Source organism: Cedecea sp. (assembly GCF_036500665.1).
Lineage (GTDB): Bacteria > Pseudomonadota > Gammaproteobacteria > Enterobacterales > Enterobacteriaceae > Cedecea.
The window spans coordinates 1-57671 of the sequence record NZ_DASYBS010000083.1 but is presented as its reverse complement, the minus strand read 5'-3'; the positions used below and the strand labels follow the sequence as shown (position 1 = coordinate 57671).

General features: G+C 55.0%; 50 protein-coding genes, 1 pseudogene and 1 other annotated feature (1 of these 52 running past the window's edge). Of the genes and pseudogenes, 25 read left to right on the top strand and 26 right to left on the bottom strand.

Features of this window, described 5'->3' with window-relative positions; genetic code table 11:
• The 5 genes in view from VGM55_RS13000 to VGM55_RS12980 are tightly spaced (at most 48 nt apart) and all read right to left on the bottom strand, a layout consistent with a single transcriptional unit that may run on beyond the window.
• On the bottom strand, positions 1 to 2684 hold the 5' portion of the coding sequence (locus VGM55_RS13000; RefSeq protein WP_331635676.1) for a phage tail tape measure protein. Its footprint begins 283 nt before the window's first position; only the first 2684 of its 2967 coding nucleotides appear in the window; its start codon is at positions 2682 to 2684; the stop codon falls past the left edge of the window.
• Positions 2671 to 2826, bottom strand: a complete 156-nt coding sequence (locus VGM55_RS12995; RefSeq protein WP_032424037.1) for a GpE family phage tail protein — start codon at positions 2824 to 2826, stop codon at positions 2671 to 2673. The genes VGM55_RS13000 and VGM55_RS12995 overlap by 14 nt, the downstream gene beginning before the upstream one ends.
• A gap of 5 nt (positions 2827 to 2831) precedes the next feature.
• Positions 2832 to 3149 carry a phage tail assembly protein gene (locus tag VGM55_RS12990; protein WP_040264587.1) on the bottom strand — a complete coding sequence of 106 codons (318 nt, stop codon included), beginning with the start codon at positions 3147 to 3149 and terminating at the stop codon, positions 2832 to 2834.
• Between the two features lie 48 nt (positions 3150 to 3197).
• Positions 3198 to 3713, bottom strand: coding sequence for a phage major tail tube protein (locus VGM55_RS12985; protein ID WP_331635675.1), 516 nt, complete (start codon positions 3711 to 3713; stop codon positions 3198 to 3200).
• A complete protein-coding gene (locus VGM55_RS12980; RefSeq protein ID WP_331635732.1) occupies positions 3714 to 4895 on the bottom strand; it encodes a phage tail sheath family protein in 1182 nt (393 codons plus the stop codon).
• 153 nt (positions 4896 to 5048) lie between these two features.
• Between VGM55_RS12980 and VGM55_RS12975 the strand changes: the two genes are divergently transcribed.
• Positions 5049 to 6185, top strand: coding sequence for a phage late control D family protein (locus tag VGM55_RS12975; RefSeq protein ID WP_331635674.1), 1137 nt, complete (start codon positions 5049 to 5051; stop codon positions 6183 to 6185).
• 39 nt (positions 6186 to 6224) lie between these two features.
• Positions 6225 to 6473 carry an ogr/Delta-like zinc finger family protein gene (locus VGM55_RS12970; protein WP_078002107.1) on the top strand — a complete coding sequence of 83 codons (249 nt, stop codon included), beginning with the start codon at positions 6225 to 6227 and terminating at the stop codon, positions 6471 to 6473.
• 31 nt (positions 6474 to 6504) lie between these two features.
• On the opposite strand, the gene VGM55_RS12965 is transcribed toward VGM55_RS12970, so the two are convergent.
• The gene (locus VGM55_RS12965) at positions 6505 to 7197 is read right to left on the bottom strand and encodes a hypothetical protein (protein ID WP_331635673.1); all 693 of its coding nucleotides are present in this window, start codon (positions 7195 to 7197) and stop codon (positions 6505 to 6507) included.
• A gap of 281 nt (positions 7198 to 7478) precedes the next feature.
• On the opposite strand from VGM55_RS12965, the gene copA reads away from it, so the two are divergent.
• The 3 genes from copA to ybaK all read left to right on the top strand — a co-directional run bounded on the left by copA (position 7479) and on the right by ybaK (position 11577).
• Complete coding sequence (gene copA / locus VGM55_RS12960; RefSeq protein ID WP_331635672.1) at positions 7479 to 9983, top strand: copper-exporting P-type ATPase CopA; 2505 nt, start codon at positions 7479 to 7481, stop codon at positions 9981 to 9983.
• Between the two features lie 104 nt (positions 9984 to 10087).
• The gene (locus VGM55_RS12955) at positions 10088 to 10888 is read left to right on the top strand and encodes a TraB/GumN family protein (RefSeq protein ID WP_331635671.1); all 801 of its coding nucleotides are present in this window, start codon (positions 10088 to 10090) and stop codon (positions 10886 to 10888) included.
• 209 nt (positions 10889 to 11097) lie between these two features.
• Positions 11098 to 11577 carry a Cys-tRNA(Pro)/Cys-tRNA(Cys) deacylase YbaK gene (gene ybaK, locus VGM55_RS12950; RefSeq protein WP_331635670.1) on the top strand — a complete coding sequence of 160 codons (480 nt, stop codon included), beginning with the start codon at positions 11098 to 11100 and terminating at the stop codon, positions 11575 to 11577.
• Between the two features lie 3 nt (positions 11578 to 11580).
• Here ybaK and ushA read toward each other — a convergent pair.
• Positions 11581 to 13233, bottom strand: a pseudogene (gene ushA, locus VGM55_RS12945) (bifunctional UDP-sugar hydrolase/5'-nucleotidase UshA).
• A 188-nt stretch (positions 13234 to 13421) separates the two neighbouring features.
• On the opposite strand from ushA, the gene VGM55_RS12940 reads away from it, so the two are divergent.
• Together VGM55_RS12940 and ybaL are read left to right on the top strand one after the other, a co-directional pair.
• A complete protein-coding gene (locus VGM55_RS12940) occupies positions 13422 to 14639 on the top strand; it encodes an MFS transporter (RefSeq protein ID WP_154187835.1) in 1218 nt (405 codons plus the stop codon).
• 217 nt (positions 14640 to 14856) lie between these two features.
• On the top strand, positions 14857 to 16533 hold the full coding sequence (ybaL, locus tag VGM55_RS12935; RefSeq protein WP_154187836.1) for a YbaL family putative K(+) efflux transporter: 1677 nt from the start codon (positions 14857 to 14859) through the stop codon (positions 16531 to 16533).
• 72 nt (positions 16534 to 16605) lie between these two features.
• Here the strand turns inward: ybaL and VGM55_RS12930 are convergent, their stop codons facing one another.
• From VGM55_RS12930 to adk, 3 genes are all read right to left on the bottom strand, one after another.
• Positions 16606 to 17910 (bottom strand): inosine/guanosine kinase, encoded by a 1305-nt coding sequence (locus VGM55_RS12930; protein WP_331635669.1) that lies wholly within the window; start codon positions 17908 to 17910, stop codon positions 16606 to 16608.
• A gap of 63 nt (positions 17911 to 17973) precedes the next feature.
• Positions 17974 to 18936 (bottom strand): ferrochelatase, encoded by a 963-nt coding sequence (gene hemH, locus VGM55_RS12925; RefSeq protein ID WP_154187838.1) that lies wholly within the window; start codon positions 18934 to 18936, stop codon positions 17974 to 17976.
• Between the two features lie 282 nt (positions 18937 to 19218).
• On the bottom strand, positions 19219 to 19863 hold the full coding sequence (adk, locus tag VGM55_RS12920) for an adenylate kinase (RefSeq protein ID WP_039305499.1): 645 nt from the start codon (positions 19861 to 19863) through the stop codon (positions 19219 to 19221).
• 374 nt (positions 19864 to 20237) lie between these two features.
• On the opposite strand from adk, the gene VGM55_RS12915 reads away from it, so the two are divergent.
• A complete protein-coding gene (locus tag VGM55_RS12915; RefSeq protein WP_154187839.1) occupies positions 20238 to 20591 on the top strand; it encodes a hypothetical protein in 354 nt (117 codons plus the stop codon).
• Positions 20592 to 20743: 152 nt separating this feature from the next.
• Here the strand turns inward: VGM55_RS12915 and htpG are convergent, their stop codons facing one another.
• The 3 genes from htpG to VGM55_RS12900 all read right to left on the bottom strand — a co-directional run bounded on the left by htpG (position 20744) and on the right by VGM55_RS12900 (position 24306).
• Entirely contained in the window at positions 20744 to 22618 is a 1875-nt protein-coding gene (gene htpG, locus VGM55_RS12910; protein ID WP_154187840.1) for a molecular chaperone HtpG, read from the bottom strand.
• A 110-nt stretch (positions 22619 to 22728) separates the two neighbouring features.
• A complete protein-coding gene (gene recR, locus VGM55_RS12905; RefSeq protein WP_154187841.1) occupies positions 22729 to 23334 on the bottom strand; it encodes a recombination mediator RecR in 606 nt (201 codons plus the stop codon).
• A 102-nt stretch (positions 23335 to 23436) separates the two neighbouring features.
• A complete protein-coding gene (locus VGM55_RS12900; RefSeq protein ID WP_331635668.1) occupies positions 23437 to 24306 on the bottom strand; it encodes a pirin family protein in 870 nt (289 codons plus the stop codon).
• A gap of 107 nt (positions 24307 to 24413) precedes the next feature.
• On the opposite strand from VGM55_RS12900, the gene VGM55_RS12895 reads away from it, so the two are divergent.
• The gene (locus tag VGM55_RS12895; protein ID WP_331635667.1) at positions 24414 to 25319 is read left to right on the top strand and encodes a LysR family transcriptional regulator; all 906 of its coding nucleotides are present in this window, start codon (positions 24414 to 24416) and stop codon (positions 25317 to 25319) included.
• Between the two features lie 40 nt (positions 25320 to 25359).
• Here VGM55_RS12895 and VGM55_RS12890 read toward each other — a convergent pair whose 3' ends face one another.
• The 4 genes from VGM55_RS12890 to VGM55_RS12875 all read right to left on the bottom strand — a co-directional run bounded on the left by VGM55_RS12890 (position 25360) and on the right by VGM55_RS12875 (position 28881).
• A complete protein-coding gene (locus VGM55_RS12890) occupies positions 25360 to 25689 on the bottom strand; it encodes a YbaB/EbfC family nucleoid-associated protein (protein ID WP_008460260.1) in 330 nt (109 codons plus the stop codon).
• Positions 25690 to 25776: 87 nt separating this feature from the next.
• Positions 25777 to 27705 carry a DNA polymerase III subunit gamma/tau gene (dnaX, locus tag VGM55_RS12885; protein WP_154187844.1) on the bottom strand — a complete coding sequence of 643 codons (1929 nt, stop codon included), beginning with the start codon at positions 27703 to 27705 and terminating at the stop codon, positions 25777 to 25779.
• Positions 26377 to 26441: a sequence feature (DnaX frameshifting element), on the bottom strand. It overlaps the preceding gene by 65 nt.
• A gap of 94 nt (positions 27706 to 27799) precedes the next feature.
• On the bottom strand, positions 27800 to 28351 hold the full coding sequence (apt, locus tag VGM55_RS12880) for an adenine phosphoribosyltransferase (RefSeq protein WP_154187845.1): 552 nt from the start codon (positions 28349 to 28351) through the stop codon (positions 27800 to 27802).
• 152 nt (positions 28352 to 28503) lie between these two features.
• Entirely contained in the window at positions 28504 to 28881 is a 378-nt protein-coding gene (locus tag VGM55_RS12875) for a DUF454 family protein (protein WP_154187846.1), read from the bottom strand.
• A 35-nt stretch (positions 28882 to 28916) separates the two neighbouring features.
• Here VGM55_RS12875 and priC point away from each other — a divergent pair, with 35 nt between their 5' ends.
• Entirely contained in the window at positions 28917 to 29453 is a 537-nt protein-coding gene (gene priC / locus VGM55_RS12870; RefSeq protein ID WP_331635666.1) for a primosomal replication protein, read from the top strand.
• A gap of 23 nt (positions 29454 to 29476) precedes the next feature.
• Complete coding sequence (gene rsmS, locus VGM55_RS12865; protein ID WP_154187848.1) at positions 29477 to 29641, top strand: pleiotropic regulatory protein RsmS; 165 nt, start codon at positions 29477 to 29479, stop codon at positions 29639 to 29641.
• Between the two features lie 156 nt (positions 29642 to 29797).
• Here the strand turns inward: rsmS and mscK are convergent, their stop codons facing one another.
• Both mscK and acrR read right to left on the bottom strand, forming a co-directional pair.
• Positions 29798 to 33172, bottom strand: a complete 3375-nt coding sequence (gene mscK, locus VGM55_RS12860; RefSeq protein ID WP_154187849.1) for a mechanosensitive channel MscK — start codon at positions 33170 to 33172, stop codon at positions 29798 to 29800.
• Positions 33173 to 33322: 150 nt separating this feature from the next.
• Positions 33323 to 33961, bottom strand: a complete 639-nt coding sequence (gene acrR, locus VGM55_RS12855) for a multidrug efflux transporter transcriptional repressor AcrR (protein WP_154187850.1) — start codon at positions 33959 to 33961, stop codon at positions 33323 to 33325.
• A 143-nt stretch (positions 33962 to 34104) separates the two neighbouring features.
• Here acrR and VGM55_RS12850 point away from each other — a divergent pair, with 143 nt between their 5' ends.
• From VGM55_RS12850 to VGM55_RS12825, 6 genes are all read left to right on the top strand, one after another.
• Positions 34105 to 35304: an efflux RND transporter periplasmic adaptor subunit gene (locus VGM55_RS12850; RefSeq protein WP_154187851.1), complete on the top strand. Its 1200-nt coding sequence runs from the start codon at positions 34105 to 34107 to the stop codon at positions 35302 to 35304.
• 22 nt (positions 35305 to 35326) lie between these two features.
• A complete protein-coding gene (gene acrB / locus VGM55_RS12845; RefSeq protein WP_154187852.1) occupies positions 35327 to 38476 on the top strand; it encodes a multidrug efflux RND transporter permease subunit AcrB in 3150 nt (1049 codons plus the stop codon).
• 564 nt (positions 38477 to 39040) lie between these two features.
• Positions 39041 to 39415: an Hha toxicity modulator TomB gene (gene tomB / locus VGM55_RS12840; RefSeq protein ID WP_154187853.1), complete on the top strand. Its 375-nt coding sequence runs from the start codon at positions 39041 to 39043 to the stop codon at positions 39413 to 39415.
• Positions 39416 to 39443: 28 nt separating this feature from the next.
• Positions 39444 to 39659: an HHA domain-containing protein gene (locus tag VGM55_RS12835; RefSeq protein WP_008460299.1), complete on the top strand. Its 216-nt coding sequence runs from the start codon at positions 39444 to 39446 to the stop codon at positions 39657 to 39659.
• 253 nt (positions 39660 to 39912) lie between these two features.
• Positions 39913 to 40464 carry a maltose O-acetyltransferase gene (gene maa / locus VGM55_RS12830; protein WP_331635665.1) on the top strand — a complete coding sequence of 184 codons (552 nt, stop codon included), beginning with the start codon at positions 39913 to 39915 and terminating at the stop codon, positions 40462 to 40464.
• Positions 40465 to 40589: 125 nt separating this feature from the next.
• Complete coding sequence (locus VGM55_RS12825) at positions 40590 to 41066, top strand: YlaC family protein (RefSeq protein ID WP_154187855.1); 477 nt, start codon at positions 40590 to 40592, stop codon at positions 41064 to 41066.
• Positions 41067 to 41069: 3 nt separating this feature from the next.
• Here the strand turns inward: VGM55_RS12825 and ykgO are convergent, their stop codons facing one another.
• The 3 genes from ykgO to VGM55_RS12810 all read right to left on the bottom strand — a co-directional run bounded on the left by ykgO (position 41070) and on the right by VGM55_RS12810 (position 43503).
• Positions 41070 to 41210: a type B 50S ribosomal protein L36 gene (gene ykgO / locus VGM55_RS12820; RefSeq protein ID WP_003859006.1), complete on the bottom strand. Its 141-nt coding sequence runs from the start codon at positions 41208 to 41210 to the stop codon at positions 41070 to 41072.
• Between the two features lie 3 nt (positions 41211 to 41213).
• Positions 41214 to 41474 carry a type B 50S ribosomal protein L31 gene (locus VGM55_RS12815; protein WP_008460319.1) on the bottom strand — a complete coding sequence of 87 codons (261 nt, stop codon included), beginning with the start codon at positions 41472 to 41474 and terminating at the stop codon, positions 41214 to 41216.
• A gap of 124 nt (positions 41475 to 41598) precedes the next feature.
• Positions 41599 to 43503 (bottom strand): methyl-accepting chemotaxis protein, encoded by a 1905-nt coding sequence (locus VGM55_RS12810; RefSeq protein ID WP_154187856.1) that lies wholly within the window; start codon positions 43501 to 43503, stop codon positions 41599 to 41601.
• 379 nt (positions 43504 to 43882) lie between these two features.
• Here VGM55_RS12810 and VGM55_RS12805 point away from each other — a divergent pair, with 379 nt between their 5' ends.
• From VGM55_RS12805 to VGM55_RS12790, 4 genes are read left to right on the top strand one after another with little or no spacing between them, the layout of a single operon-like run.
• The gene (locus VGM55_RS12805; protein ID WP_154187857.1) at positions 43883 to 44920 is read left to right on the top strand and encodes an isopenicillin N synthase family dioxygenase; all 1038 of its coding nucleotides are present in this window, start codon (positions 43883 to 43885) and stop codon (positions 44918 to 44920) included.
• Between the two features lie 28 nt (positions 44921 to 44948).
• Positions 44949 to 45755 carry a MetQ/NlpA family ABC transporter substrate-binding protein gene (locus VGM55_RS12800; protein ID WP_154187952.1) on the top strand — a complete coding sequence of 269 codons (807 nt, stop codon included), beginning with the start codon at positions 44949 to 44951 and terminating at the stop codon, positions 45753 to 45755.
• Complete coding sequence (locus tag VGM55_RS12795) at positions 45752 to 46543, top strand: methionine ABC transporter ATP-binding protein (protein ID WP_154187858.1); 792 nt, start codon at positions 45752 to 45754, stop codon at positions 46541 to 46543. The genes VGM55_RS12800 and VGM55_RS12795 overlap by 4 nt, the downstream gene beginning before the upstream one ends.
• On the top strand, positions 46540 to 47199 hold the full coding sequence (locus tag VGM55_RS12790; RefSeq protein WP_331635731.1) for a methionine ABC transporter permease: 660 nt from the start codon (positions 46540 to 46542) through the stop codon (positions 47197 to 47199). The genes VGM55_RS12795 and VGM55_RS12790 overlap by 4 nt, the downstream gene beginning before the upstream one ends.
• 56 nt (positions 47200 to 47255) lie before the next feature.
• Here the strand turns inward: VGM55_RS12790 and VGM55_RS12785 are convergent, their stop codons facing one another.
• A complete protein-coding gene (locus tag VGM55_RS12785) occupies positions 47256 to 48626 on the bottom strand; it encodes a PTS transporter subunit EIIC (RefSeq protein WP_154187860.1) in 1371 nt (456 codons plus the stop codon).
• Positions 48627 to 48915: 289 nt separating this feature from the next.
• Between VGM55_RS12785 and VGM55_RS12780 the strand changes: the two genes are divergently transcribed.
• Positions 48916 to 50115, top strand: coding sequence for an enolase C-terminal domain-like protein (locus VGM55_RS12780; RefSeq protein ID WP_331635664.1), 1200 nt, complete (start codon positions 48916 to 48918; stop codon positions 50113 to 50115).
• Here the strand turns inward: VGM55_RS12780 and VGM55_RS12775 are convergent.
• Positions 50112 to 50825 carry a GntR family transcriptional regulator gene (locus VGM55_RS12775; protein WP_154187861.1) on the bottom strand — a complete coding sequence of 238 codons (714 nt, stop codon included), beginning with the start codon at positions 50823 to 50825 and terminating at the stop codon, positions 50112 to 50114. The two genes, VGM55_RS12780 and VGM55_RS12775, sit on opposite strands and share 4 nt — an antisense overlap.
• Before the next feature lie 108 nt (positions 50826 to 50933).
• Between VGM55_RS12775 and VGM55_RS12770 the strand changes: the two genes are divergently transcribed.
• Entirely contained in the window at positions 50934 to 52493 is a 1560-nt protein-coding gene (locus VGM55_RS12770) for an EAL domain-containing protein (protein WP_154187862.1), read from the top strand.
• On the opposite strand, the gene VGM55_RS12765 is transcribed toward VGM55_RS12770, so the two are convergent.
• Together VGM55_RS12765 and norR are read right to left on the bottom strand one after the other, a co-directional pair.
• Complete coding sequence (locus tag VGM55_RS12765; RefSeq protein WP_331635663.1) at positions 52494 to 52964, bottom strand: 2TM domain-containing protein; 471 nt, start codon at positions 52962 to 52964, stop codon at positions 52494 to 52496.
• 124 nt (positions 52965 to 53088) lie between these two features.
• Positions 53089 to 54609 carry a nitric oxide reductase transcriptional regulator NorR gene (norR, locus tag VGM55_RS12760; RefSeq protein WP_331635662.1) on the bottom strand — a complete coding sequence of 507 codons (1521 nt, stop codon included), beginning with the start codon at positions 54607 to 54609 and terminating at the stop codon, positions 53089 to 53091.
• Between the two features lie 221 nt (positions 54610 to 54830).
• Here norR and norV point away from each other — a divergent pair, with 221 nt between their 5' ends.
• Positions 54831 to 56276 carry an anaerobic nitric oxide reductase flavorubredoxin gene (norV, locus tag VGM55_RS12755; protein ID WP_331635661.1) on the top strand — a complete coding sequence of 482 codons (1446 nt, stop codon included), beginning with the start codon at positions 54831 to 54833 and terminating at the stop codon, positions 56274 to 56276.
• Positions 56273 to 57412, top strand: coding sequence for an NADH:flavorubredoxin reductase NorW (gene norW / locus VGM55_RS12750; protein WP_331635660.1), 1140 nt, complete (start codon positions 56273 to 56275; stop codon positions 57410 to 57412). The genes norV and norW overlap by 4 nt, the downstream gene beginning before the upstream one ends.
• Positions 57413 to 57671: the final 259 nt, after the last annotated feature.

Below are 57671 nucleotides of genomic sequence, written 5' to 3'. Positions count from 1 at the left end.
TCCTTCCATTCCCCACGAACGGCCAGCGCACGCGGCAGGTTTTTAAACACGATATCGCCGGGGCCGATCTTCTTCGTGTTATCGGCTGTCGCTTTGGTGTTGCTGTCGATGTTCTGCAATCGACGCATAGTGCCGTTATCGCCGGTCAGCGGTGATGTGGGTTGCGGTGCTCCAGGTGGAACGTTTTTCACCTCAACTTTTTTCGGTGCAACCTTCGCGATATCTCCCTGAAGAAGGGCGACTTTGTCCTGAAGAACAGCCATGCGCTGTGCGTCTTCGATCTTCTTCCTGGCTTTTTCGGCCTCATCTGGCAGAACGCCGAGCTTTTCAAGGATCCAGGCTAATGTATCCAGCAGCATTTTTGCGGGAGCCAGGACAAGCTGGAGCGCACCGCCCAGGACATTGCCGAACACCTCACCGGCGCTGGCGCATTTATCCAGTGTTTCTTTGCTGGATTCCATTGGGGAAAGTAGAGATTTGAACCAGTTAAAGACCTGGCTGATACCGTTGCTCATCGCATCAAAGATGGGGCTGAATTGCGCAAAGGTCTCACGTAATGGGGCCAGCCTTTCCATGATGCCGGTGAACACGCCAGCAAAAAAAGCTTTAAGAGGCTCCCAATACCGCCAGATAAGCACTCCGGCAGCAATAAACGCCGCCACTATCAGGCCAATCGGACTAAACAGCAGTGACAGTGCTGTACCCAGCATAGAAACAGCAGTAGTGATCATGCTCCATATGGCCGGTAAACCTGTCAGGCGGAGGGCAAGCATTCCGAGGTTTTTAGTCAGTGCAACCAGCGCGGCACCAGGTGCAAGAAATACCCCCATAAGTGCGCCACGCATAGCGGGTATGATGGTTGAAACTCCCCGCATTTTCCCTGCTAACGAGCCGAGAACTGGCCCCCATCCGCGCACGCTTGCCATTGCCGGGCCAGAAGCCGTGCCGAGTGTTCGCAGAGCGGCAACCGTTCCGGCTATGCCCCTGCCTCCTGTCAGCAGGGTAAAACCTAACTGGAGTTTAGCCAGTGGCCCCATCAGCAGGCCGATCGCCAGCGATGTACCGCCAATGGCGGCGGTCAGTGCCAGAACGCTACCACCGACAACCAGCAGGGATTGGGCGAGCTTTGGATTTTCCTTCGCCCACTGCGTCATATTCCCCACAACGTCACTCAGTCCCTGAGTCAGGGCGCGAAGCTGATTATCGACGAGATCGTTAATCTGGATACGGAAGCCTTCCCAGGCGCTGTCCAGATTTTTGAGATCGCCATCAAGGTTATCCGCCATTATTTTGGCGGCTTTCTGTGCCTCGCCTTTGGCGTTTTTCAGTTCACCCAGCAGCTTCTGAAGTTCGCCGCTCCCGGCCGACATAACCAGAGCCTGGAATGACTTTGACGCCTCTTCACCGGCAATATCTTTGAAGAATGAGAGCTTATCGGTGTCGCCGTACTTGCTAATCTTTTTATAGAGATCGGTTAGAACCACTTCAGCAGGGCGCATTTTCCCCGTTGCGTCAGCGACTTCTACGCCTAATTCTTTAAGCGCGGTTTTTGCCCTGCCGGTTGGCGCGGCAAGGCGTGAAAATGTGGCCTGCAAACCTGTACCGGCGATACTCCCGCGCAGGCCTACGTTCGCCATTACGCCGATCATGGCTGTTGTCTGTTCAACACTGACGCCAAGATTAGAAAGACCTGTCCCGGCGTACTTCATCGCCTCACCGATATTTTGCAGATCGGTGTTGGTGCGAGTGAACGCCCCCGTTAGTACGTCACTGACGCGATCCATTTCTTTGGGATCGAGACGGAACTGAGACAGAATATTTGAGCTGATATCGGCGCTTTCGCCTAAATTCATACCACCGGCTAGCGCCATATTGAGCACGCCGGGCAGTGCGGCCTGAATGGCCTGCGGAGTGAAACCGGCCATAGCGAGAAACGCCTGACCGCTGGCGGCGTCAGTCGTGGTGAACTGCGTTTCAGCGCCCAGCTTTTTGGCCTGCTCACGAAGTGCGGAAAAGTCAACGGAGCTTTTATCTATGCGGGTTAGCGCCTGCACGCGGGACATTTCCCGATCAAACCCAACGGCGGGGGATAAGAAGCGTCCCGCTGCGTAACCGGCAGCAGTGGCCCCGGCAACGGCCATCGTGCCGCCGCCGCGAAGTTTGCCTGCCGTTTGCTGCATCTGGTCGTAGCGCGCACGTGCCTGCGTGACAGCGGCAAGCTGTCGCCGTTCCCGCTCAAGCGTCTGGTTGTACTGTTCGGTTCGTCGTATGGCGCTCTGAATGGTGCGATCGCTACCGACCAGCGAAACGCCGTGGCTGCGCAGCGCCTGTGAGGCAGCACGCAGCTTAACCATTTCCTGCGTGCGTGCAGAGTTCAGGCGCTCCAGCTTTGCGGCCAGCGCTGCCATATGTGCTTTTTGCTTGTCTGTAAGCTGTGTACCTTCCCGCTGCGCCTGATTAAGCCCTTCAAGCGTCCGGCTGGCGTCGTCAATTTTGCGGGAGGTCTTTTGTACGCTGTCGCGCAGGCGGTTGAACGTGCGGGACTGACTGTCCAGATCTTTAATGCTGGATTGCGTTTTTTTGAGGGATTCAGACAAACCGCCCGCACTCTGGCGGGCGGCATTGACCGGGCGGGTAAGTTTATCGATCGCGCTGAACGCGACGCGGATATTAAGGCTTTTCACTGTCACTGGCTCCACTTCGGACAGCCGCCCGCTCACGCCAGGCTATGACTTCGCCCAGTTCCATCGTGAAGACTTCAGAGGGCGGCCAGTTGAAAACAACCGCGATATCAGCGACCAGATCGTCGATCAGGTCGAACCGCAGGAGTGTTACTGATTCTCCGTCTCCGCCTCGTTCGATGCTCCAGACCCCGCAGGCGTCAAAAAAGGGACGAGCGCTTCAGACAGACTGACAAAATCGCGGGTATCCATTTCGTTGATTTCGGTCTGTTTGAGGCGCGGTGACGTAACGCGGGTCAGCAGTACCGCCACCGAATCCACATCCATATTCATCACGTTGACCAGCTTCAGGCCGCGCAGGGAGCCAGCCTGTTTGATCTCATCCGTGATCGTAACCTGAGTAATTTTCTCATCGCCGCGAACAACGGGTTTTGCCAGCGTAATGGCGTTATCGTTTTTTTTGCTCATTGTTGAATGCTCCGGGCGGCACAGGTGTGTCGCCACTTATCAGGTTAATCAGCTACCCATTCCCAGCGCAGACGTAATGCGGTCAGGGTAGATATTCTTGCCGTCTTTCTTGTAGATGAAGTTCAGCAGATCAAACTCAAACAACGGCTTATCGTCGATGGTGAGCTTGTAATAGGTGTTCTTCATCGTGTAACTGACGGAGGTGTCTTCTCCCTGCTTGCTTTCACCGCCGTCCATTTCGGTGATGCGGCCGCGCAGTTCGACCTCAACCAGCAGGCTTTCACCATCGGTGTAATACTCACCGGCGAAGCGGAAGCGGGTCTCGTCGATATCGCCGCAGTAGTTCAGCAGAAGCGACTGAACCAGACCACCAACCACCATCGTGGTATCCAGCGCGCCACTGTCCAGACCGAGATCCACAGCTGCGGATCCAATCATCCCGCCGCCCTGAAAATCTTCCGTCTTGCGTGTCAGCTTTGGCAACGTCACGGAAGAGACTTTGCCGATGCAATTGCTGCCGTTCACAAAGCAGGTGAACAGGCGCAGTTTGTGAGGAACCGCCATTTATGCACCTCCCAGCGAAGAGAACGCCGATTCAAAGTATTCATCGGTGAAGGTCTGGTACATCGTCAGATCCTCCATCGGTGGAACGGGCGTGTATTTATAGCGAATGCGCACCTGACCCTGACGAAGTCCGGTTGTCGGGTTATCCAGGATATCAAACCAGCATTCAGCGCCGATTAGCCGTCCCTGCGTTACCAGTGAGCTGAGTTTCCCACTGATACCGCTGACCACGTCCTTGACGTTGGCCGGGGTAAGCGGTTCGTCAATGGCCTCAAACTGCGCTTCCGCAATGCTGTCAGCCAGAATCTGTGCGGTACGGGTATAAACCTCAAAGATGTAGTCTTTGGTATCCGTGACGCGGTTGCCCCAGAACCGGAAACCATTACGCTTGATGAGCGTCGTGATCTCCTTGTTGTTCAGTTCATTTGCGTCGCTGTCTTCTGCCTGTAGTGACCAGAAAACATCCTGCGAAATACCCAGAACGTTCTTGACCGACACGTTGGAAAGCGATTTATGCCAGCCCTGATTGTTGTCAATCAGCGCACGCAGGCCGCAGGCATACGCCGGGGCCGGGAAGGTTTCGTTTTCTCCGGTCAGCGGGTTATAGGCGATGAAATCAGGCCAGATAAGCATAAGTTCGCGGTAGGCGAAGGTTGCGCGATAGGTGATGGCTTCCGCCATCGTCTTACAGCCGTAACAACTGGCATAGACAAACGCGCGCAGGTTTTGCGCAATGACGCACAACGCGGAGGTCACTTCTTCCGTGTCGTATCCCGGCACAGCCAGAATGCGCGGGCGATAGCCGACCTTCTGTTCTGCCGTCAGGAATGCGTACATGCCGGTATAGCTGCCGTCTTCTGCCGTGCCGCCCATGATAAGCTGTGCCTGCGTTTTACCGCCTTCTTCTTCCGTAGCTGCTGCCACGCGCACAACGATCACCTTCGGGCTGGTCTGGTCAGCGATGGCTTTAAGCGTTTTGTACAGGGAGCCGGTTTTACCCGCCTTACCCAGCACGTTGTTAACCCGCGTAACTAACACGGGGGTATTCAGGGGAAAGGCTTCCGCATCAGCATCATCCGCCACGGCGACGACCCCAATGACATTCGATTCTATGTCATTGATAGCCGCCACAAGGTCGGTATTTTCCCGGATGCGGGCACCATGAAAGCGATCTTCCGCCATAGTTTCCACCATTACGTTATTGAGTTCGCAGTGATAATCCACCATGTTTGACCGCCACTCACGCTATTGCGGGTCTGGCCGGACGGCGACAACAAAAACCGATTTGGTCTCTCCCGCGCGCGTGGGATCCTTCGCCGGAAGAAGGGGGAAAGCATGGCACTTACAGACCTGACCAAATCACTTAACGACGCCGTCAGCAGTTATAACGATTCACTTACCGAGGCGGTAAAAAGTCCAGGATTCAACATTACGATGGGCGGCAAGGTACTGACGCAGCTTGATGATCGGATCATGTCGTTGTCACTGACGGACAACAGAGGCTTTGATGCCGATCAGCTATCTATTTCCATTGATGACAGTGACGGTATGGTTGCACTGCCGCCGCGCGGGGCTGAGCTTGCCGTATCATTTGGCTGGCTGGGTGAACCGCTGATTTACAAGGGGCTGTACACGGTTGACGAGGTTTCCCACGAAGGCCCGGCAGATACTATTGGCGTTACTGCCCGCAGCGCTGATTTTCGTGAAGAATTCAACGTAAAGCGCGAAGTCTCATGGCATGACGTGACCGTTGAGCGCGTTGTGTCGGCAATAGCGCACCGATACGGACTGAAGGCGCAGATCAGTGAAATGCTCATAGATATTGAGATTGATCACGCCGACCAGACACAGGAAAGCGATATGTCATTCCTTACCCGCATGGCGGACATGCTGGGCGCAATTGCCACCGTCAAGAACGGCAGTCTGCTGTTTATTTTGCCGGGTGGTGGTGTGACCGCTGACGGGAAGGCGCTCCCCTCTGCCAATATTGACCGCACAAGTGGCGACCGGCATCGCTTTCGTATTGCCGATCGGGATGCGTATACCGGCGTCAGGGCTTACTGGCTGGATCTGAATTTTGGCAAAAAGAAAAAGGTCAGCGTTAAGCGCCGCAAGCCTGCAAAGCCCAAAAAAGAGAAGAGCAGCAGCCGTGAGGGTGATTACATGGAGGGCGCAGACGGTAACGTCTATGTGCTGCGCAAAACCTACCAGAATGAAGAGGCGGCGAAACGTGCGGCGGCGGCAAAGTGGCAGCAGCTTCAGCGTGGCGCAGCAGAGTTTTCGATCACCCTGGCGCGTGGCCGCGCTGAGCTTTACCCCGAAATGCACGTAACGGTTAGCGGCTTTAAGGATGAAATAGATAATCAGGACTGGATCATTGCGCGTGCTGAGCACGTTATAGACGACAGCGGTTTTACCACCCGGCTGGAGCTGGAAGCAAAAATACCTGACTGGATCGCGGAAACTGAATAAAATGAAATGGAGTTCAACTCCCACAGGGGAGCCATCATTATGTTCAGATGTCCATTTTGCGGGGCTATGGCCCGCACCCGTACCAGTCGTAAAATAACCGATATGACAATCCGTCAATATCACCAGTGCCAGAATCTGGAATGTAGCCGGTCATTTACCACGCTAAACAGCGTGGAAAGGGAAGTTACAAAACGCGCAGGTGTTGCACCGCTACCGCCTGACTTCATCCCTCGCGATGCCTTCCCGGCGTCCCACTATGGAAGGGATCAGTTAAATCTTGCGTTATAAAAGAACCCCGCGATTATCGCGGGGTTTCGTTTCATCGTAAGTATTCGACAATATGACCAGTCTTCAGATCGATTTTAGCGGATAACTGATTTTTCACCGTTGCGCCATAACTATTGGCACCTTGATAAGTGGTTGTGGCAATGGCATAAGGTGCTGCACCATCCAGGATAAACCGATACTTAGTTTCCAAATGTTTGAATGAAGACGGATCATTCATGTCGTCTTTTATTGCAGCAATAAGCGGTTGGTATGAGCTATCAAACAATCTGACATTACTTCTGAAAACGTCAAAATCTACCATCTTGGCTAAAGAAGACGGATCCTTCTGATAATCTTGCTTACACCAATCAAGTGCCTCGGAAGCCTTGATATCATCATTTTTCGTATATGAGTGCTGGCTAATACATTTGTAAAAATCGGTTGATGCGCTTAGAGATAAGCCAGCTTGAGATAAATAGCTTTCAATAATTTTAGAGCGTTCATCTTTATCTAAGCTTCGCCATTGCTTGAGTGAGGTGTTTTTGTAGTTAGACGATGTATCATTTGGTGCCTCTGGTATATAAGAGCACGCCTTTGGAATCACCCCCAAAACTACTATGAGAACAGCCAGGGCAGCTAAAGGGTGCCACCATCGATCCCCTGGTTTTTTAACATCACAATACGGGCATTTTTTTTCTTTACGAGCGACTTCACTCCCGCACTTCCTGCATGTAGTCATTGTCATCTATGACGCTCCTTTAAATAGGGAAATTGCGCCAAAAGTTTAACCGCCATGAGCTACACAAAAAAGTAAAAAGCCCCGCAATATTGCGAGGCTTTGTCTTTGTAATGTGGACACTTTTGTCGAAGTGTGGACGCTATGTGGACGCTGATTTTAAAAATCCCTTTCAATCAGCAATTTAAAAGCTTGACCTTCCCCTTGATGGAAGGTTTAACCTTTCTCATAGTTAACCGAATCATCCTTTCGGTCAATATTTCACCTCACCATCATACAGGAGTCTTGCGATGTCACACATTGTGGATCTGAATCTGGATGGCCTGACCTGCGGCCATTGTGTTAAACGCGTGAAAGAAAGCCTCGAGCAGCGTGCAGACGTTGAGCAGGCTGAAGTCACCCAAACCCACGCCCGCGTCACCGGCAGCGCCACGCCGGAAGCACTGGTAGAAACCGTGAAGCAAGCGGGATACGGCGCAGAAGTCGCCAGCCACCCAAAGGCTGAACCGCTGGCAGAGTCATCAACTCCGTCGGAAGCACTGACAGCGGTCGCCCCTTCGCTTCCGGCAGCGTCTACCGACGATGACAGCCAGCAGCTGTTGATCAACGGTATGAGCTGCGCCAGCTGCGTCTCCCGGGTGCAAAATGCCTTACAGAATGTCCCGGGCGTCAGCCAGGCACGGGTTAACCTTGCGGAGCGCAGTGCGCTGATAATGGGCACCGCCTCCGCAGAATCGCTGGTCAAAGCCGTGGAAAACGCAGGCTATGGCGCCGAAGCGATTGAAGACGACCAGAAACGCCGTGAACGTCAGCAGGAAACGGCGAACGCCGCCATGAAGCGCTTCCGCTGGCAGGCGATTGTCGCCCTCGCAGTCGGGATCCCGGTGATGGTCTGGGGCATGATCGGCGACAACATGATGGTCACCGAGAGCAACCGCTCCCTGTGGCTGACCATCGGCATCATCACCCTTGCGGTAATGGTCTTTGCCGGCGGTCATTTTTACCGTAGCGCCTGGCGCAGCCTGATGAACCGCGCGGCCACTATGGATACGCTCGTCGCCCTCGGCACCGGCGCGGCCTGGCTCTACTCCATTACCGTCAATATCTGGCCGCAGCACTTCCCAATGGAAGCCCGCCACCTCTACTACGAGGCCAGCGCGATGATCATCGGCCTGATAAACCTCGGCCATATGCTTGAGCAGCGTGCACGTCAGCGCTCCTCCAAAGCCCTTGAACGTCTGCTGGACTTAACGCCGCCGACCGCACGAGTAGTGACGGATGAAGGCGAAAAAACCTTACCGCTGGCGGAAGTCACCGCCGGAATGACGCTGCGCCTGACCACCGGCGACCGCGTGCCCGTTGACGGCGAAATTACCCAGGGCGAAGCCTGGTTCGACGAAGCGATGTTGACCGGTGAACCGGTCCCGATGCAAAAATCAAGCGGCGACGGTATTCATGCCGGCACCGTGGTGCAGGACGGCAGCGTGCTGTTCAAGGCCACCGCAACCGGCAGCCACACTACGCTGTCCCGTATTATCCGCATGGTTCGCCAGGCGCAGAGCAGCAAGCCGGAAATAGGCCAGCTTGCCGATAAAATTTCTGCCATATTCGTGCCTGTCGTGGTAGCCATCGCGCTGATTAGCGCCGCTATCTGGTACTTTGTCGGCCTGGCGCCGCAAATCGTGTACACCCTGGTCATTGCCACCACGGTGCTGATTATCGCCTGCCCTTGCGCCCTCGGCCTTGCGACGCCGATGTCGATTATTTCAGGCGTGGGCCGTGCCGCCGAGTTTGGCGTGCTGGTTCGCGATGCCGATGCCCTGCAGCGCGCCAGCACGCTGGATACCGTGGTCTTTGACAAAACGGGCACGCTGACAGAAGGCAAACCGCAGGTGGTTGCTGTAGAAACTCGCTCCGGCGTGGATGAAGTACAGGCCATACGCCTTGCGGCCGCGCTTGAGCAGGGTTCAAGTCATCCGCTGGCTCGCGCCATTATTGAAAAAGCAGGCAGTTCAACGCTGCCGGAAGTCACCTCGTTCCGCACTCTGCGGGGGCTTGGCGTCAGCGGTGAAGTTGACGGGCATAAACTTCTGCTGGGCAACAAAGCGCTGCTTGATGAACAGGGCGTGGACACGCAGCCGCTTGTCGACAGCATTGATACGCAGGCACGTTCAGGCGCCACGCCGGTTCTGCTGGCGGTAGACGGCCAGCTCATGGCGCTGTTAGCCATACGCGATCCGCTTCGCAGCGACAGCGTAAGCGCGCTGCAGCGCCTGCATCGCAACGGCTATCGTTTGGTGATGCTCACCGGCGATAACGCCGTGACCGCCAACGCTATTGCCAAAGAAGTTGGCATTGACGAGGTGATTGCGGGCGTGCTGCCGGACGGCAAAGCTGACGCCATCAAACATCTGCAGCAGCAGGGCCGCCAGGTGGCGATGGTGGGCGACGGCATTAACGATGCCCCGGCGCTGGCTCAGGCAGAAGTGGGGATTGCGATGGGCGGCGGCAGCGACGTCGCGATTGAAACCGCCGCCATCACCCTGATGCGCCACAGCCTGGTGGGCGTTGCCGACGCGCTGGCCATTTCTAAGGCTACGCTGCGCAATATGAAGCAAAACCTGATGGGCGCCTTCGTGTACAACTCGCTTGGCATTCCGATTGCCGCTGGCGTGCTGTACCCGCTGACCGGCACGCTGCTCAACCCGGTGGTTGCCGGAGCCGCGATGGCGCTCTCTTCCATCACCGTGGTCAGCAACGCCAACCGTCTGCTGCGCTTTAAACCGAAAGACTAACCTCTCTGCGGCCTGCCGTTCTCCTTTTGAGCGGAAGGCCGACTTTTTACTTTCCCCTTCCAGCCCAGGGCGTTAGCATGGCTTTTTAGCCAGGGAATCGCGATATGGGTTTGTTCCAACGTCTTAGCGCACTGCTTTCCAGTCTGACAGCCTCTACTTATCCCTGGCCTGCCCTTGATATCACGCTCCCCGGTAAGCGCTATCTGCACCTCGTGGGCAGCATTCATATGGGCACACGCGACATGACTCCGCTTTCCGCACGCCTGGTGAAAAAGCTGCGTGAGGCAGATGCCCTGATTGTCGAAGCGGATATCCGCACCGGTGATTCGCCGTTCAGTGAAATCGCGGAGGACATCGAGCTGGAAGCGCGTATGGCACCGGACGATTACCAGCAGGTGCTGAGCCTTTGCAGCGAACTGGGTATCTCGCTAAGCAGCCTTGAACGCCAGCCAGCCTGGCAGGTGGCGCTGATTTTACAGGCACACCAGGCGCAGCGGCTTGGTCTCCGCCCCGACTACGGCATTGACTATCAGCTGCTGGAAGCCGCGCAGCGCTATAACGTGCCGGTCACCGAGCTTGAAGGCGCGCAAAGCCAGATAGATTTGCTGATGGCGCTGCCTGAGGGTGGGATGCCGCTGCTGAACGACACGCTGGAGCACTGGCACACCAACGCGCGCCTGCTGCAAATTATGATCGGCTGGTGGCTGGAAACGCCGCCCCAGCAGGGCAATATCGCACTACCAAATACCTTTGGTGATGAACTATACGATGTACTGATGCACCAGCGTAACCGCCAGTGGCAGGCATTTCTTCAGCAGCTGCCCGCCGGGCGCTATGTGGTTGCGGTGGGGGCACTGCACCTTTACGGTGAAGGTAACTTGCCGGAATTACTGAAAAAAAGGTAAAAAAAATGGCCAATATTTCTATTGGCCCGTCAAAGAGGAATTTCATTTATTATTCTGTTTATCCCGGCTGCCGAAGCAACCGAAGCTGAATTGTCGCTCAATGTGATGGTTTACGCCATCACTATTATGTAGCGCTATATTACTCGTCAAGTATATCACTATGATTACTATTTTGTGCGTTTTCAAAACAACGAATAAAGAAGGAAACCATGACTCCCGCGGTAAAACTCCTCGAAAAGAACAAAATCAGCTTTCAAATTCATGCCTATGAGCACGATCCGCTGGAAACCAACTTTGGCGACGAAGTGGTTCGCAAGCTGGGGCTGAACGCCGACCAGGTGTATAAAACGCTGCTGGTGGCGCTGAATGGCGACATGAAACACCTGGCCGTGGCGGTGACGCCGGTTGCCGGGCAGCTTGACCTGAAAAAGGTCGCGAAGGCGCTGGGCGTGAAGAAGGTTGAAATGGCGGACCCGATGGTCGCGCAGCGGATCACCGGCTATCTGGTTGGGGGCATCAGCCCTCTTGGGCAGAAAAAGCGCTTACCGACGGTGATTGATACGCCGGCACAAGCGTTTGCCAGCATCTACATTTCCGGCGGCAAGCGCGGACTGGATATCGAACTCGCGGCAAACGACCTGGCGAAGCTGCTGGATGCCAGTTTCGCCGATATCGCCCGCCGCGATTAACGCTTAGTTCCAGCTCACCTCACCCTTCGGTTGGTAAGCATTCACGTCCAGCGGTGAGTTCTGTTCGATGTACTGTTTCAGGACTTCCGCATCCACAAAGCCGGTGTTGACGTAACCCGGCTTTTTATCGATTTCCGGGTAACCATCGCCGCCGGTGCCGTTGAAGCTCAGCGTCGCCATGCGGTAGGTTTTCGCCGGGTCAATCGGCTGGTCTTTGATTTTCAGGTTGCTCAGCTTACCGCCGGTTGAGGTGAAGCTCACGTTTGAGAACTGCGGGTAGGCGCCGGAGTCCGGCGTTTTCTGCGCCACCGCCGTCAGATACTCCTCAACGTCTTTGCCGTTCATGTCGATGTAGACCACGGTGTTGCCGAACGGCTGCACCTTAAGCACGTCTTTATAGGTAATATCCCCGGCTTCGATGGAATCACGCACGCCGCCGCCGCTCATCACCGCAAAGTCCGCGTTGGTTCGCGCCATCTGTGCCGCCAGCAATACGCGCGCCAGGTTGGTCTGCACAAAACGCACCTTGCTGCGGTCCCCTTCAAGGTGTCCGTTCACGCTGCCCACTTTCACCTTCAGCGCCGCCTGGCCTTTGTTCTGGAACGGCGTCAGCAGGGAGAGCATCTGCTGGTTTTCCGCGATTTGCGGGGTGTAGAGTACGCGCTCACTTTGCCCGTTGTCGTAGGTGATTTTCTTCTTCAGGTTGATAGGGATCAGCTGATAGTGCACCAGCTTCATCTCGCCGTTACGGAACTCAAAGTCCGCGCGACCAACATATTTCCCCCACTCGTGCGCCTGAACAATCCAGGTACCGTTTTACTTGTCCGGCGCGCAAGGCGTCCCCGGGACGTAATCCTTCTGCTTCTGATTCTCGCCCGCCATGCAGACCGGATCCTGTGAGTGACCACCCACAATCATCGTTAGCGCCCCGGCAGGCAGGCTTCTTGCCATTTCGACATCGCCCGGCGCATTCGAACCGTGGTTGCCGTTATCGTAGTGGCCCATATGGGTGGCGGCGATAATCACGTCTGGTTTTTCGGTGCCCTGCAGCTCCTGAATCACCAGTTTAGCTTCCTCCGCAGGCTTACGGAATTCGATGTCGGTAAAGTACTCCGGGTTACCGATTTTTGCCGTGTCGTCGGTGGTCAGGCCGATAACCGCCACCTTGATGCCCTGGGGTTTAAAAATCGCATACGGCTTAAACAGGCGTTCGCCGGTGCTTTTCTGATAAATATTGGCGGACAGCAGCGGGAACTTCGCCCATTTTTCCTGCTGGCGCAGCACGGAGAGCGGGTTGTCGAATTCGTGGTTACCGACGGCCATGGCGTCATAGCCAATCAGGCTCATGCCGCGGAAGTCCGGCTCGGCATCCTGCAGGTCAGATTCCGGCACGCCGGTGTTGATATCACCGCCCGACAGCAGCAGCACGCTGCCGCCCTCGGCTGCAACCTCTTTACGCACGCTGTCTACCAGCGTTTTTTGCGCCGCCAGACCGTACTCCGCGTATTCATTACGCCAGAAGTGGCCGTGATGATCGTTAGTGTGAAGAATCGTAATTTTGTAGGTCTTGTCTTTTTCCCAGGCCAGCGCAGAGGCGCTGGTTAAGCTCAATGCCACCAGCAGCGCCGTGGTTATTGTTTTAGTAGCAAAACGCATTGCCCATCTCCATGTCAAAATGTAACTGCGCAGAAATACCAGATAGCGGCCAGGATAGACAACTAACTTTTCCGAAATGCGACTTTCTTCAAATCCCCCGCACGCGTATGTTAGCAGGGTAAGAATTTCTTCCGGGCGATTTCCTGCGTCGCCCGCTCTAAAAACAATAACCGTTTGTACAGGTAATTATGGCAAGCTCTCAAACCCTCACCCAGCCGGGCACACCCCCGGAGCAAAAAAAAGCGCGCACCGCATTTGGGATACTCGGCGCTATAAGCCTTTCCCATCTGCTTAATGACATGATCCAATCGCTTATTCTGGCTATCTACCCCCTGCTACAGGCCGAGTTCTCCCTGAGCTTTATGCAAATCGGGATGATAACCCTGACCTTCCAGCTTTCTTCATCGCTGCTGCAGCCGCTGGTGGGCTACTACACCGACAAATACCCGATGCCGTGGTCGCTGCCGATTGGCATGTGCTTTACCCTCTGCGGCCTGGTGCTGCTGGCGCTGGCGGGTAGCTTCCCGGCGGTTCTGGTGGCTGCGGCGCTGGTCGGCACCGGTTCGTCGGTGTTCCATCCGGAATCCTCGCGCGTGGCGCGTATGGCGTCCGGTGGACGTCACGGGCTGGCGCAGTCGCTGTTCCAGGTGGGCGGCAACTTCGGCAGCTCTCTGGGGCCCTTGCTGGCGGCAGTTATTATCGCGCCTTACGGCAAAGGCAACGTGGCGTGGTTTGTTCTTGCTGCCCTGCTGGCAATTGTGGTCCTGCTGCAAATCAGCCGCTGGTATTCCGCTCAGCACAAAATTGCGAAAAGCCGCCCTGCCGTGCCGGTGGTCAACCCGCTGCCGCGCAACAAAGTTATCCTGGCGGTCTCTATTTTGCTGCTGCTGATCTTCTCTAAATACTTCTATATGGCGAGCATCAGCAGCTACTTCACTTTCTACCTGATGCAAAAATTCGGATTATCGGTACAAAACGCCCAGATCCACCTGTTCGCCTTCCTGTTTGCCGTCGCGGCGGGGACGGTTATCGGCGGGCCATTAGGGGATAAAATTGGTAGAAAATACGTGATTTGGGGCTCAATCCTCGGCGTCGCGCCATTTACCCTTGTTTTACCCTACGCTTCGCTTTACTGGACTGGGGTACTGACGGTGATCATTGGCTTTATTCTGGCCTCGGCATTCTCAGCCATTCTGGTCTACGCTCAGGAGCTGTTACCTGGACGTATCGGTATGGTTTCCGGGCTGTTTTTCGGATTTGCCTTTGGGATGGGTGGCCTCGGTGCCGCGGTACTTGGGCTGATTGCCGACTACACCAGCATCGAATTGGTCTACAAAATATGTGCCTTCCTGCCATTGCTCGGTATTATGACAATATTCCTGCCCGATAATCGCCATAAATCCTGACTTTTACCGGCCAAAGTGTTGCTTTGGCCGCCTCCCCTCCCCACACAGCTTCAGCGACTCCCCCACATAACTGAGTTAAATGCTACTCAGGCCCTTTTTTTTATCGAAATGCGCCTTTTATTCAAGATTCAACAATTATTCATAAACGCCGATAAGGAAATTGTCATAAACTGTGTAACAGAACGTTTTGGAACATCGGCCAACCAAAGGAGACGGAATGCATCACGCCACACCGCTTATCACCACCATTGTTGGTGGTCTCGTGCTCGCTTTTTTACTCGGTATGCTGGCGAATAAGCTGCGCATATCTCCGCTGGTGGGCTATTTATTAGCCGGCGTGCTGGCGGGACCTTTTACGCCAGGTTTTGTTGCTGATACCAAACTTGCCCCCGAGCTGGCGGAATTAGGCGTGATTCTGCTGATGTTCGGCGTCGGGCTGCATTTTTCATTGAAGGATTTGATGGCGGTAAAGGCCATCGCCATCCCCGGAGCGATCGCGCAGATTGGCGTCGCGACGCTGCTGGGCATGGCGCTTTCCTGGCTGATGGGCTGGTCACTGATGACCGGCATCGTGTTTGGCCTCTGCTTGTCGACCGCCAGCACCGTGGTACTGCTGCGCGCGCTTGAGGAACGGCAGCTAATCGACACCCAGCGAGGGCAGATAGCCATTGGCTGGCTGATTGTTGAAGATCTGGTGATGGTGCTGACGCTGGTGCTGCTGCCGGCGGTGGCCGGCATGCTGGAAAAAGGCGACGTCGGGCTGGCTTCCCTGAGCCTGGATATGGCTATCACCATCGGTAAGGTCGCCGCCTTTATCGCCCTGATGATGCTGGTGGGCCGTCGCCTTGTGCCGTGGATTCTGGCTCGCAGCGCCGCCACCGGCTCCCGCGAACTGTTTACCCTTTCGGTCCTCGCGCTGGCGCTCGGCATCGCATTCGGTGCGGTTGAGCTGTTTGACGTCTCCTTTGCGCTGGGTGCCTTCTTTGCCGGTATGGTGCTGAACGAGTCAGAACTCAGCCACCGCGCGGCGCACGACACGCTGCCGCTGCGCGACGCCTTTGCGGTGCTGTTCTTTGTCTCCGTCGGGATGCTGTTTGACCCGCTTATTCTGATTCAGGAGCCGCTGGCGGTGCTGGGCACGCTGGCCATCATCATCTTCGGTAAGTCTCTGGCGGCGTTCCTGCTGGTACGCATGTTCGGCCATTCCCAGCGTACCGCGCTGACCATCGCCACCAGCCTCGCGCAAATTGGTGAGTTTGCCTTTATTCTGGCCGGCCTCGGCATGGCGCTGAACCTGCTGCCACAAACGGGGCAGAATTTAGTGCTGGCGGGGGCAATTCTGTCGATTATGCTGAACCCAATTCTGTTCGCTATCCTTGAGCGCTATCTTGAAAAAACCGAGACGCTGGACGAGCAGACGCTGGAAGAGGCTATCGAAGAAGAGAAGCAAATCCCGGTGGATATCTGCAACCACGCGCTGCTGGTCGGCTATGGCCGCGTCGGCAGCCTGCTGGGCGAAAAACTGCTTGCCGAAGGTGTGCCGCTGGTGGTGATTGAAACCTCCCGCAGCCGCGTGGACGAGCTACGCGAGCGAGGCATCCGCGCCGTGCTGGGCAATGCCGCTAACGAAGAGATCATGAATCTGGCGCACCTGGACTGCGCGCGCTGGCTGCTGCTGACTATCCCTAACGGCTACGAGGCGGGTGAAATCGTCGCGACGGCCAGGGCAAAATGCCCGGATATCGAGATCATCGCCCGCGCGCATTACGACGACGAAGTGGATTACATCACCGAGCGTGGCGCTAATCAGGTTGTGATGGGTGAAAGAGAGATTGCCAATACTATGCTGGGGCTATTGGTCCCGCCGGTTGTGCAGGAAGCGGTGACGGGTTAGTTCGCTTTGGGGCAGGTTTAGCGCCTGCCCGCTTCAAAAAAACAGAGCCTTCTTCAGGCTCTGCTCTTCAGCTTAGCGTTCCCAGTAAGACTCTTCGAGGCTGTCTTCCCGCTCGGGCAGGCCGCGCGTCAGGCGTGGAGAATGCTGGTTCAACACCTGATAGCTAACGCGGTTAGCATATTTGCATACCTGCGCCAATGAAGAATAAGTCAGCCAGGTCAGCTTGTGCTTGCTGGAGTTCGGCACGTTGCTGCGGTGATAGTTGTTCGCGGTGATATCGTGCAGCAGCGCCGCAAGCGCGCCGTCACCTGCCCCGTTGGTGTTCATTATCTTCTCCGGGCCGCCCATGTAAGGGGCGATATGGGAGTAAATACGCAGCGGTTCAGCACAGTCTTTCAGGCGCATCGCGCGGCTAAATTCATACTGGTTAAATTCAGCGATAGCGCCCGGCAGCAGAGGATGTTGGGTATTACGTTTCGCGGTTTCTTCGGTGTAGCCCGCCATATAAAGCCCGACCGGCCCGGCGGTGCACAGCACCAGGTCAACCCAGTCCAGCGCCTTGTCGGCGGCCAGCAGCGGATCGCTTTCGCCGGTTAGCGCCTCACCCTCCTCTTCGTTCATCGCCAGAATCGATACGTGCTCACGCAGGAACGCCTGCCACCAGGCCGGGTTCTCGGCAATCACGTATTTGGTGCCCAGCGTCAGAACAACCGGAACGTTATATTTTTTCGCCCAGCTTATCGCACGCATGGTGGCGTCCGGCATCGGCTCACCGGGTTTGCAGCGAACCAGATAAGAGGTGAGCACCAGCGCCGAAGCCCCTGCGATAACCTCTTCCGGGATACTGTCCGCCTGTAGCTGGTTCATATGGCCAGGGCTAATGGCAAAAGTACGTTCACCCTGCTCACCAATGAGCGTGAAACAGCGGCCAATCGCGCCATCAACGCCCTGTAAATAGTTGAGATCGGTCCGGCTGGAGGTGTTGCAGAGGTAACGGTAGGCGTAACTGCCAATCTCAACATTACGGCACATCACGCCGAGCAGCACGGAACGGTCATCGGCAAGCACCGAGTAGTTGTGCATGGTATTGCCGATGGTGCCCCCGGCAAACTGGTGGGTAATCAGGTTGTTATTAACCAGCTCTTTGTAGAGCGCATCGGCGACATCATCTTCAATCACCAGAGAGTGGCCAAAGCTTAACCCATAGCGCCGCACAAACTCGTCGTCCACTTTGGCTTCAATGTCCACCAGCGTTTGATCGATGCCGACCACCCACGAGGAACCATTTTCAGCTTCAGGCTGGGTTTGCTGCAATAGCGGATCGCGAGCGCTGACGGGGAAGTAGTGTTTGGATTTGCGTTTACCGGGAAATTTCATGGTGTCGTTACGGGCTGGCTAATAAGGCGGAGAATAGTAGCATTCCCCGCCACAGGATTCTATTTAGCGATACCTGTCCACCAGCTGAACCATCATGTCAATGTGCGCCGGATCGTCATTCAGCGCCGGGATATACTCATATTTCGTGCCGCCCGCCTCGATAAACACTTCCCGGTTCTGCACCGCCATCTCTTCGAGAGTTTCCAGGCAGTCGGCGGAGAAGCCAGGGCACATTACCTGAATATGCTTCACGCCCTTTTCGGCCAGCATTTTCAGCGTTTCGTCGGTATACGGCATCAGCCACGGTTCACGGCCAAAACGTGACTGATAGGTCATCATCACTTTTTCCGGCGGCAGCTCAAGGGCGCTCAGCAGCTCGCGCGTGGTGTCGCGACAGCGCTGCGGGTAGTCATCGCCTTCGTTTGCATAACGCTGGGGAATACCATGGTAAGACAGCAGCAAAACGTCCGGCTCACCGTGTTCGGCAAAGGAACGTTTGACCGAGGCCGCCAGCGCGTTGATGTACGCCGTGTCGGTCGCATAGTCACGAATCAGGGAGAGAGAAGGCAGGCTGCGATAATCGGCGAAGATCCGCCCCAGCTCATCCCACACCGCCGCGACGGTTGAGCAGGAAAACTGAGGGTAAAGCGGCAATACCACGATGTGCGTGACGTTCTGCGCCAGAAGGTCATCTACGGCACTCTTCAACGACGGTTCGCCGTAGCTCATCCCCAGCGCAACCGGCGTATGTGGAAGCTGCTGCGCCAGCGCCTTCTCCTGCCGACGGCTGTAAACCATCAGCGGCGAACCCTCTTCCATCCAGATGGACTGATAGAGTTTGGCGACGCGCGGTGAACGCAGCGGCAGAATGACGCCGCGCAGCAAAGGCCACCACAGCAGGCGGGGCGTATCCACCACGCGCTTATCGCTCAGGAACTGGCGAAGATAGCGGTTGACCGCCGCCGGCGTCGGGGCGCTCGGCGTGCCAAGGTTAGCCAGTAAGATGCCAATTTTTTCCTGATTCATTCCTACCCCTTATCTATAAATTGCCGTCAATTGTAACGTAAAAGAGCGAAACGAGAACCGATTACAGCAAGAGGGGAAATTTCGGGCAAAAAAATACCAGGGCATGCCCTGGTACTTGCTTCTGACAAAGTCTATTGTCCTGAAAAAATCTGAACGCCGATCTTATAAAAACAATGAATGATGTTCTCTGGTTTACCCCAAACAGCCGAAAACCACGTTTTTCGGCTGTTTGTCATCAATATTACCAGGACATGCCCTGGTATTGATTGTCGCAGCGGGAAATTATCCGAGGATTTTTTCCAGCTCTGCGCGAACGTCAGCCACGGCCTGCGTGCCGTCAACTTTAGCGTATTGGGTGTTACCCGCCTGCGCTTCTTTAGAGTAGTAGCCGATCAGCGGCGCGGTCATCTGATGGTATTCCACCAGGCGTTTACGCACGGTCTCTTCCTGATCGTCTTTACGGGTGGTCAGCTCTTCGCCGGTCACGTCATCTTTGCCTTCAACCTTAGGCGGGTTGAATTTGATGTGGTAAACGCGGCCGGAAGCAGCGTGTACGCGACGGCCTACGATACGGTCAACGATCAGCTCGTCCGGAACGTCGAACTCCAGCACGAAATCAACGTTGATGCCCGCTTCTTTCATGGCGTCAGCCTGCGGGATAGTGCGTGGGAAACCGTCCAGCAGGAAACCGTTACGGCAGTCTTCCTGCGCAATGCGCTCTTTAACCAGGGCGATAACCAGTTCATCGGTCACCAGCTTGCCAGCATCCATGATGTCTTTGGCCTGTTTACCCAGTTCTGAACCAGATTTGACCGCAGCACGCAGCATATCACCGGTGGAGATCTGCGGAATACCGTATTTCTCCATGATGAACTGAGCCTGAGTCCCTTTACCTGCGCCCGGTGCGCCGAGCAGAATGATACGCATTGCGTAATTCCCCATACGTTTAACTATTCAATCGAATTTGAGGCGAAAACCATACCACTAAAGGCGGTATCATCACAAGGAAGGGAGGGGGTAAGGATAAGCCCCGAAGCCTCGATTCCGCCTGGATTACGGGCACTCTCCCACTCCCGATTAAGCCAGAATCGGTTCAGCCGAATAGCGTTTTTATTTCTCTAGCGGCAGCAAACAGCGCCGGAATGATTCATGCATCCACCAGGATTCATGAAAAGGATGGGGCTATATATATAAGGTTTATGTGCGGCAATTATAATTACGTTTGATGCGTTCGGGCGTCTGTACAAAGCGCCGGGTTGTCAACGAGGAGATCTATTTTGCTAAGAGGAAGAGCACCCGCCATGAATAAGACCTTAATTGCCATCATCTGTTGTTTGCTGCTAAGCGGGTGCACGTCACAGTGGGTAAAAACCCGCAGTAACGCGCAGGAATACACCAGCGCCCGTGCTGCCTGTGAAACCCAGGCCCAGCAGGCTTTTCCGGTGAGGAACGAGGTTGCACAGCGGACTAAGTACACCACTTACTATGAAGCCTGTACAAAAAAAGATGATTGTGACGGCGAGAAAACCAGGGCGGTAAAAAAGCCTGAAATAGAAAGCTATGTGATGGACGTGAATAGCGAAAGCCGCGACCGGTTATTTAATCAGTGCATGGAACTTAAAGGCTGGGAAAGCAAAATAAAGTGGCTATCATAGCTGAAATTCAATTTCAGACACTCATATGACGGCAGTGAAATAACCTTACTTTTATATCATTTATTTTTAAGGTGATTGCCACGCCCCCAAATTTAAGCGAAAAAAAAACCACCTGCCGATGCAGGTGGTTTTTGTCAGTCTATCAACCCGACTTAAGAAACCAGCAGCTGGTTCATGCGGCGGATGAACTGGTTCGGGTCTTCCAGCTGACCGCGCTCAGCTAACAGCGCCTGGTCCAGCAGCAGTTCAACCCACTCGCCGAACTGCGCGTCATCCTGCGTATCCGCCGCGCGTTTCACCAGCGCATGCTCCGGGTTAAGCTCGAAGATGTACTTCACGTCCGGCACTTCCTGGCCCGCAGCGGCAAACAGTTTCGCCATCTGGGTGCTCATGTCGTTGCTGTCGGTGGTCACGATCGCCGGCGTATCGGTCAGGCGGTGAGTCAGACGCACTTCCTTCACGCGCTCGCCCAGCAGGGTTTTCACGCGGTCCACGAACGGCTCCAGGGCTTTCTCAGCTTCTTTCGCTTCTTCGGTCTCTTCGTCCGTCAGCTTATCCAGCGATTCGTCGGTTTTGCTCACAGACTGGAACGCTTTGCCGTCGAACTCGGTCAGGTAGCTCATCATCCACTCGTCGATGCGATCGGAAAGCAGCAGAACCTCGATGCCTTTCTTACGCAGCAGTTCCAGATGCGGGCTGCTCTTCGCCGCCGCGTAGCTGTCTGCGGTGATGTAGTAGATCTTCTCCTGGCCTTCTTTCATGCGGGAGACGTACTCTTCGAGCGACACGGTCTGGGCTGAAGAATCAGCGTGCGTGGTCGCGAAACGCAGCAGCTTAGCGATAGCTTCCTGGTTCGCGTTATCTTCCGCCGGGCCTTCTTTCAGCACGAGGCCGAAGTTTTTCCAGAAGGTCTGGTACTTCTCGGCATCGTCTTTCGCCAGCTTATCCAGCATCTGCAGCACGCGTTTGGTCAGCGCACTACGCAGGTTCTGGGTCACGCGGCTGTCCTGCAGGATTTCACGGGAAACGTTCAGCGGCAGATCGTTGGAATCTATCAGGCCGCGAACAAAGCGCAGGTAGTTCGGCATGAACTGCTCCGCGTCGTCCATGATAAACACGCGCTGTACGTAGAGCTTCAGCCCGTGCTTGTGGTCGCGGTTCCACATATCCCACGGCGCCTGGGAAGGAATGTACAGCAGGCTGGTGTACTCCTGCTTGCCTTCTACGCGGTTATGGCTCCAGGAAATAGGGTCGGTAAAGTCATGGGCGATATGCTTGTAGAACTCTTTGTATTCGTCTTCGCTGACGTCAGATTTACTGCGGGTCCACAGCGCCTGAGCCTTGTTGATTTTTTCCCAGCTGACGATGGTTTCACCGTCTTTCTCTTCTTGCTGTTCAATCTCAACCGGCAGAGCAATATGGTCAGAGTACTTGCTGATAATGGAGCGTACGCGCCAGTCATCCAGGAATTCGTCTTCGCCTTCACGCAGGTGCAGGGTGATTTCGGTGCCGCGATCGGCTTTCTCGATGTCGGCCACGGTGTATTCACCCGCGCCTTCCGATTCCCAGAACACGCCCTGCTCCGCGCTGGCACCGGCGGCGCGAGTACGAACGGTGACTTTGTCAGCCACGATAAACGCAGAGTAGAAGCCAACGCCGAACTGGCCAATCAGCTGGCTGTCTTTCGCCTGATCGGAGCCCATGGACTCGAGGAAAGCTTTGGTGCCGGATTTGGCGATGGTACCCAGATGATCAATCACTTCATCGCGGGTCATCCCAATGCCGTTGTCGGCGATGGTCAGCGTGCGTTTCTCTTTATCGAAGGAGACACGGACGCGCAGTTCGCCGTCACCTTCATACAAATTAGCGTCCGACAGCGCGCGGAAGCGTAGCTTGTCTGCCGCATCGGAGGCGTTGGAGATCAGTTCACGCAGGAAGATTTCTTTATTTGAATAAAGAGAGTGGATCATCAGGTGCAGAAGCTGTTTTACCTCTGACTGAAAACCGCGGGTCTCTTGTCCTTTCATGGTCATTGATACCTCAACAAAATCAAACGGGATGAAGAAAACGTTGAGGTGGATATGGTAGCGAATTGTGCCTTTTCAAGCTTGAGGAGGCAAAAACCTCCTCCGGACGGCTAAAAATTAATCTTGTGGCGACCCACCAGCGAGTGCGACAGCGTGGTGCCATCCACCATTTCAAGCTCGCCGCCAACCGGCACACCGTGTGCGATGCGGCTCGCTTCAACGCCGTACTGTGAACAAAGCTCGGCTATGTAGTTTGCGGTTGCCTCGCCTTCCACCGTCGGGTTAGTGGCAAGAATCACCTCTTTCATCGGTTCGCTGGAAAGGCGATGTTCAAGGCGGTCAAGACCGATGTCATTCGGGCCAATACCGTCCAGCGGCGAGAGGTGCCCCATCAGAACGAAGTAGCGGCCAGAGAACTGACCGGTCTGTTCGATGGCATGGATATCCGCCGGGCTTTCTACCACGCAAATCTGGCCATTTTCCTGGCGACGCGGGTTGGAACAAATGGAGCAAACTTCCTGCTCGGTGAAGGTACGGCAATCCGCACAATGGCCGATCTCGGACATCGCACGGGTCAGCGCCTGAGCCAGACGCATACCGCCGCTGCGGTCTCGCTGCAGCAGGGCAAACGCCATACGCTGGGCGGATTTCGGGCCAACGCCGGGCAGGCAGCGCAGGGATTCCATAAGGGCTGAGAGTAAAGGACTGGTTTGCATCGCTCGGGCTTGTAAGAAAAAGTGGGCTATAGCCTAACATTAGCCCTGAGGATGGGTATAGGAAAAGATATCCCCCGAACGAAGGCTCGCCGGGGGAAAAGTTTACGTGATGTCTTTGCCGAAACGGCCCTCGTTAAAATCATCGATGGCCTGATGAATCTCCTCTCTGGTGTTCATCACGAACGGACCGTAACCCACAACCGGCTCATTCAAAGGTTCGCCGCTGAGCAGCAGAACCACCGCGTCATTGTTGGCTTCGAGAGTTACGCTGTCGCCTTTGGCATCCAGCACCACCAGCTGCGCTTCGCGAGCCACCTCTTCACCGTTGACCAGCACCGTGCCTTTCAGCACCACCAGCGCCGTGTTCCAGCCGTCTTTAACCGCCAGCTGAGTGACGCCCTGCGGGTTCAGGCGCAAATCCCAGATGCTCATTGGCGAGAAGGTGCGGGCCGGGCCTTTGGTCCCGTCAAACTCACCGGCAATCACGCGAACCTTACCGGCCTTGTCCGGCAAATCGACCACCGGAATATCACCGTCGGTAATCGGCTGATAGCCAGGCGCGGTCATTTTGTCTTTTGCAGGCAGGTTAACCCAAAGCTGCACCATTTCCAGGCTGCCGCCCGCTTCGCTAAACGCCGGAGAATGGTACTCTTCATGCAGGATCCCGCTCCCGGCGGTCATCCACTGCACGTCGCCCGGACCAATCACGCCGCCGTTGCCCACGTTATCGCGGTGCGCCACTTCGCCTTTGTAGACGATAGTCACGGTTTCAAAACCGCGGTGCGGGTGCTGATCCACGCCGCGCTGCCCTTTATTGCTCGGCTTAAATTCGGCCGGGCCCGCATAGTCCAGCAGCAGGAACGGGCTAAGTTGCTCGGCAAATTTAGAGTACGAAAACAGCGAACGAACCGGGAAACCATCGCCCACCCAGTGGGAAGCCGGTGCGGTATAGACGCCAAGAATTGATTTCATGATTCTCTCCACAAAGGTTGTTCTGATGGGATAAAGCTTACCCGTCAGACACCCGGTCCGGTAGAGTGCTAAAGTAGACTCAGTGTTCCATAAACAGGACAATAGAAATGCAGGACCTCAACGATCTGTGGTATTTCGTGCAGGTGGTCGACAACGGCGGTTTCTCCCCCGCCAGCCGGGCGATCGGCATTCCGAAATCACGCCTGAGCCGCCGCATTGCGCTGCTAGAAGAGCGGCTTGAAACCCGCCTGTTACAGCGCTCAACGCGCAGCTTCACCGTCACGGAGGCCGGGCAGATCTTCTATCGCCACTGCAAGGCGATGATGATTGAAGCCGAAGCGGCACAGGAGGCCATCGACACGCTGAAATCCGAGCCACGAGGGCTGATTCGGCTCACCTGCCCGATTGCGCTGTTGCATGTCCACATCGGCGATATGCTGGCGCGTTTTATGCGCCTCTACCCGCAGATTGTGATTCAGCTTGAGGAAACCAACCGGCGCGTGGACGTGCTGAACGAAAACGTCGATCTGGCTATTCGCGTGCGGCCTCTGCCGCTGGAAGATAGCGATCTGGTGATGCGCAAGCTGGCAACGCGCAGCATGTGCCTGGTCGCCAGCCCGGAGCTGGTAGCCCGCCTGGGTATGCCCGCCGCACCAACGGATCTCGCCCACTGGCCCAGCCTGGCGCTGGACAGGCCACAGCAAACCTACCGCTGGTGCCTGTTTGGCCCCGAGCAGCAGGAGGTCATTGTTCACCACAAACCCCGCTTTATTACGACTGATATGATTGCGCTGCGAACCGCGGCGCTCAACGGCATTGGCGTCGTACAGCTACCGAAGCTGATGCTTAACGACGCTCTGGAGCAGGGAAAGCTGGTTCACGTTCTACCTGAATGGCGAGCAAGAATGGAGATTGTTCACGTGGTCTTCCCTTCCCGACGAGGGCAGTTACCGGCGGTGCGGGCGTTGATTGATTTTCTGGCGGAGAGCTATCAGGCGCTGGACGAAGAGTGAGGAAACGGCCTTCTCCCGGGCGGGAGAAGGCGGGAAAACATCAGAATGGCATTTTGAAGCCCGGTGGCAGCTGCATACCGTTGGAGACACCGGCCATTTTTTCCTTCTGCGCTTCACCAATACGGCGAGCGGCATCGTTGAAGGCTGCGGCAACCAGGTCTTCAACCATTTCTTTGTCGTCTTCCATCAGGCTTGGGTCGATCTCGACACGGCGGCAGTTGTGCGCCCCGTTGATGGTGACTTTCACCAGGCCCGCGCCGGACTCGCCGGTAACTTCCATATTGGCGATTTCTTCCTGAGCCTGGGCCATTTTTTCCTGCATCTGCTGGGCCTGCTTCATCAGGTTACCCAGACCGCCTTTTCCAAACATAATCTTCTCTCTTTCATCGGGCCAACGCTCGCGGGATGCGAGAGTGGCTATCGGGGTTTTACACTATGCCGCCCGAAGAACGACATATCAAATTGGGCGAATACTATCTTCATCCAGCTCGGCATCAAAGAATCTTTGCAAAGTCTGAATATTGCCATCGCTGCTCATCGCCTCACGCGCCTGCGCCAGCTTCTCTTCGTAAATGGCCTGGCGCCACTCAAGCGGCGTGCGGCGTGCAAGGTTCTCATCTTCAATAATAGTCAGTTCTATCGCTTCGCTATGCAGCGAACTCATCGCATCGGCGAGCGTTTTTTGCGCCGATGGCGAGTTTAAATGGCGCTGGCCCGGGCGTAAATGCAGGCAAACCCGGTTGCCGTCCGCCTCTTTCCATGCATTGAGCGCCAGCTGTTGCACCAGTTTTGGCAGCACCAGCTGATTGATTTCCGCCGCCCACTCGTCGCGCTCGATAGCCTCTTCGGCCAGCTTCTGCGCCAGCTCCGGCGTTTTTTCATGCTCGAGCGCTTTTTTCAGCGCCTTTGGCGTGGCAACCGGCTCGGGCGCCACTTCCGTCGGATTTTGTGATTTCCAGCGATAAGCTTCTGGCTTCGCTGGTTTTTCCAGCGCCGATGGCGCAGGGCGCGCCTGAACGCGTTCGGTTACCGAAGCCAAACGTTCCAGCGCGGAGCTTTTTGCCGGCCGCGCTAGTTTTTGCGCTGCCGGCTCACTCTTTTTTGCTTTATCAGCCTCCTGCTGGCGCATCAGCTGGCTGCGCGCCTGAAGGATTTGGCTGGTCGAGTCCGGCAGCGGAGGAGCCTCCCGACCCGGCGGTGGTGCCGCCTGCTGCTGCCTTGTTGCCGGCTGATGCGAAGCCGGGTTAATCACCGGAATGCTTGCTGCCTGGCGCGGAACGTCCGGCTCCGGCAGCGGCTTACGCGGGTGGAAAGCCAATGCACGCAGCAGCGTCATTTCTACGCCCATGCGGCGATCCGGCGCCCACGGCAGCTCTTTGCGGCCAATCAGCAATGTCTGGTAGTAAAGCTGTATGTCGGCGGGTGGGACAACGCGCGCAAGTTCACGCATACGCTGTTCGATAGCCGCCATATCGCTGCCAAGTGCGGAAGGAGAAAGCTGGACCATCGCCACGCGGTGCAGCAGCGCGGACATTTCTACCAGCAGCGCTTCCCATTCAATACCGCGCGCCGCGGCATCATTCAGCAGCGCCATGACACGCGGGCCGTCGGCGTGGACCATGGCTTCAATCAACGACAGCGCCTGATCGTCATCCAGCGTGCCCAGCATGGTGCTCACGGCGGCCGTTGTCACCTGACCATCACCGCTGGCAATCGCCTGATCGGTGAGGCTTAACGCGTCGCGCAGGCTGCCATCAGCCGCGCGGGCTAACAGCTGCAGCGCGCGGGGCTCGCTAACGACTTTTTCTTCGCCAAGAATGTGTTCCAGCTGATGGCGGATCTGCTCGACGTCCAGCGCTTTCAGGTGGAACTGCAGGCAACGGGAAAGAATGGTCACCGGCAGCTTTTGCGGATCGGTGGTGGCCAGCAGGAATTTTACGTGCGGAGGTGGCTCTTCCAGCGTCTTAAGCAGCGCGTTGAAACTGTGCCGCGAGAGCATGTGCACTTCGTCAATCAGGTAGACTTTAAAGCGGCCACGCGCCGGGGCGTACTGAACGTTATCCAGCAGATCGCGGGTGTCTTCCACCTTGGTACGCGAGGCGGCGTCTATCTCAATCAGGTCGACAAAGCGGCCTTGTTCGATTTCACGGCAGTTATCGCAAACGCCGCAAGGCGTGGCGGTAATGCCGGTTTCACAATTCAGCCCTTTCGCCAGCAGGCGGGCGATAGACGTTTTCCCCACCCCGCGGGTGCCGGAAAAAAGGTACGCATGGTGAATGCGGCCCAGCGACAAACCATTAGCCAGCGCGGTCAGTACGTGTTGCTGGCCGACAACATCAGCAAAAGTTTGTGGGCGCCATTTGCGGGCTAAGACCTGGTAGCTCATCTGGAGTTAGGCTCTGGTTCGCGGGAAAGGTGAATTGAGAGGGTAATGCTAACATAAGCCCCGCCCGCTGGGCGAGGCTTGTGGTCGAAGAAGCTTAGTGACCCGGGAAAGGCACCAGGCAGAAGCTTTTCACACCCATTTTTTCCAGACGCTGCTCACCGCCAAGATCAAACAAGTTAATCACGAAGGCCGCATCGGTCACTTCGCCACCCAGACGACGGATCAGTTTCACCGTCGCTTCAATGGTGCCGCCGGTTGCCAGCAGATCGTCAACCACCAGCACTTTATCGCCAGGTTCGATAGCATCTACGTGAATTTCCAGGCTGTCGGTGCCGTATTCCAGCTCATAGCTTTCGGCGATCGTTTCACGCGGCAGCTTGCGCGGCTTACGCACCGGTACAAAGCCCACGCCCAGCTCCAGCGCAACCGGTGCGCCAAACAGGAAGCCACGCGCTTCGGTACCGACAACTTTTGTGATACCCGCATCTTTGAAGCGCGAAACTAACAGAGCAATACTGGTGGCGTATGCTTTCGGATCTTCCAGCAAGCTGGTAACGTCACGGAACAGGATCCCTGGTTTTGGATAATCAGGAACGCTTTTAATGCTGTTTTTGAGATATTCAAGCTGCTGCGCAGTCGCGGTCATCGGTTTATGCCTGCTAAAAACATGATACTAAACAGGGTACGCTGTTGGCCCATATGTGAACCGCTGGTTAATGCTTAACCGGCCGTACCCGTGCTCGAAAACGGTCGAATTTACTGGCTGCCAGCAACAAATGCAACAGCTTCGGCTGCGGTTTATTGCTTTTGTTGCTTTGCGTCAACCACCGGCATGCGCCCAATAAAGAGTAGCAGCGCACAGAGAATCACCAACAGCAAAATTCTTACCCAAAGAATCTTCACCAGCCAAAGTGAGACGGCGAAAGTCACAAGAATAAACAGGAGCGCACGCGGTTTCGCGCCCGGCGGCATAGCGCGATACTGCTGCCAGTGCCGCAAATAGCCGCCGAACCACGAACGGTAAAGCAGCCAGTGGTGAAAACGCGGTGAAGACTGAGCAAAACACCATGCCGCTAACAAAAGAAAAGGCGTAGTGGGCAGCAAAGGTAAAACCACGCCCAGCGTGGCAAGCACTACCGCCAGCCAGCCGATGATGATTAAAATAATACGCTTCATGCTGTTACCCCTGACAATCCCTGGAGAGCCATTTTGTGAAAACTGCGTCGCTGTTACAAGCCCTTGAAGCTCGGGTCGTCGAGCTGGCGGCCGCCGTTGAGCCGGTCGCCCTGCTGCGGGCAAACCAGGCGCGCTTTGACCGTAAGCTCTTTCATACCCACAGCACCCAGCTGAAAGATTATCTGCAAGAGGCGCAGGCTAACCTGGCCCAGCTCCAGCTTAGCGTCAGCCACGGTAAAACTGACCAGGTGGCGTTTATCGCAGAAAAACTGGTCGCACAAATTGCGGCGCTGCAGCGGGAATTAGCCACCGCGCATTTACGCAAGAGCGAGCCACAGCAAAAGGTACAAGAAAATCTGTACGAAAAACTGGCCACGCACCAGGATTACGAACGACGCCTGCTGGCGATGGTAAGCGATCGCGAAAGTCAGCTTTCACTGCAGGCCACGCTCGCGGGTCAGCAAAAGCTTCAGCGTGAACTCGCCGCGCTGGAAGGCCGCCTGCAGCGCTGCCGCCAGGCCCTTGCCCGCATTGAAAGAGCGATTGAAAGACGCGAGCGCGGTTTAGGCTAACCCATAAACGAAAAGGAAAGTGGATGTCTTTAGAGAATGCCCCGGACGAGGTCAAGCTGGCCGTCGACTTAATTATGCTGCTTGAAGAGCACCAGATCCCCACAAACACCGCGCTTGCCGCGCTGGACATCGTTCGTGAAGATTTTCTACGTAAACAGCGGGAAGAAACGGCTTCCCGCTCAGATTAATGACAAACAGCCGAAAAACGTGGTTTTCGGCTGTTTGGGGCAAACCAGAGAACATAATCCATTGTTTTTATTAGACCGAAGTTCGGGCCTTTTAAGCTCAATGAACTTTGTCAGCAGTCTCAGCGGGAAGAAAATGCTTCCCGCTGATTGTCACGCTTAGACAGACGGCGGCAGCAGACCGCCGTTTTTGCCCAGATCGCGCTTCACTTCCGTTAGCTCCTCGCCCTTCTCGTTGTGCAGATGCACTTCGAGCTGGTTGAAGGCAATATTGATGTCGTTTTCACGGCACAGCCTGTCGATAGCGCGGTTCAGCTCATCTACGGTGATACTGCGGTCGCGCAGTTCACGCACATATAAACGCAGCTCATGGTCAAGCGTGCTGGCGCCAAACGTCGTGAAGTACACCGCAGGTTCCGGATCGTGCATCACACGCGGGTGATCCATCGCAGCTTTCAGTAGGATCGCTTTCACCTTATCCAGATCCGAGCCGTAAGCCACGCCAAGCTTGATCACCACGCGGGTGATCGTGTCCGTCAACGACCAGTTGATCAGGCGCTCGGTAACAAACGCTTTGTTCGGGATGATCACTTCTTTGCGGTCAAAGTCGGTGATCGTCGTCGCACGGATACGTATCTTGCTGACGCTGCCGGAGAATGTCCCGATGGTGACGGTATCGCCGATGCGCACCGGGCGTTCGAACAGGATAATCAGGCCGGAGACGAAGTTGCCGAAGATCTCCTGTAAGCCAAAGCCCAGACCCACCGACAGCGCCGCCGCCAGCCATTGCAGTTTGTCCCACGACACGCCAAGCGAGCCGAATACCGTCATCGCCCCAATCACGATAATCGCGTAGTTGAGGATAGTGGTGATGGCATAAGACGCGCCCTGGCGCATCTTCAAACGAGAAAGCACCAGAACTTCCAGCAGACCGGGCAAGTTGCGAATCAGCGCCCAGGCAACCATCGTCGCGACCAGCGCAAACAGAATGCTGCCCATGGTGACATTTTTCATCACCGCCGCGCCGGCTTCGCTGCCGGTGTAGTGCCACAGCACGATGCTGTCCAGATAGGCAAAGACGGTGATTAAATCCGACCAGATAGCGTAAAACACCACGCCAAACAGGGCAAACATCAGCAGCATAGTTAAGCGCATCGTCTGCTGGTTAATCTGATCCAGCGCCAGCGGCGGTTCTTCAACCGGCTCAGCACCTTCCGCGCCCTCTTTCACCATATTCTGGCGGCGAGCCAGCGCGCGACGATAGGCAATACGGCGTGCCGCAACGCTTAACCCGCGGATCACCGTCTGGTGAATCAGGTTCCAGATAATCACCAAATAGACCGTGTCTATCCAGCGGTTCGCCAGCCGTAGCGTAGTATAGAAATAGCCGGTTGCGGTCAGCACCAGCAGAGCCACCGGCACGATGGACAGCACGGTAATAGTCAACAGGCGCAGCGGATGAGACTCTTTATCACGCCAGTTGTCGCGGCACATCGGGATAATCAGGCCGGTTATCAGCAGCAGGTTAAGGAAAATCATAAACTGCCCGAGCACGTCGTCCATCAGATGCAGCGGCGACAGCTCGCCGACAACGGACCAGAACAGCAGCGGCAGCAAGGCAAAGCTGATGCGCACAATCTGACGGCGATAATGGCGGGTAAGATGTTCCGGCATGTTGAACCAGATGACGGCGAGGCCACGGCTGGTAAGAATGCGCCACGCCATACCGAACACCAGCCAGAACAGCGCCAACTCTTTGGCAAACGCCCACAGCAGTTCGCTGATATTCAGCTGCATAAACAGCAGCACCAGCCCTACCGAAAGGATAGCCATCGTCAACGGCACTACCTTCAGGAAGTTCAGCAAAATCGCCTTCGGCGTATTGAGCTGACTGTCAGTGCGCAGCTGCCCCACTTCAGAAGCAAGCTTAGCCAGCTGCTTGTCGATCCACTTATAGCGCCAGCGCAACAGACCGGCCAGCAGCATCAGCGGCAGCGCGGTAAACAGCGACATAAACAGCCCGTCCAGCACCTTATGCCAGCTGATATCGAGCTTCATGGACTTGATTTGGTCGTGCAGCGCCCCAGGGAAGGATTTAATCCACTCCCAGTTCATCGGCTTGTTGCTGTTTACCCAGAAAATTTGCTGGGTCAGCATTTTTTGCAGGCTGGTGCTAACGCTCATCAACTGCTGCTGGTTAATTTGCAGGTTAATCGCCATCATCAGCTGGTTACCCAACTGTTTGTTAAGCTGGTCGAGCAGCTCACGGCGCATGTCCACCACCTGCATCAGCGCATCGTGAACCTCGTCATTAACTTCGTTCTTATGCCCCTCTTCAATCTTGTCGACATAGCTGTCGCTCTGGAACATGGCATCGCGCTGTTGGTTTATATCGAACTGCTCAAGTCGCAGGTCGGCAATGCGGTTGGTGAGATCTTCAAGATCGTCGGCAGACGGCAGCGTTTGCTGCTGCTGGTAAAGGATACGCGACAGCAGCAGACTCCCCTTCAGCACCGAAATTTGCTCTTTCAGGTTACGCTCGGACTGAAGCGCGCGGTCAAGCCAATTTTTGACGCGGATATTGCGCTGTACCAGCTCGTTGCCGCTTTGGGTGGCGTTGATCAGACGCTGGCTGAGCTGGTGGTTTACGTCCAGCTCCTGACGAACCAGCGGGTTGTTCTGTATCGCGCTGGTATCGGCGTCGTCCGGCGTTACCGCTTCCTGCGCGGTCTTTTCAGTCAGCGTTAAGCGTTTGCTGTTAACCGCTTCCTGCAGCAGTTGAAGCGTGTGTTCAAGCTGCCCAATATTGGCGTTGGTGTAGTCACGCTGTTTTTGCAGCGCATCCTGCAATACCGTGTTGCCTTCCAGACTTTTACGCTGCTGCTCAATCTGCGTATTCAGTAACGCCTGCTGCACCAGCAGCATATTTTGCTGGCTTGGGCGCAACGTCGCTTCCCCCGGCGTGGTGCCGTTCAGACGATTACGTACCTGCAGCAGCTGTTGTGAAGCGCTGTACATTGCATTCTGCACGCGCTCCGGCTGGGTTTGCAGGGACACCAGCTGGCTATTCAGCGTTGAAAGATCGTTATTCGCCGACTGCAGCTGATCGAGCACCGTAGTCAAGCGCGTTTCCAGCTGGCGCAGAGAGAGCGTGCTGAGGGTTTTACGGGTTGCTTCATCGTCGGCTGGCGTGCTGAGCGAGTTAAGCGCGTCGGTAGCCTGTTTCAGCTTATCCGGCGCCTGGGCGACCGTGGTTTTAAGCTGGGCCGTTTCCTGCTTCACGCGGTCGAGCTTGTCCAGCATTTCAAGGGTATCGGTAAGATCTTTCTGGGTGAGCTTATCGTCGGGACTTAGCGTTTTTTGCTTATTCAGCGTGTCCAGCTGCGACTGAACTTCCGCCCTGGCAGGCAGATCGCCGTTATTTTGCGCCGCCTGAGCCACAGAAAACGGCAGCAAAGCGGAGACAAACAGATACAGGAAAAGAATAAATGCGGAACGAGAAGTCCGCGACAGAGCGTTGTGCTGCGTAGTCATGGTTGATTAATTACGGTGCCGCGCATGTGATTGCCAGCTAAAAGTAAGAAGCCACGGGAGATGCGCAGAATAACACGGCTGCAGAGCGCAGAATAGCAATCCCCTTCGGAGGAATCTCAAATCATTTATACAATGAATAAGTGATAAAAATTATGCCGGTTTGTTCAGCGTCGGGCTCAGCTGGAACATCTCCAGCAGAATAGCAATAAAGTCAGGCGCTTTAGCATGCAGGTCAAAGGTTTCCGGTGCCACCAGCCAGTTTTCAATCAGCCCGGTAATGTAGCTGCGCATCAGCGTTACGGCGAGGGAAAGACGCAGGCTTGAAGGCAGTTTCCCGGCATCGATACAGCGCTGCAGGGCAGATTCAATACGCTCGTTCCCTTCCATATAAAGCGTGCGCCTGGCCTGCTGCAGAACCTCAAGTTCACCGACAAATTCACATTTGTGGAAAATGATTTCCGTCATCAGGCGTCGACGTTCTTCTGTCACCGTTGCCTGTAAGATATAAATGAGTAATTCTCTTATCACAGACAGTGGATCGTCTGGATATTTTGCCCGATACTCAATCTCTAAATCACCGATACTTGATTCGGATAGTTCCCAGATCTCACTAAATAATTCCGACTTATTTTTGAAATGCCAGTAAATCGCACCACGTGTTACCCCGGCAGCCTGAGCGATATCCGCAAGCGAAGTCGCAGAAACGCCCTGCTGTGAAAACAGGCGGATCGCAACGTCGAGGATGTGCTGGCGGGTTTCAAGCGCCTGAGCTTTGGTTTTTCGTGCCATAAGTGGGTGAATTTACTTTAGTCAGATTTACATACATTTGTGAACGTATGTACCATAGCACGACGATAATATAAACGCAGCAATGGGTTTGTGGACATTTGATCCATTGAACAACTTTGAAATCGGACACTCGAGGTTTACATATGAACAAAAACAGAGGGTTTACGCCTCTGGCGGCCGTTCTGATGCTCTCAGGCAGCTTAGCGCTTACAGGATGTAACGAGAAAGAGACCCAGCAGAGTGCGCCGCACGCCCCGGAAGTGGGTGTAGTGACTCTGAAAAGCGCGCCATTGCAGATAACTACTGAGCTTCCAGGACGCACCAACGCCTTTCGCATTGCAGAAGTTCGTCCGCAGGTTAGCGGTATTATTCTGAAGCGTAACTTCACTGAAGGCAGCGACATTCAGGCCGGTGTTTCGCTGTACCAGATCGATCCTGCAACCTACCAGGCTGCGTATGACAGCGCGAAGGGCGACCTGGCGAAAGCTCAGTCCAGCGCTAACCTCGCACAGTTAACCGTTAAACGTTATCAGAAACTGCTGGGTACCAAGTACATCAGCCAGTCTGACTACGATACGGCCGCCGCCACCGCACAGCAGGCCAATGCTGATGTGGTCGCAGCAAAAGCCGCTGTAGAAACCGCGCGCATCAATCTGGCGTACACCAAAGTCACCTCACCTATCAGCGGCCGTATCGGTAAATCCGCGGTTACAGAAGGTGCGCTGGTGACCAGCGGCCAAACCACCGCTCTGGCAACCGTACAGCAGCTTGACCCTATCTATGTTGACGTGACCCAGTCCAGCGACGACTTCCTGCGCCTGAAGCAGGAGCTGGCCGACGGCAAACTGAAGCAAGAAAACGGTAAAGCGAAAGTTCAGTTGATGACAAACAACGGTGCCGCATACCCGCAGGAAGGGACATTGGAATTCTCCGAAGTGACCGTTGACCAGACCACCGGGTCAATCACCCTGCGCGCTATCTTCCCGAACCCGGACAAAACGCTGCTGCCAGGCATGTTTGTTCGCGCCAAACTCGAAGAAGGCGTTAACCCGAACGCTATCCTGGTTCCGCAGCAGGGGGTCACTCGTACTCCACGCGGCGATGCCTCTGCAATGGTTGTCGGGAAGGATGACAAAGTTGAAGTTCGCCAGCTGAAAACCAGCCAGGCGATCGGCGACAAGTGGCTGGTTACCGATGGGTTACAGACTGGCGATCGCGTAATTATTACCGGTCTACAGAAAGTAAAACCCGGTGTTCAGGTAAAAGCGCAGGAAGTTGCAGAAGACAATAAAGGCCAACAGCAACAAGCCGCAGGCGCGCAGCCAGAACAACCGAAGTCTTAACTTAAACAGGAGCCGTTAAGACATGTCTAAGTTTTTTATCGATCGCCCCATCTTTGCCTGGGTAATCGCCATCATCATTATGTTGGCGGGTGCGCTTGCGATCATGAAATTGCCCATCGCGCAATATCCAACGATTGCGCCACCGGCCATTCAGATCTCGGCAAACTACCCGGGTGCAGATGCTAAAACGGTACAGGATACCGTCACGCAGGTTATCGAACAGAACATGAACGGTATCGATGGCCTGCTGTACATGTCCTCGACTAGTGATTCCTCCGGGACCGTTCAGATAACCATTACCTTCGACTCCGGCACCGATGCCGACATCGCGCAGGTACAGGTTCAGAACAAACTGCAGCTTGCTATGCCGCTGCTGCCTCAGGAAGTGCAGCAGCAGGGTGTTAGCGTCGAGAAGTCCTCCAGTAGCTTCCTGATGGTTCTCGGTATGATCAATACCGACGGCACCATGAATCAGGAAGATATCGCGGACTACGTTGGCGCAACCATCAAAGATCCGGTCAGCCGTACTCACGGTGTTGGTGACGTTCAGCTGTTTGGTGCTCAGTACGCGATGCGTATCTGGATGGATCCGAACAAACTGAACAACTACCAGCTGACGCCTGTTGACGTGATTAATGCCATCAAAGCGCAGAACGCCCAGGTGGCTGCCGGTCAGCTAGGCGGCACTCCGCCAGTAAAAGGCCAGCAGTTAAACGCCTCCATCATTGCCCAAACCCGCCTGAAATCTGCAGATGAGTTCAGCAAAATCCTGATGAAGGTTAACCCGGACGGCTCTCGCGTTCTGCTGAGAGACGTAGCGAAGGTTGAGCTGGGTGGCGAAAACTATGATGTTATCGCTCGCTATAACGGCCAGCCGGCTTCCGGTCTGGGGATAAAACTAGCCACCGGTGCTAACGCCCTGGACACCGCCGAAGCGGTACGCGCGACGGTTGAAAAACTGGAGCCGTTCTTCCCGTCGGGTCTGAAAGTTGTTTATCCGTATGACACTACGCCGTTCGTTAAAATCTCCATTAACGAAGTGGTAAAAACGCTGATTGAAGCCATCGTGCTGGTGTTCCTGGTAATGTATCTGTTCCTGCAGAACTTCCGGGCTACGCTTATCCCAACGATTGCTGTACCGGTGGTACTGTTAGGTACGTTCGCTATTCTCGCCGCCTTTGGCTACTCGATAAACACCCTGACGATGTTCGGCATGGTGTTGGCGATAGGCCTGTTGGTGGATGACGCCATTGTTGTGGTTGAAAACGTTGAGCGTGTAATGGTGGAAGATGGACTGCCGCCGAAAGAAGCGACGCGTAAGTCCATGGGCCAGATTCAGGGCGCCCTGGTGGGTATCGCGATGGTACTGTCAGCGGTATTTATCCCGATGGCGTTCTTCGGCGGCTCTACCGGTGCAATCTACCGTCAGTTCTCGATTACCATCGTTTCTGCGATGGTGCTGTCGGTGCTGGTGGCAATGATTCTGACTCCTGCGCTCTGTGCGACCATGCTTAAGCCTATCCCGAAAGGTCATCACGATGACAAAAAAGGATTCTTTGGCTGGTTCAACAGAATGTTCGAGAAGAGCACGCATCACTATACCGACAGCGTCGGTAACATCCTGCGTAGCACCGGTCGTTATCTGGTTCTGTACCTGATAATCGTCGTAGGCATGGCCTTCCTGTTTGTCCGCCTGCCTAGCTCGTTCCTGCCTGATGAAGACCAGGGCGTATTGCTGGCAATGGCTCAGCTGCCTGCCGGTGCGACTCAGGAACGTACGCAGAAAGTGCTGGACGAGGTGAACGACTACTTCCTGACCAAAGAGAAAGCGAACGTTAATTCGGTGTTTACCGTTAACGGTTTCGGCTTCTCTGGCCGCGGTCAGAACACCGGTCTGGCGTTCGTGTCTCTGAAAGACTGGAGTGAACGTTCGGGTGAGGAGAACAAGGTTCCGGCCATTGCAGGTCGAGCCATGGGCACCTTCTCACAAATTAAAGATGCGATGGTGTTTGCCTTCAACCTGCCGGCGATTGTCGAGCTGGGTACCGCGACCGGCTTTGACTTCCAGCTGATTGACCAGGCGAACCTTGGCCACGAACAGCTGACTCAGGCTCGTAACCAGCTGTTCGGTATGATTGCACAGCACCCTGACCTGCTGGTTGGCGTGCGTCCGAACGGCCTCGAAGATACGCCACAGTTTAAAATCGATATCGATCAGGAAAAAGCGCAGGCGCTCGGGGTATCCATCAGTGATATCAACACGACGCTGGGCTCAGCCTGGGGCGGTAGCTACGTCAATGACTTCATTGACCGTGGCCGCGTGAAGAAAGTGTATGTCATGGCCGAAGCGCCATACCGTATGCTGCCGAGCGATATCGGCAACTGGTACGTCCGTGGCTCTTCCGGGCAAATGGTTCCGTTCTCTGCGTTCTCGACTTCGCGCTGGGAATACGGCTCACCGCGTCTGGAGCGTTACAACGGCTTGCCATCTATGGAAATTCTTGGTCAGGCTGCACCGGGTAAAAGTACCGGTGAAGCGATGGATATGATGGAGCAGCTGGCCGCGAAATTGCCAACCGGCATCGGTTTTGACTGGACGGGTATGTCCTATCAGGAACGTTTGTCCGGCAACCAGGCCCCTGCCCTGTACGCCATTTCTCTGATTGTGGTATTCCTCTGTCTGGCAGCATTGTACGAGAGCTGGTCGATTCCGTTCTCCGTTATGCTGGTTGTTCCGCTTGGGGTATTCGGTGCGCTGCTGGCCGCCACTCTGCGCGGCCTGACTAACGACGTGTACTTCCAGGTTGGCCTGCTGACAACCATTGGCCTGTCGGCGAAGAACGCGATACTTATCGTAGAATTCGCCAAAGACCTGATGGAAAAAGAAGGCAAAGGCCTGATAGAAGCAACGCTGGATGCGGTCCGTATGCGTCTACGCCCGATTCTGATGACCTCTCTGGCCTTTATCCTCGGGGTAATGCCGCTGGTTATCAGTACCGGGGCAGGCAGTGGTGCGCAGAACGCCGTAGGTACTGGCGTTATGGGCGGGATGGTTACCGCGACCGTACTGGCTATCTTCTTCGTTCCGGTGTTCTTCGTGGTGGTTCGTCGCCGCTTCAGCCGTAAGAACGAGGATATTGAGCATGCGCATCCGGTAGAACATCACCAGTAAGCCATTAAATCACATAACAAAAGGCCGCTTTTAGCGGCCTTTTTTATTAATATAGAAACCGGTTTCAGTCACGATATTCTGGATTCATTATTTAACCGTAATTTCTGCCTCCGGGTTTATCTTCCACATAAACAGCCCCCTCATTGCGAGGAAAATAAGCCTTAAATGCTCGTTAATCCATGGTTAACCAAACAACAAAAACCGATGAATCACTTTTATTTGGGAATATTCTTACGAATTAAGATCTGCAACTCAGCTGGATACAGAATAGTCTTAAAGACGCATTAACCGGCTGAAAGTTATAAATATTGCACAGGTGTTGTTAATCCTTTACCAGCCGATTTAAGTTAAAATTCATACTAAAGACTTAATTCACATTTAGTAACGTATTATGTTTTTTTACTTAATTGTAATTTTTCGTTAGAGCAGCATGAAATCTATGCAACATTGATTTATAGTTACAGCACATGTAATAATCGTGGCAACAGTTCTTCACCTGATCAGGTGTGTCCACCCCAACCCGTTGTGTTTATCATTTGTTTTATCGATAAAGGGGGCAGCACTATGGACGAATACTCACCAAAGCGGCATGATATCGCGCAGCTTAAGTTCCTTTGTGAGAGTCTGTATCACGATTGTCTGACCAATCTTGGTGAGAGCAATCATGGATGGGTTAATGATCCGACGTCGGCCATTAATCTACAGCTGAATGAATTGATTGAGCACATTGCTGCTTCGGCGCTTAATTATAAGATTAAGTACCCGGATGAGAGCAAATTGATTGAACAGATTGATGAATACCTGGACGATACCTTCATGTTGTTTAGCAATTACGGCATTAATGCGCAGGATCTGCAGCGGTGGCGTAAATCGGGGAATCGCTTGTTCAGATGTTTCATCAATGAGAGTCGCGCTAACCCAGTGAGCCACTCGTTCTAAAAAAGATTAAAATACTTAAGGCGAATTTATGACTACCAAACTCACTAAGACCGATTATTTGATGCGTCTGCGACGCTGTCAGACAATTGATACGCTGGAACGCGTAATTGAAAAAAATAAATATGAATTATCAGATAATGAGCTGGCGGTATTTTATTCAGCAGCCGATCACCGTCTTGCAGAACTGACGATGAATAAACTGTATGACAAAATCCCACCGTCTGTGTGGAAATTCATTCGCTAATAACAAATTTTATTAAATAATATTTAATATCACATTTTATTTCTCATTATTGCCTGGTTTGTCTCAGCTGTTGTTGTGCAGGTTCGGATTAGCGCCAGTTAAACGTCCGGTTGAATCCCGCAAGCACTCCTTAATCCTCGCCTTACCGCGCTGTTGTCTGGTCGCGTGAGCTTCGTCACGCGCAGGGAACGATCCCCACACTTTCTTCTCTAAAGTTGGTTAGTCTTGCAGACAACTAAACATGGAGTACGTCATGAGCGAAGAGAAACGTAAAATGATTGCCGGTGAGCTTTATCGGCCCGGAGATGAAACCCTACAGCGAGAAAGCCATAAAGCCCGTCAGCTGCTGCATCGCTACAACCAGAGCTCTCCTGATGAACAGGCATACCGCGATGAGATCCTCGCTGAACTGCTGGGCCAAAGCGAAGGGGCTTATATAGAGCCAACCTTCCGCTGCGACTACGGCTACAACATTTACCTCGGTAAAAACTTCTACGCCAATTTTGAGTGCGTGATGCTGGACCCCTGTCCGATTCGCATCGGCGACAACTGCATGCTGGCACCGGGCGTGCATATTTATACCGCCACCCATCCCCTTGATGCCGAAACGCGAAATAGCGGCGTGGAGCTGGGCAAACCGGTAACTATCGGTAATAAGGTCTGGATTGGCGGACGCGCGGTCATTAACCCAGGCGTTACCATCGGCGATAATGTCGTGGTAGGTTCAGGCTCGGTTGTCACCAAAGATATTCCAGCTAACTGCGTTGTTGCCGGTAATCCAGCCCGCATCATAAAGATGCTGTAACGCGGCACGACCTGTTAACTGTTATGGTTATTTTTGGCTTATCTGTTACTTTTTTGCCGGGCCCGCAGTTCCTAAAATAGTCTGGTCATGCGTACAACCGAAACAGAGAAATTAGAAGGCACACCATGTCAGAAATTCAGCGCCTGCTCACCGATACCATCGAACACCTGAATGAAACTGAAAAGCGCGATAACCGCCCGCGCTTTAGCATCAGTTTTATCCGTAAACATCCCGGCTTATTTATCGGGATGTATATCGGCTGGTTTGCCACTATGTGGGTAATGCTGGAATCAGAGACCCTGGCGGGCTCAGTGTGGCTGCTGGTCGTGCTGTTCGCGCTGATGAACGCGTTTTTCTTCTTTGACGTCAACCCTCGCTACCGCTACAGCGATATTGACGTACTCGACCTGCGCGTTTGCTACAACGGCGAGTGGTACAACACCCGCAACGTGCCTGAGGCGCTGATCGATGACATCCTCAGCTCCCCGAGCGTGGATGAAGAGCAAAAATCTTTGCTGCACAAAATGCTCAGCCGCAAAGGGGAGCTGTCGTTTTACGACGTCTTCTCGCTGACCCGCCAGCAGCCCGCGGCCGGGCGCTAACGGCTAGCGGCGTTTCTTACGTCCCTGCACCGCTTTAAAACGCGGGTTAGATTTGCAAATCACATACAGCCGCCCCTTGCGCTTAACAATCTGGCAATCGGGGTGGCGCTGTTTTGCACTGCGAAGTGAATTCAATACCTGCATATCTTAAGACTCCTTGCCGCCAAAGAATTTACCAAAGCGCTGCTGGAAGCGCGCCGGGCCGCCTTCATTGACGAAGACTTTCTGTTTGCCGGTGTAGTGAGGATGCGAAGCGGAAGAGACTTCGATCGTCACGTAGGGGTAAGTCACCCCATCCAGCTCGATCTCGCGGTCGGTTTTGATCGTCGACCCCACTTTAAAATACTCATTCACGCTGGTGTCGTGGAACACCACGGTCCGGTAAAACGGATGGATATCTCGCTGCATAAAAATCATTCCGATATGTTATAACGTAACAATAAAATAAAAGATGATCGAACGAATTGCAAGCGGGGTTTAAAACGCAGAGGGCGTCGAAAAGAAGTGGGCACCGCCTGGGTGCCCGAAGAGGTTAGAGTTTAAAACCGGCAACCACGCGCTCAAGCTGGGTGGATTGCTCCGCCATGGAGTGCGAGGCGGAAGAGACTTCCTGAACCAGCGCGGCGTTCTGCTGGGTTGTGCTATCAAGCTGATTAATCGCCAGATTCACCTGCTCAATGCCGGTGCTCTGCTCGCGGCTGGAAGACATGATCTCGGCCATCAGCGTTGTCACGTTACGCACGCCCTGGGTCAGTTCTTCCATGGTACTGCCCGCCTGATTAACCAGTTCTGTCCCCAGATTTACGTTGCTTACCGAATTCTCGATCAGCGCTTTAATTTCCCGCGCCGACTGCGCAGAACGCTGGGCCAGGCTGCGAACTTCAGAGGCAACAACCGCAAAACCACGGCCCTGCTCACCGGCACGCGCGGCCTCAACGGCGGCGTTCAGCGCCAGGATATTGGTCTGGAAAGCGATACTGTCAATGACGCTGATAATATCGACCACTTTGCCAGAAGAAGTCTGAATAGCATTCATCGTGCTGACGACCTGCTTCACCACTTCTCCCCCTTTCACCGCCACGCTGGAAGCTTCACGCGCCAGCTCGTTAGCATGGGCGGCGTTATCGGCATTCTGCCGCACGGTGCTGGTCAGCTCCTCCATCGACGCCGCCGTTTGTTCAATGGAACTTGCCTGATCTTCCGTTCGGGCGGAGAGATCCTGATTACCGGTAGCAATTTGATGAGAAGCGGAAGAGATAGCCCGCGCGCTATCCCCCACCTGCCGCAGCATGGTTTGCAGATAGCTAATCACGCCGTTAAAGCTTTCGATGATGGCGTTAAATTCCGGACTGCTGGTCGGCTCCAGTCGCTGAGTGAGATCGGCACCGCCGGCAGAAAGACGGCTGATGTTGTGGTTAAGATCGCCCAGGCGACGCATCATATTGCGGATAAACAGCACCAGAATGCCAAGCAGTACGATAGCCATTGGGATCTGCACCATGCCGAGGCGCAGTAAAATCGCGTCCGTTTGTTTGGTCAGCAGCGCGGTTGGCAGGTCAACCGCCAGGATCCACGGGCTGCCTTTTACCGTCTGCAAAATGACGGTATGCGAAGTGCCGTCATTGTCATATTCATCTTCACTGCCCTGGCTGGCGTTAAAACCAGGCAGCATCTGCTGGATCGCTTTAGCCATTGGCAGCGTGCTGCTCAGGTCAGAAAGATTTTTCAAGCCTGCCGTTTTGCCAATCTGGTCTGCATTACCGACGACTTTGCCATCAGCTTCAATAATCAACACTTGCCCTTTCACCGCCTCGCTCATCTGTTTAGCGAGCTGATTGAAGAAGCCCAGCGTCACATCGATAGTCGCCACGCCCCACGGCTGGCCGTCTTTGCTTATCGCCATCGCACAGTTAGTCCGCGGCTGCGGGCTGGCATCGTCCTGGTAGGCATTCGCCCAGGCACAATGCCCTGCCGGAGAAGCAAGCCCGGCTTTATACCACACCTGCTCGTAGTAATTAGGCGCCGCGTCTGAGTTCCAGTAGGTGTTTTCCTCGAGTTTGTTGCTGCCGTTGCGGGCAAAGAAAGTGCTGAATTTATTGCGGCCCGCCTCGCGTTTTTCCGGCAACGGCCAGACTCCGCCGCCAAACACGTTCACGTCCTGGTACTGATCCACCAGCGTTGGTAATAGTTTATTAATATCATCGCTTTGCATCGCGGCGACCGACTGAGTAATGCTGCGCATTTGCGCCTGTACCCGGTTCATCTGTTCGGTGATATTCACCGCAACATTGTCCACCTCAAAACGAATCAACTGCGTTTCATTGCGCTTAATTTGTGGCGTCACAAAGAAATGGATCACCAGCGAAGTTACCGCAATTAACAGCATAAAAAACAAACATAAAGAGGTAATGAATCGGGATTGTGTAGTTTTTAGCATGATGAGGGCACCTGGTGGTAAAAAGCGAAACGCTTAGCAACCTCTTCGGCATAAAACCAATAAACTTAACGACCACCATAATTTAATCATTCGTTAACTATTTCCAAATGTAATTAACTTCCAGTTAAATCCATAAGTTACCCCTATGCATTGAAATATTTTGCAATGATTAGACTTTTCTCGTTTCCGCAAATGCTTAGAACCCCGCCGGGTCATAGCTTAGAAGATAACAATATTGGGCGAGGCTTTTTGATTCCGGCAAGGTGAGCACCAACGCTACCCGACCGTATTCAGAAGGACATTGCCATGATGCTGTGCCGCTGTTGTGCCGAACTCGACCCGACCGCCTTTTCTAAGACTATGATGACCGGAGTAAACTATGAGCACCAATCCAGGCCTGGCACTGCCGATTCTTGACCTTTCCCAGCTTAGCGGCAGCGACACTGACCGTTCGGCCTTCCTCAGCCAGCTGCGCTACGCCGCACGAGAAATTGGCTTTTTCTACCTGATAAACCACGGCATCAGCCCTGAACTGCAGCAGGCGGTCCAGGACGAAGCCCGCAGCTTCTTTGCCCTCCCCGACGATGAAAAACAGCAGGTGGCGATGATTCGCTCGCCGCATTTCCGTGGCTATAACCGCGCGGCCAGCGAACTGACTCGTGGCCAGCCCGACTGGCGTGAACAGTTCGATCTCGGCGCCGAGCGTCAGGCTCTACCGCCGGATGAATATGCTCCCGCATGGCGCCGCCTCCAGGGGCCAAACCTCTGGCCAACCGCGCTTCCCGAACTCAAACCCACGCTTCTACAGTGGCAGAGCGAAATGACCGCCGTGGCCTTAAAGCTGCTGCGCACCTTTGCCGAAGCGCTTAGCCTGCCGGCCGATGCCTTCGACTCGCTCTATGGCAGCCTGCCAAATGAACACATCAAGTTGATTCGCTATCCTGGACAGTCGGCCACGCAAAGCAGCCAGGGCGTAGGCGCTCACAAAGATTCTGGCTTCCTGAGCTTCCTGCTGCAGGACGATAAAAAAGGCCTGCAGGTGGAAGTTTCACCGGATAACTGGGTCGATGCTCAGCCGCTGCCCGGCAGCTTTGTGGTCAACATCGGCGAACTGCTGGAGCTGGCGACCAACGGCTACCTGCGCGCGACCGTACACCGCGTGGTTTCTCCGCCGCAGGACGAGGAGCGCCTGTCCATCGCCTTTTTCCTGGGCGCACAGCTCAACGCCGTGGTGCCGGTCTATCAGCTCCCGGAAGCGTTAGCCCGCGAAGCGCAAGGCCCTGAAAGCGATCCACAAAACCCGCTGCTGCGCGATGTGGGCTGGAACTACCTGAAAGGCCGCCTGCGCTCCCACCCCGACGTGGCGGAACGCTACTACGCGGATGTCCTTCGTAACAGCAGTGAACTGATTGCTTAATAACTAATTAAAAATAAAGGAATTAATGATGAAAAAGACCGCGTTTAAACTGGCTGGTGTTGCTCTGTCACTGTCTCTGGCTTTCTCGGCGCAGGCCGCAGACGCGCTGCGTGTCGCGGCTGACCCGGTTCCCCATGCGGAAATCCTCGCCTTTGTGCAGAAACTCGACCCTGATTTGAAGCTGAAGGTTGTCGAGCTCAGCAACGGCGTTAACGCTAACGAGCTGCTGGCCAACGGCGACGTTGACGCCAACTACTTCCAGCACGTGCCTTATTTGCGTGACCAGGAAAAAGCGCTCGGCAAGAAATTTGTCGTCGCCGCAACGGTGCATATTGAACCGCTGGGCATTTACTCACATAAATACAAGGATCTGAAATCCGTCCCGGAAGGCGCGACCATCGCGGTACCGAACAACGTCACCAACCTCAGCCGCGCCCTTTACCTGCTGCAGGACAAAGGGTTAATCACCCTCAAGCCGGAATTTAAAGACGCCGCCACAAACCAGGCGACGCCAAAAGACATCGCCGAAAACCCGAAAAAGCTGAAGATCCTGGAAGTCGAATCGCCGCAGATCCCACGCTCCCTGGACGACGTGGGGCTGGGGGTTATCAACGGTAACTATGCGCTGGAAGCAGGCCTTAGCCCGGCGAAAGATGCGCTTGGCCTGGAAAGCGCCACCCATAACCCGTACGCCAATATTCTGGTTACTAACCCTAACCTGAAAAACGACCCGCGCATCAAGCAGCTGACGAAGGATCTTGAATCTCCTCAGGTGGCCGAGTTCATTCGCAAGCAGTACAACGGATCGGTGATCCCGGTAGAGAATAAGTCATGATCGCCCTTGAGCGGCTGAGCAAAGTGTACGCCGGAGAAGGCCGACCGGCACTCGATGACATTAATCTTGTGGTACCGGATGGCGCAATCTACGGCATTCTGGGCCGCAGCGGCGCCGGGAAAAGTACGCTGATCCGCTGTCTCAACCTGCTGGAGCGGCCCACCTCGGGCCGCATTATCATGAACGACAGGGACATCACGACCTTTAACCAACGCGAGCTTCGCCAGCACCGCCAGCGCACCGGCATGGTGTTCCAGCATTTCAACCTGATTCACGCCCGCAGCGTTGAAGACAACGTTGCCGTGCCGCTGGAAATATCCGCTACACCGCGTGAAGAACGCCGTAAACGCGTTGCCGAACTGCTTAGCCTTGTTGGCCTGAGCGACAAAGCAAAAGCTTTTCCGTCCCAGCTTTCCGGCGGGCAAAAACAACGTGTCGGCATCGCCCGAGCGCTGGCCGCCCACCCGGAGATCCTGCTGTGCGATGAAGCCACCAGCGCGCTGGATCCTGAAACCACTGCATCAATCCTGGCTTTGCTGGCGGATATCAATCGCCAGCTTGGTCTGACGATCGTGCTGATCACCCATCAATTAGAGGTGGTGAAAGCTATTTGCGATCACGCGGCACTGCTGGAACACGGCAGGTTGATAGAAAGTGGTCCGCTGTCCGAAAGATTAGTGGATCCGTTTTCAAGATTACGCGCCTCTTTGCTCCATGACAAAGAAGCAGAGCAAGCGTTCTTACGCCGCCACGGCGTCGAAGGGAGAGCGTTATGCGAAGTAGCATGAGCTGGGACGATTTGTGGCCGCTGCTGCTGGACGGTACGCTTGATACCCTTTATATGGTTGGGCTGGCTGCCTTCTTCACCGTGCTGATTGGCCTGCCGCTGGGCGTATTGTTATTTCTCACCCGGCGCGATGGTGCTTTACCGGCTCCCCGCCTCAATCAGGTGCTCGGCAGCATCATTAACGTTGGCCGTTCGTTACCGTTTATTGTCCTGCTGATAGCGCTGATCCCGCTGACACGGATTATCGTCGGTACCACGCTCGGCAGCACCGCGGCGGTTGTGCCCATTACCATCGGTGCTTTTCCCTTCTTTGCCCGCGTGGTAGAAAGCGCGCTTGATGAGGTGGATAAAGGCCGTATTGAAGCCATTCTGTCGATGGGCGGCAACGCCTGGCATGTGGTGAGCAAAGTGCTGCTTCCGGAGGCCTTACCTGCCATCCTGGCGGGGATCACGCTCACGATTGTTATGCTGATTGGTTTTTCTTCAATGGCCGGCGTTATCGGCGGTGGCGGCCTGGGAGACCTGGCCATTCGCTACGGCTATCAACGCTTTAATAACCAGGTCATGGTCAGTACCGTGATAATCCTGATTGTGATGGTGCACCTTGTACAAAGCCTTGGCGACCATTTAGTACGCCGCCTCGCCCATCGGCGTTAAAATGGCTTACTACAAGAAACGGGGCCGCTTATCGCGGCCCCGTTTCTTTTTAACCGTTACGCTTTCTCACGCACCAGCAGGGTGGTCAGCGCGAAAGACAGCCCCAGCGCCAGCGCAACCCCCAGAAGAGCAAAGATAAAGTACGGACCAATGTAGGCCGGCAGGCTAAAGATACTCGACAGGATATAGCCGTACAGCCGCACGCCGAAGAAGGCAATAAACGCCGAGGCAATAGAACTGGCTATCGTGGCAGCGATAAACGCTTTCTTATAGCGAGTTAATACGCCAAACAAAGCAGGCTCGGTGATCCCCAGCAGTGCAGAAATCCCCGCCGACAAGACCACAGAACGGTCCGCTTTCGATTTGCTCTGCCGCCAGATGGCAAAGGTTGCCCCGGCGATAGCCATGTTGGCCATAAACATCATCGGCATCAGCATGTCATAGCCGCGGTCAGTGAAGTTTTGCAGCGCAATGGGCGTCATAGCGTGATGCATACCGGTCAGGATCGCTATCGGGCGAATCGCCCCTACCACCAGTCCGGCAAAGCTTGCTGAAACCCCAAACAGCCCTTCAATAAACCAGGCCAGCGCTTTACCAAGATAAATGCCGAGCGGGCCAATCACCACCAGCGCAACCAGCGCGGCGATGAACAGCGTCAGCGTGGGGGTAAACACCGTTTTCAGGACCTCGGGCATGACGCTATCAACCCAGCGATGGATATAGCTCAACGCCAGCACCGAGAAGATAACCGGGATCACGCTGGAGGCGTAGTTGAAGACCGAAACCGGGATCACGTTAAGAAAATAGAAAGCATCTACCGCCCCGGCCTGATGTGCGGCCAGCGCCTTCGCCGCTTCAATCAGCGACGGATACATTAAGCAGGCCGCCACCGCCGCCGCGAGGTATTCATTGGTTTTGAAAATTCTGGCAGCGGAAATCGCCAGGAAAAACGGCAGAAAATAAAACACGCCGCTGGCGATAAGGTCGATAACCACCACGGTATCGCTTTTTGCTGAGATGAGCTTAAGCGCAACCAGCCCGGCCAGCAGGCCTTTTATCATCCCTGCCCCGGCAATCGCCGGCACAATTGGCCCGAACACGCCGGAAACCGTGTCCATAAACATCGACACAAGGCTCTTACGCTCTTTCTTGCCGGCCGCTGAAGCTGGAGCATCTTTCGCGCCGCCAAGTAGAGCGTTCAATTGCTCGTACCAACTGTTCACCTGTGGGCCAATGATTATCTGAAACTGATCGCTCTGCGTCTGCGCACCCAGCACGCCGGGCAGCTTTTTGATCTCCGGCTGGTTCACTTTATTATCATCAATTAAATCGAAACGCAGACGCGTCATGCAGTGCCAGACTTTATTAATATTTTCCGTTCCACCGACCAAACGGATAATAGAAGCAATGACGTCACGACTCCCCATGAATAACTCCCCGATGTTGGTTTATTGTTATGTTTTGCTGCCGCCGATGGTAGAGAATCAAAAAACAAAAAACAAACCAATGAAATATGACAACCGTCACAATTAGCCACCAGAAAGCATTAAAAAAGAGAAAGATAAACAATTGGTACGGTTTTGTTGCCTTTATCCGTGAAATAACTGACCAATAAAAAAGAGTAAAAAAAGCGTTTACCGGCGGGGAAAAATAGGGTGATAGTAATAGCAGAACTTACTTACTTTGTTTAAATCAGCCTGATGGTGGAGCTTTCTCGTGCTACCCACAATTATCGAAAATATTGAATGTTTTATTACTAAACCGGACCGACACAATCTGGTGACGGTGCGGGTCACGACCAACAAAGGTATTACCGGCCTCGGCTGTGCGACCTTCCAGCAGCGGCCGCTGGCGGTTAAAACCCTGGTCGATGAGTACCTCAAACCACTGCTGATGGGCCGTGACGCCAACCACATAGAAGACCTGTGGCAAATGATGACGGTCAACGCCTACTGGCGAAACGGCCCGGTGATGAACAACGCCATTGCCGGCGTGGATATGGCGCTGTGGGACATCAAAGGCCAGTTGGCTAATATGCCGCTTTACCAGCTTTTAGGCGGTAAATCGAAGGACGCCATTGCGGTTTACAGCCACGCCGCCAGCGAAACGCTCGAAGGGCTCTACCAGGAAGTGGATAAGCTGCTGGCCCAGGGGTATCGCTACATTCGCTGCCAGCTGGGTTTTTACGGCGGCACGCCGCAGGGCATGCACCAGACTAAAACGCCCACGCCAGGCGCGTACTACGATCAGGATGAATATATGGCGAACACGGTGGAAATGTTCCGCGCGCTGCGCGAGAAATACGGCCATCGGTTCCATATCCTACACGACGTTCACGAACGGTTATTCCCGCAGCAGGCCATTCAGCTGGCTAAGGGGCTGGAACCGTATCAGCCATGGTTTATCGAAGATATTCTGCCGCCGCAGCAAAGTGCCTGGCTTGAACAGGTGCGTAATCACTCTTCCGTGCCGCTGGCGATGGGCGAGCTGTTCAACAACCCGGCGGAATGGCACGATCTTATTGTGAATCGCCGCATCGATTTTATCCGCTGTCACGTCTCGCAAATCGGCGGGATCACCCCTGCACTAAAACTGGCGGTACTCTGCCAGGCCTTTGGGGTACGCCTGGCCTGGCACGGGCCGCCGGATATGACGCCGATTGCGGTGGCGGTGAATACTCACCTGAATATTCATCTGCATAACGCGGCAATCCAGGAGTTTATTCCCGTCAAAGAGAATACCGCCGCCGTGTTCCCGGGCGCACCGAGCGCGGAACAAGGCTATATGTATCCTCTGGAAAAACCGGGTATTGGCGTTGGGTTTGACAGGGAGCAGGCGGAACGCTTCCCGGTGGAATATCGCCCGCATGAATGGACGCAAAGCCGCCTGCCTAACGGCGCGATCCACACACCTTAAGAGGATTTACGGCGAGCCAGATTATCGTGGTTAAAGGGGATGACGTAGGTGCAGGAATAATCGATGTCGACGATATCGCTGATTTCAAACACCCTTCCCCCTTCAAGGATCCCGCGGTTGCTTATCTGCATCGCGGGCAGCCCTTTCTTACACTCCAGCAGCTGCGCCTGCTCTTTATTGATCGCTATCGCCTGGTAGCGGGTCAGCAAATGCGAAATGCGATACCCTTTACCGAGGACATATTGCTGTAAAGAGCTTTCAATCACCTTCTGGCTAAGGTCGGGGAAATCTTTTACCGGCATCCGTGAAGTTTCAATCTGCACTTTCTGATTATCCACCAGCCGCAAGCGGCAAAACTGCCAGATAAAATCATCCGAGCCCAGACCGAACACCTGGCGCTCTTCACGGTCGGGTAATTTTTTATGCAGGCTGACCAGCCGGAACGTAATGCGATCGAAGTGTTTTTCAGTAATGGAGTTATAAACCAGGGGGCTATTACGCGCCTGTTCGTTAATCCAAATTCCTGATCCCTGAATAATCGACACCACCCCGATACTGACCAGTTTCTCCAAAGCCTGGCGAATCGTGAAACGCGAAACCCCGTACTCTTCAGCGAGCTGGCGTTCCGGCGGCAGCTTGCGTGGCCCCTGGCTGCTGTGCTGGTAAATTTTGCTCAGTAAGTCCTGGGTGACAAAATCTTTCTTTTTCATCGCGGGCTCCTAACCTTTGCGCTGAAACATAACATTACTGCGTCGAGTGAACTATGCTGGCAGATAAAATCCCCTCAGACTCTTAACCTCTTACGCCGGAACCCAATTATGACAAGCAAAAAGATGGTCAGTCTCGTCAATGGCGTGCTGATCGTGGCGGTGCTGCTGCCGGTATTGCTTAGCATTTATCTGGCGCACAACAAAGCCGAGAAAACCTTCCATAGCGAGCTTGAAAACTATGCTGACCGGGCGCTGTTGCGCAGCGAAAGAGTGGTTAATCAGGCCACCGCGGCGCTGACGAAAATCAACGCGTTCCACGGCCAGTACTGCTCCCGCAGCCATCTTGATGCGATGCGCCGCGTGGCCTTCAACTTTCGCTACATTCAGGAAGTGGTCTATATCGTTGATAACCGCACCGTTTGTTCTTCGCTTGAAGCCACGCACGATGGTGCAAAACTCGGCCCGCCTGATACCAGAGGCGCAGGGGGCTTTTTCGCCTGGTACACCGACGTCACCGATTTGGGTTTCGAGCGCCCGATGATGTATGTAGGGAAATTGCAGCATGTCGTGGTTATCGATCCGATAACCTTCATTGACGTGATCCCCTTTGGCCATAACCCGGTGGACGTTGCCATGGTTGGCATGGAGCACAACCGGCTGATCGCCAGTAACGCAAAGTTGCCCAATAACAGTTGGGAAACTCAGATTCGAAAAGGTGTCGAGGCCTATTCAGACGGGCAAAACGATTATGTGATTCGCCGCTCAAGTGAGTTAGGCCTGGCTATGATAGCCTGGGCGCCCAGCGCCCCGCTGCAAGCCGCCTGGTATAAACAGATGGTCATCTGGCTACCAATTGGCATTCTCTTTAGCCTGAGCGCAGGGTGGTTTATCACCCGTCTGCTGCGGCGTCTTGAGTCCCCTCAGGCGCGTATTCAGGATGCCATACGCGACCGCGAATTTAGCCTCGAATATCAGCCCATCGTCGATTTAAATACCGGTGAAGGGGTAGGTGCGGAAGCCCTGCTCCGGTGGCGGCTACCGGATGGAAGCTTCATCAGCCCGGACATTTTCATACCGATTGCCGAACAGGCCGGACTGATCTCTCAGATAACCGAACTGGTGATCAATCAAGCCTTCAGCGAGCTGGGCGACTGGCTTCACGGCCACCCTCATCATCACCTTTCCATTAATCTGTCGCCGAATGATGTGCTGAGCGATCGGGTGCTGAAGATCATCAAGCCATTGCTGCTTAAGTACCAGGTTAAAGCGGAACAGATAGCGCTGGAGATAACCGAACGCGGTTTTGCCGACCCAAAAGTCAGCGCCCCCATCGTGGCGGAATACCGCAAGGCGGGGCACCCTATCTACCTGGATGATTTCGGCACCGGCTACTCCAGCCTGAGCTACCTGCAGGATCTCGACGTCGATATTATCAAAATCGACAAATCGTTCGTCGACGCGCTGGAGTACAAAAACGTCACGCCTTACATCATTGAAATGGCGAAAACCCTGAATCTGGCGACCCTTGCCGAAGGCATTGAAACCGCTTCACAGGCCGCGTGGCTACGCGAACACGGCGTTGCCTGGGGACAAGGCTGGCTTTACAGCAAAGCCCTGCCTAAACAGGCCTTTATCGACTGGATTGCGTGCAACCGGGGCATAAGTTAACTACTTACGCAATAACTGCTGCAGGCGCTGCTGCTGGCGTTTTTCCAGCCAGCCCTTCAGCAGGAACAGGCGCAGGCCGCCCATCACCAGCAGCGCGCCCCAAATCAGCGTCGGCCACAGGAACCAGTAATTTCCCGGGGACGTTAGCAGATTTATAGTCGTCAGGCCGGTGCAAACGATGGCCCATACCAGCACTGAACGGTAGTACCGATATTCGCGGGCAACACGCCTTTTGGCCTCAATAATTCGCGTATTGAGCGCATCCTCCGGCTCGGCGTCCGGCTCATTATCGTCGTACAAATCCGTCACGTTGAGATCGAACGCGGCCGCAATCGCGCTCATGGTTTCCAGACTTGCCTGCCCCCCGTTCTCAGTCCGCTGGATAGTTCTGACGCTCAGGGAAGAGAGCTCGGCAAGCTGTTCCTGTGACCAGGCGCGGGATAAACGCAACGCTTTAATGTTGTTACTCATGGCTGGAGATCCTCGAATGATTTAACCCGCCCTGACTATGGCCTGGCCCACGCAACTTCAACACGACAGCGACACGACATCAAGCCGACAGCAACCTGACACCCTGCCGTAAAGGCTTACAGGGTTACTTCACCCCCAGCCGCTTTGCCAGCCGGTGCAGGTTTGCCACATCGACCCCAAGCTGCCGGGCGCTTGCCGCCCAGTTTTTGCCATTATCCTCAAGCGCGTCAATAATCCTGGCGCGCTGAAACGCATCGGTAGCGTCGCGCAGGCTGGCAGAAGGAGGCGTTAAAGTTGAGGTTTGCGGCTCGTGGAATACCGCATCCGCCTGGCCGGAAAGCTGGAAGTGCTGGGGCAGCAGGACAAGTTCTCCCTGCGGATGACCAGCACGCGCCAGGACAATGGCGCGGTAAATGGCATGCTCCAGCTCGCGGATGTTCCCCGGCCAGCCATACTGCGTAAGCTGAACGCGAGCCGCCTCGCTCAGTACCACCCGCCTGAGCCCCATTTTCGCGCGGCTTTGCTCGCAGAAAAACCCGGCCAGCAGCGCAATGTCGCTTCCCCGCTCCCTCAGCGGCGGCACGTGCAGAGGAAAGACGCTCAAGCGGTGGAACAAGTCTGCGCGAAACGCCCCGGCAACCACCTGCTGGCGCAGATCGCGGTTAGTGGCAGCCAGCACCCGTACATCCACCCGCTGGCTGCGGTCATCGCCCACCCGCTGAATATCGCCGTACTGCAGCACGCGCAGCAGCTTGGCCTGCAGCGCCAGTGGCAGCTCACCTATCTCATCGAGGAACAGCGTGCCGTTGTCCGCCATTTCAAACTTGCCGGTGCGGTGATGGATTGCACCGGTGAACGCGCCTTTCACATGGCCAAACAGCTCGCTCTCCGCCACGCTTTCCGGCAGCGCGGCGCAGTTAAGGTAGACCAGCGGGCTCGCCGCCCTGGCCGATCCAGCATGAATCGCCCGCGCCACCAGCTCTTTCCCGACGCCCGTCTCGCCGGTGATCAGCACGTTGAGATCCGAGGCAGCAACAATCTCGATCTCTTTTTTCAACTGGATGATGCCCGGCGAGCGGCCAATCATCTCCCCCCCCCCACCGCGGGCAATGGCGGGCTGCACCGTGCCTTCCGGCGTTTGCTTCTCAAGCTGTTCAAGCAGCAGAGCGTTGTTCAGCGCCCCGGAGGCCAGTACGCCAATCAGCCTGAGTTCCTCATCGCTGAAGCCGTCGAACTGGTGAGGATCCATGCCGTCAACGGTCAGCGCCCCGATAAGACTCTGGTCGGCAAACAGCGGCAGCCCGAGGCAGGCATGGACTTTGAGGTCTTCATGTTCGGGAATAAGGCCGTCGTACGGGTCGGGCAGCTCGCTGTCGGCCGGAAAACGCACTACGTCACCGGCGCGGGCGATGGCTTCAAGTCTGGGGTGAGCGTCAACGGCAAAGCGCCGCCCCAGCACATCGACAGCCAGGCCATCTATCGCCAGCGGGTAAAAATGGCGCGACTCGTAGCGCAGCAGCGCCGTGGCATCGCCGCCGAGCAGCTTTCGCAGCGTGCGGATGACGCGAGAAAAGCGGTCAGAATGGCTGATGCCGCTCTGCAGTTCGACTGCAATGGCAGCGAGAGAAGACATCGACAGGCTCATGACGAGGCTCCGGTAAGACGGGAGCGTTCAGCTTACGCCTGAGTAGTCAAAATGACAAATAACAGAGTCATTATGACAATACATAGCAGTGTCATTATGACACTAAAAAGAATACACAAAATAATAAAACATTAAAAATCAATGCATTAAAAAGTTGGCACGATACTCGCTATAGAACAGTCATTGAAGCACGTAACGCTATGACATCAATGAGGTTCTCAATGGCTATTCAGGTTAAAAACAACATCCAGTGGGTTGGGCAACGTGACTGGGAAGTGCGTGATTTTCACGGTACCGAATACAAAACGCTGCGCGGCAGCAGCTATAACAGCTATCTCATTCGTGAAGAAAAAACGGTCCTGATCGACACCGTCGACCATAAGTTCAGCCGCGAGTTTGTGCAAAACCTTGAGCGTGAAATTGACCTTAACACGCTCGACTACATCATTATCAACCATGCGGAAGAAGACCACGCCGGGGCGTTGACCGAGCTAATGTCGCGCATCCCGAACACGCCAATCTACTGCACGGCAAACGGCATAGATTCGATTAACGGCCACCACCATCACCCGGAGTGGAACTTTAAGGTGGTGAAAACCGGCGACAGCCTGGATATCGGCAACGGCAAGCAGCTTATCTTCGTCGAAACGCCAATGCTGCACTGGCCGGACAGCATGATGACCTACATAACCGGCGACGCGGTGCTATTCAGCAACGACGCCTTCGGCCAGCACTACTGCGACGAACACTTGTTTAACGACGAAGTGGACCAGACCGAACTGTTCGAACAGTGCCAGCGCTACTACGCCAACATCCTGACGCCGTTTAGCCGCCTGGTGACGCCGAAAATTACCGAGATCCTCGGCTTTAACCTGCCTGTGGATATGATTGCCACCTCCCACGGCGTGGTCTGGCGCGAAAACCCAACCCAAATCGTTGAGCTGTACCTGAAATGGGCGGCGGATTATCAGGAAGACCGCATCACGCTGTTCTACGACACCATGTCGAACAACACCCGCATGATGGCGGACGCCATTGCCCAGGGCATTCACGAAGTTGATCCGCGCGTGGCGGTGAAAATCTTCAACGTGGCCCGCAGCGATAAAAACGAAATTCTGACCAATGTATTCCGTTCCAAAGGCGTGCTGGTCGGCACCTCCACCATGAACAACGTGATGATGCCGAAAATCGCCGGGCTGGTGGAAGAGATAACCGGGCTGCGCTTTCGCAACAAACGCGCCAGCGCCTTCGGCTCCCACGGCTGGAGCGGCGGCGCGGTAGACCGCCTTTCTACCCGCCTGCAGGACGCTGGCTTTGAAATGTCCCTCAGCCTGAAGGCGAAATGGCGCCCGGACGGCAACGCATTGGCGCTGTGCCGCGAACATGGGCGCGAAATTGCCCGCCAGTGGGCGCTCTCCCCGCTGCCGGTGGCTCAGGCTGCAACCACCGCCGCTCCGACGGTCGAAGAAGCAAAATCGAATAGCGCCAACCTCGGCCCCTGCATGCAGTGCAGCGTTTGCCAGTGGATTTACGATCCAGCTTTGGGCGAACCGATGCAGGCCGTTGAGCCAGGTACGCCGTGGAGCGAAGTGCCGGACAGCTTCCTGTGCCCTGAATGTTCGCTGGGGAAAGATGTTTTTGATGAGCTGGCAACGGAGGCCAAATGAACAACGGCATCGTGATTATCGGCTCAGGCTTTGCCGCCCGCCAGTTGGTGAAAAATATTCGTAAACACAGCGCCGAGGTGCCTATCCGGCTGATTGCCGCCGACAGCGCCGACGAGTACAACAAACCGGATCTGAGCCACGTGATGAGCTTAAATCAGCGTGCCGAAGCGATGACCCGCCAGCAGGCCGGCGCGTTTGCAGAGCAGTTCAACCTGACGCTACACGCCAACAGCTGGGTCAGCAGTATCGACCCGAAAAACAAGCGGGTGAAATGCGGCGAACAGCAATGGCACTACGACAAACTGGTGCTGGCGACCGGCTCCTCCGCCCTTTTGCCGCCTGTCCCCGGTAAAGAGCTAATGCTGACGCTCAACAGCCAGCAGGAATACCAGGCCTGTGAAACCCGGCTGCGGGACGCCCGGCGCGTGATGATCCTCGGCGGCGGGCTGATCGGCAGCGAGCTGGCGATGGACTTCTGTCGCGCAGGCAAAGAGGTCGTGCTGGTGGATAACGCCAGCCATCTGATGCCTTCATTACTCCCCGCAGAAGTCAGCGGCCGCCTGCAGTCTCGCCTGACGCAAATGGGCGTCGAGCTGCTGTTTAACCAGCGGCTGGAGGCGGTGAATCAGACGGAGCCGGGGCTGTGCGCCACGCTCAACAATGGGCGCAAGCTTGATGTTGATGCGGTGGTTTCCGCCATCGGCCTGCGCCCGAATATTGGCCTGGCGCAGCACGCGAGGCTCGACGTTAACCGTGGCATCAAGGTGAATAGCCAGCTGCAAACCTCTAACCCGGATATTTACGCCCTCGGCGACTGTGCGGAAATCGACGGCAAAGTGCTGCCGTTCCTGCAGCCGATCCAGCTCAGCGCCATGACGCTGGCGAAAAACCTGCTCGGGGCGAACGACGCGCTTTCCCTTCCGGCGATGCTGGTCAAGGTGAAAACGCCGGAAATGCCGCTGCACCTGGCCGGCGAAACCCAGCGTCGCGACCTGACCTGGCAGATTACCGCCGGCCAGCAAGGAGTGATTGCCAAAGGGGTGGACGCAGCACAACAGCTGAGGGCATTTATCGTCAGCGAAGAGCATATGAAGCTGGCGTTTAGTTTGGTGCGGGAGTTAACTTCAGCGCCTTAAGCCTGGCCGTTTCTATGCAAACATGGCTAAAGTTCCGTTCACCTTAAAAACAGTTTTATATGCAGCCCCCGCACAGGTGAACGTCTTAGGAGAGCCACCGTCGCTCCCCTAAGAACCCGGACTCCCGGCCAAATAAATCGCCGCAAGCGGTAAACCTCCGTTTTATCTCCCAGTCCTGGGTCGGCTGAGATGCGTTCCCGACGTCCGGACCCTGGCCAGTCGGAGAGAAAACGGAGGCGATTTAAGCCGGAACCGTGCC

Coding starts and splice junctions, on each gene's coding strand:
- norW (WP_331635660.1), top strand. CDS start 56,273: ATGAACAACGGCATCGTGATTATCGGCTCAGGCTTTGCCGCCCGCCAG.
- VGM55_RS12805 (WP_154187857.1), top strand. CDS start 43,883: ATGAGCACCAATCCAGGCCTGGCACTGCCGATTCTTGACCTTTCCCAG.
- VGM55_RS12985 (WP_331635675.1), bottom strand. CDS start 3,713: ATGGCGGTTCCTCACAAACTGCGCCTGTTCACCTGCTTTGTGAACGGC.
- apt (WP_154187845.1), bottom strand. CDS start 28,351: ATGACCGCGACTGCGCAGCAGCTTGAATATCTCAAAAACAGCATTAAA.
- VGM55_RS12815 (WP_008460319.1), bottom strand. CDS start 41,474: ATGCAGCGAGATATCCATCCGTTTTACCGGACCGTGGTGTTCCACGAC.
- hemH (WP_154187838.1), bottom strand. CDS start 18,936: ATGAATCAGGAAAAAATTGGCATCTTACTGGCTAACCTTGGCACGCCG.
- VGM55_RS12800 (WP_154187952.1), top strand. CDS start 44,949: ATGAAAAAGACCGCGTTTAAACTGGCTGGTGTTGCTCTGTCACTGTCT.
- VGM55_RS12875 (WP_154187846.1), bottom strand. CDS start 28,881: ATGAAGCGTATTATTTTAATCATCATCGGCTGGCTGGCGGTAGTGCTT.
- ybaK (WP_331635670.1), top strand. CDS start 11,098: ATGACTCCCGCGGTAAAACTCCTCGAAAAGAACAAAATCAGCTTTCAA.
- VGM55_RS12775 (WP_154187861.1), bottom strand. CDS start 50,825: ATGAAAAAGAAAGATTTTGTCACCCAGGACTTACTGAGCAAAATTTAC.
- ykgO (WP_003859006.1), bottom strand. CDS start 41,210: ATGCAGGTATTGAATTCACTTCGCAGTGCAAAACAGCGCCACCCCGAT.
- acrR (WP_154187850.1), bottom strand. CDS start 33,961: ATGGCACGAAAAACCAAAGCTCAGGCGCTTGAAACCCGCCAGCACATC.
- mscK (WP_154187849.1), bottom strand. CDS start 33,172: ATGACTACGCAGCACAACGCTCTGTCGCGGACTTCTCGTTCCGCATTT.
- VGM55_RS12770 (WP_154187862.1), top strand. CDS start 50,934: ATGACAAGCAAAAAGATGGTCAGTCTCGTCAATGGCGTGCTGATCGTG.
- VGM55_RS12900 (WP_331635668.1), bottom strand. CDS start 24,306: ATGAAATCAATTCTTGGCGTCTATACCGCACCGGCTTCCCACTGGGTG.
- rsmS (WP_154187848.1), top strand. CDS start 29,477: ATGTCTTTAGAGAATGCCCCGGACGAGGTCAAGCTGGCCGTCGACTTA.
- VGM55_RS12895 (WP_331635667.1), top strand. CDS start 24,414: ATGCAGGACCTCAACGATCTGTGGTATTTCGTGCAGGTGGTCGACAAC.
- htpG (WP_154187840.1), bottom strand. CDS start 22,618: ATGAAAGGACAAGAGACCCGCGGTTTTCAGTCAGAGGTAAAACAGCTT.
- VGM55_RS12765 (WP_331635663.1), bottom strand. CDS start 52,964: ATGAGTAACAACATTAAAGCGTTGCGTTTATCCCGCGCCTGGTCACAG.
- VGM55_RS12810 (WP_154187856.1), bottom strand. CDS start 43,503: ATGCTAAAAACTACACAATCCCGATTCATTACCTCTTTATGTTTGTTT.
- maa (WP_331635665.1), top strand. CDS start 39,913: ATGAGCGAAGAGAAACGTAAAATGATTGCCGGTGAGCTTTATCGGCCC.
- ybaL (WP_154187836.1), top strand. CDS start 14,857: ATGCATCACGCCACACCGCTTATCACCACCATTGTTGGTGGTCTCGTG.
- adk (WP_039305499.1), bottom strand. CDS start 19,863: ATGCGTATCATTCTGCTCGGCGCACCGGGCGCAGGTAAAGGGACTCAG.
- VGM55_RS12940 (WP_154187835.1), top strand. CDS start 13,422: ATGGCAAGCTCTCAAACCCTCACCCAGCCGGGCACACCCCCGGAGCAA.
- dnaX (WP_154187844.1), bottom strand. CDS start 27,705: ATGAGCTACCAGGTCTTAGCCCGCAAATGGCGCCCACAAACTTTTGCT.
- VGM55_RS12975 (WP_331635674.1), top strand. CDS start 5,049: ATGGCACTTACAGACCTGACCAAATCACTTAACGACGCCGTCAGCAGT.
- tomB (WP_154187853.1), top strand. CDS start 39,041: ATGGACGAATACTCACCAAAGCGGCATGATATCGCGCAGCTTAAGTTC.
- VGM55_RS12970 (WP_078002107.1), top strand. CDS start 6,225: ATGTTCAGATGTCCATTTTGCGGGGCTATGGCCCGCACCCGTACCAGT.
- acrB (WP_154187852.1), top strand. CDS start 35,327: ATGTCTAAGTTTTTTATCGATCGCCCCATCTTTGCCTGGGTAATCGCC.
- VGM55_RS12930 (WP_331635669.1), bottom strand. CDS start 17,910: ATGAAATTTCCCGGTAAACGCAAATCCAAACACTACTTCCCCGTCAGC.
- VGM55_RS12825 (WP_154187855.1), top strand. CDS start 40,590: ATGTCAGAAATTCAGCGCCTGCTCACCGATACCATCGAACACCTGAAT.
- VGM55_RS12890 (WP_008460260.1), bottom strand. CDS start 25,689: ATGTTTGGAAAAGGCGGTCTGGGTAACCTGATGAAGCAGGCCCAGCAG.
- VGM55_RS12915 (WP_154187839.1), top strand. CDS start 20,238: ATGAATAAGACCTTAATTGCCATCATCTGTTGTTTGCTGCTAAGCGGG.
- VGM55_RS12990 (WP_040264587.1), bottom strand. CDS start 3,149: ATGAGCAAAAAAAACGATAACGCCATTACGCTGGCAAAACCCGTTGTT.
- norV (WP_331635661.1), top strand. CDS start 54,831: ATGGCTATTCAGGTTAAAAACAACATCCAGTGGGTTGGGCAACGTGAC.
- norR (WP_331635662.1), bottom strand. CDS start 54,609: ATGAGCCTGTCGATGTCTTCTCTCGCTGCCATTGCAGTCGAACTGCAG.
- VGM55_RS12790 (WP_331635731.1), top strand. CDS start 46,540: ATGAGCTGGGACGATTTGTGGCCGCTGCTGCTGGACGGTACGCTTGAT.
- recR (WP_154187841.1), bottom strand. CDS start 23,334: ATGCAAACCAGTCCTTTACTCTCAGCCCTTATGGAATCCCTGCGCTGC.
- VGM55_RS12850 (WP_154187851.1), top strand. CDS start 34,105: ATGAACAAAAACAGAGGGTTTACGCCTCTGGCGGCCGTTCTGATGCTC.
- VGM55_RS12965 (WP_331635673.1), bottom strand. CDS start 7,197: ATGACAATGACTACATGCAGGAAGTGCGGGAGTGAAGTCGCTCGTAAA.
- VGM55_RS12980 (WP_331635732.1), bottom strand. CDS start 4,895: ATGGCGGAAGATCGCTTTCATGGTGCCCGCATCCGGGAAAATACCGAC.
- VGM55_RS12785 (WP_154187860.1), bottom strand. CDS start 48,626: ATGGGGAGTCGTGACGTCATTGCTTCTATTATCCGTTTGGTCGGTGGA.
- copA (WP_331635672.1), top strand. CDS start 7,479: ATGTCACACATTGTGGATCTGAATCTGGATGGCCTGACCTGCGGCCAT.
- VGM55_RS12955 (WP_331635671.1), top strand. CDS start 10,088: ATGGGTTTGTTCCAACGTCTTAGCGCACTGCTTTCCAGTCTGACAGCC.
- VGM55_RS12795 (WP_154187858.1), top strand. CDS start 45,752: ATGATCGCCCTTGAGCGGCTGAGCAAAGTGTACGCCGGAGAAGGCCGA.
- VGM55_RS12835 (WP_008460299.1), top strand. CDS start 39,444: ATGACTACCAAACTCACTAAGACCGATTATTTGATGCGTCTGCGACGC.